This is a genomic window from Phormidesmis sp. 146-33, assembly GCF_052939515.1.
Map to the genome: position 1 here is coordinate 1 of NZ_JBJPHU010000029.1, position 50,960 is coordinate 50,960.

General features: G+C 49.2%; 50 protein-coding genes. 27 read left to right on the forward strand and 23 right to left on the reverse strand.

Going from position 1 to position 50,960, the window contains the following annotated elements; genetic code table 11:
- Positions 1 to 103 precede the first annotated feature (103 nt).
- Positions 104 to 472, reverse strand: a complete 369-nt coding sequence (locus ACJ2PR_RS13710) for a hypothetical protein (RefSeq protein WP_446861780.1) — start codon at positions 470 to 472, stop codon at positions 104 to 106.
- A 253-nt stretch (positions 473 to 725) separates the two neighbouring features.
- Between ACJ2PR_RS13710 and ACJ2PR_RS13715 the strand changes: the two genes are divergently transcribed.
- On the forward strand, positions 726 to 2,309 hold the full coding sequence (locus ACJ2PR_RS13715; RefSeq protein WP_446877416.1) for a nucleoside hydrolase: 1,584 nt from the start codon (positions 726 to 728) through the stop codon (positions 2,307 to 2,309).
- A gap of 66 nt (positions 2,310 to 2,375) precedes the next feature.
- Here the strand turns inward: ACJ2PR_RS13715 and ACJ2PR_RS13720 are convergent, their stop codons facing one another.
- Both ACJ2PR_RS13720 and ACJ2PR_RS13725 read right to left on the reverse strand, forming a co-directional pair.
- Positions 2,376 to 3,305, reverse strand: coding sequence for a YsnF/AvaK domain-containing protein (locus tag ACJ2PR_RS13720; protein ID WP_446877417.1), 930 nt, complete (start codon positions 3,303 to 3,305; stop codon positions 2,376 to 2,378).
- A gap of 105 nt (positions 3,306 to 3,410) precedes the next feature.
- Positions 3,411 to 4,349, reverse strand: a complete 939-nt coding sequence (locus tag ACJ2PR_RS13725; RefSeq protein ID WP_446861777.1) for a DUF2382 domain-containing protein — start codon at positions 4,347 to 4,349, stop codon at positions 3,411 to 3,413.
- A 242-nt stretch (positions 4,350 to 4,591) separates the two neighbouring features.
- Here ACJ2PR_RS13725 and ACJ2PR_RS13730 point away from each other — a divergent pair, with 242 nt between their 5' ends.
- Together ACJ2PR_RS13730 and ACJ2PR_RS13735 are read left to right on the forward strand one after the other, a co-directional pair.
- On the forward strand, positions 4,592 to 5,296 hold the full coding sequence (locus ACJ2PR_RS13730) for a bifunctional 4-hydroxy-2-oxoglutarate aldolase/2-dehydro-3-deoxy-phosphogluconate aldolase (protein ID WP_446877418.1): 705 nt from the start codon (positions 4,592 to 4,594) through the stop codon (positions 5,294 to 5,296).
- A gap of 512 nt (positions 5,297 to 5,808) precedes the next feature.
- Entirely contained in the window at positions 5,809 to 6,291 is a 483-nt protein-coding gene (locus ACJ2PR_RS13735; protein ID WP_446877419.1) for a L,D-transpeptidase, read from the forward strand.
- 186 nt (positions 6,292 to 6,477) lie between these two features.
- Here the strand turns inward: ACJ2PR_RS13735 and ACJ2PR_RS13740 are convergent, their stop codons facing one another.
- Positions 6,478 to 7,185: a type 1 glutamine amidotransferase gene (locus ACJ2PR_RS13740; protein WP_446877420.1), complete on the reverse strand. Its 708-nt coding sequence runs from the start codon at positions 7,183 to 7,185 to the stop codon at positions 6,478 to 6,480.
- Positions 7,186 to 7,340: 155 nt separating this feature from the next.
- On the opposite strand from ACJ2PR_RS13740, the gene ACJ2PR_RS13745 reads away from it, so the two are divergent.
- From ACJ2PR_RS13745 to ACJ2PR_RS13760, 4 genes are all read left to right on the forward strand, one after another.
- Complete coding sequence (locus tag ACJ2PR_RS13745) at positions 7,341 to 8,210, forward strand: phytanoyl-CoA dioxygenase family protein (protein WP_446877421.1); 870 nt, start codon at positions 7,341 to 7,343, stop codon at positions 8,208 to 8,210.
- Between the two features lie 225 nt (positions 8,211 to 8,435).
- Positions 8,436 to 9,320 (forward strand): phytanoyl-CoA dioxygenase family protein, encoded by an 885-nt coding sequence (locus ACJ2PR_RS13750; protein WP_446868615.1) that lies wholly within the window; start codon positions 8,436 to 8,438, stop codon positions 9,318 to 9,320.
- Positions 9,321 to 9,431: 111 nt separating this feature from the next.
- Positions 9,432 to 9,752, forward strand: a complete 321-nt coding sequence (locus ACJ2PR_RS13755) for a hypothetical protein (RefSeq protein WP_446877422.1) — start codon at positions 9,432 to 9,434, stop codon at positions 9,750 to 9,752.
- A gap of 17 nt (positions 9,753 to 9,769) precedes the next feature.
- Complete coding sequence (locus ACJ2PR_RS13760; RefSeq protein ID WP_446877423.1) at positions 9,770 to 11,125, forward strand: glutamine synthetase family protein; 1,356 nt, start codon at positions 9,770 to 9,772, stop codon at positions 11,123 to 11,125.
- A 97-nt stretch (positions 11,126 to 11,222) separates the two neighbouring features.
- Here the strand turns inward: ACJ2PR_RS13760 and ACJ2PR_RS13765 are convergent, their stop codons facing one another.
- A complete protein-coding gene (locus ACJ2PR_RS13765; protein WP_446868612.1) occupies positions 11,223 to 12,041 on the reverse strand; it encodes a DUF6885 family protein in 819 nt (272 codons plus the stop codon).
- Between the two features lie 293 nt (positions 12,042 to 12,334).
- Here ACJ2PR_RS13765 and ACJ2PR_RS13770 point away from each other — a divergent pair, with 293 nt between their 5' ends.
- Both ACJ2PR_RS13770 and ACJ2PR_RS13775 read left to right on the forward strand, forming a co-directional pair.
- Positions 12,335 to 13,189, forward strand: coding sequence for an acyl-CoA desaturase (locus tag ACJ2PR_RS13770; protein WP_446861768.1), 855 nt, complete (start codon positions 12,335 to 12,337; stop codon positions 13,187 to 13,189).
- A gap of 374 nt (positions 13,190 to 13,563) precedes the next feature.
- The gene (locus ACJ2PR_RS13775) at positions 13,564 to 14,433 is read left to right on the forward strand and encodes a branched-chain amino acid ABC transporter permease (RefSeq protein WP_446877424.1); all 870 of its coding nucleotides are present in this window, start codon (positions 13,564 to 13,566) and stop codon (positions 14,431 to 14,433) included.
- Between the two features lie 64 nt (positions 14,434 to 14,497).
- Here ACJ2PR_RS13775 and gatB read toward each other — a convergent pair whose 3' ends face one another.
- Positions 14,498 to 15,982 carry an Asp-tRNA(Asn)/Glu-tRNA(Gln) amidotransferase subunit GatB gene (gene gatB, locus ACJ2PR_RS13780; RefSeq protein ID WP_446877425.1) on the reverse strand — a complete coding sequence of 495 codons (1,485 nt, stop codon included), beginning with the start codon at positions 15,980 to 15,982 and terminating at the stop codon, positions 14,498 to 14,500.
- Between the two features lie 206 nt (positions 15,983 to 16,188).
- On the opposite strand from gatB, the gene ACJ2PR_RS13785 reads away from it, so the two are divergent.
- The gene (locus ACJ2PR_RS13785) at positions 16,189 to 18,084 is read left to right on the forward strand and encodes a serine/threonine phosphatase (RefSeq protein WP_446877426.1); all 1,896 of its coding nucleotides are present in this window, start codon (positions 16,189 to 16,191) and stop codon (positions 18,082 to 18,084) included.
- A 58-nt stretch (positions 18,085 to 18,142) separates the two neighbouring features.
- On the opposite strand, the gene ACJ2PR_RS13790 is transcribed toward ACJ2PR_RS13785, so the two are convergent.
- The 7 genes from ACJ2PR_RS13790 to sufU all read right to left on the reverse strand — a co-directional run bounded on the left by ACJ2PR_RS13790 (position 18,143) and on the right by sufU (position 25,267).
- Positions 18,143 to 19,281, reverse strand: a protein-coding gene (locus ACJ2PR_RS13790; RefSeq protein ID WP_446877427.1) for an IS630 family transposase whose coding sequence is annotated in 2 segments (ribosomal slippage) — positions 18,143 to 18,846 and positions 18,846 to 19,281 — 1,140 coding nt in all. Because the reading frame shifts where the segments join, the coding sequence is not laid out codon by codon here.
- 175 nt (positions 19,282 to 19,456) lie between these two features.
- A complete protein-coding gene (locus ACJ2PR_RS13795; protein WP_446861764.1) occupies positions 19,457 to 19,675 on the reverse strand; it encodes a DUF4327 family protein in 219 nt (72 codons plus the stop codon).
- Between the two features lie 505 nt (positions 19,676 to 20,180).
- On the reverse strand, positions 20,181 to 21,146 hold the full coding sequence (locus ACJ2PR_RS13800; protein ID WP_446868608.1) for an aminotransferase class IV: 966 nt from the start codon (positions 21,144 to 21,146) through the stop codon (positions 20,181 to 20,183).
- A gap of 556 nt (positions 21,147 to 21,702) precedes the next feature.
- Positions 21,703 to 22,905, reverse strand: a complete 1,203-nt coding sequence (locus ACJ2PR_RS13805; protein ID WP_446861762.1) for an aspartate aminotransferase — start codon at positions 22,903 to 22,905, stop codon at positions 21,703 to 21,705.
- Between the two features lie 86 nt (positions 22,906 to 22,991).
- Positions 22,992 to 24,176, reverse strand: a complete 1,185-nt coding sequence (locus tag ACJ2PR_RS13810) for an iron-containing alcohol dehydrogenase (RefSeq protein WP_446877428.1) — start codon at positions 24,174 to 24,176, stop codon at positions 22,992 to 22,994.
- A gap of 69 nt (positions 24,177 to 24,245) precedes the next feature.
- Positions 24,246 to 24,764: a DUF2518 family protein gene (locus ACJ2PR_RS13815; protein WP_446861760.1), complete on the reverse strand. Its 519-nt coding sequence runs from the start codon at positions 24,762 to 24,764 to the stop codon at positions 24,246 to 24,248.
- A 41-nt stretch (positions 24,765 to 24,805) separates the two neighbouring features.
- The gene (sufU, locus tag ACJ2PR_RS13820; protein ID WP_446877429.1) at positions 24,806 to 25,267 is read right to left on the reverse strand and encodes a Fe-S cluster assembly sulfur transfer protein SufU; all 462 of its coding nucleotides are present in this window, start codon (positions 25,265 to 25,267) and stop codon (positions 24,806 to 24,808) included.
- 208 nt (positions 25,268 to 25,475) lie between these two features.
- Here sufU and ACJ2PR_RS13825 point away from each other — a divergent pair, with 208 nt between their 5' ends.
- Positions 25,476 to 26,639: a GuaB3 family IMP dehydrogenase-related protein gene (locus tag ACJ2PR_RS13825; protein WP_446868616.1), complete on the forward strand. Its 1,164-nt coding sequence runs from the start codon at positions 25,476 to 25,478 to the stop codon at positions 26,637 to 26,639.
- 423 nt (positions 26,640 to 27,062) lie between these two features.
- Complete coding sequence (gene trxA, locus ACJ2PR_RS13830) at positions 27,063 to 27,386, forward strand: thioredoxin (protein WP_446861757.1); 324 nt, start codon at positions 27,063 to 27,065, stop codon at positions 27,384 to 27,386.
- Here the strand turns inward: trxA and ACJ2PR_RS13835 are convergent.
- Positions 27,383 to 27,547: a hypothetical protein gene (locus tag ACJ2PR_RS13835; protein WP_446861756.1), complete on the reverse strand. Its 165-nt coding sequence runs from the start codon at positions 27,545 to 27,547 to the stop codon at positions 27,383 to 27,385. The genes trxA and ACJ2PR_RS13835 overlap by 4 nt on opposite strands.
- A gap of 101 nt (positions 27,548 to 27,648) precedes the next feature.
- On the opposite strand from ACJ2PR_RS13835, the gene ACJ2PR_RS13840 reads away from it, so the two are divergent.
- Positions 27,649 to 28,725, forward strand: a complete 1,077-nt coding sequence (locus ACJ2PR_RS13840; protein WP_446861755.1) for an LOG family protein — start codon at positions 27,649 to 27,651, stop codon at positions 28,723 to 28,725.
- A 69-nt stretch (positions 28,726 to 28,794) separates the two neighbouring features.
- On the opposite strand, the gene ACJ2PR_RS13845 is transcribed toward ACJ2PR_RS13840, so the two are convergent.
- Entirely contained in the window at positions 28,795 to 29,169 is a 375-nt protein-coding gene (locus ACJ2PR_RS13845) for a winged helix-turn-helix transcriptional regulator (protein WP_446877430.1), read from the reverse strand.
- An 81-nt stretch (positions 29,170 to 29,250) separates the two neighbouring features.
- On the opposite strand from ACJ2PR_RS13845, the gene ACJ2PR_RS13850 reads away from it, so the two are divergent.
- A complete protein-coding gene (locus ACJ2PR_RS13850; RefSeq protein ID WP_446861753.1) occupies positions 29,251 to 29,676 on the forward strand; it encodes an acyl-CoA thioesterase in 426 nt (141 codons plus the stop codon).
- A 43-nt stretch (positions 29,677 to 29,719) separates the two neighbouring features.
- On the opposite strand, the gene ACJ2PR_RS13855 is transcribed toward ACJ2PR_RS13850, so the two are convergent.
- The 5 genes from ACJ2PR_RS13855 to ACJ2PR_RS13875 all read right to left on the reverse strand — a co-directional run bounded on the left by ACJ2PR_RS13855 (position 29,720) and on the right by ACJ2PR_RS13875 (position 36,375).
- Complete coding sequence (locus ACJ2PR_RS13855) at positions 29,720 to 30,841, reverse strand: PstS family phosphate ABC transporter substrate-binding protein (RefSeq protein ID WP_446877431.1); 1,122 nt, start codon at positions 30,839 to 30,841, stop codon at positions 29,720 to 29,722.
- Between the two features lie 11 nt (positions 30,842 to 30,852).
- Complete coding sequence (locus ACJ2PR_RS13860) at positions 30,853 to 32,280, reverse strand: ABC transporter substrate-binding protein (RefSeq protein ID WP_446877432.1); 1,428 nt, start codon at positions 32,278 to 32,280, stop codon at positions 30,853 to 30,855.
- A 29-nt stretch (positions 32,281 to 32,309) separates the two neighbouring features.
- The gene (locus ACJ2PR_RS13865; RefSeq protein WP_446877433.1) at positions 32,310 to 33,695 is read right to left on the reverse strand and encodes an ABC transporter substrate-binding protein; all 1,386 of its coding nucleotides are present in this window, start codon (positions 33,693 to 33,695) and stop codon (positions 32,310 to 32,312) included.
- Between the two features lie 130 nt (positions 33,696 to 33,825).
- The gene (locus tag ACJ2PR_RS13870) at positions 33,826 to 35,280 is read right to left on the reverse strand and encodes a protein kinase domain-containing protein (protein WP_446877434.1); all 1,455 of its coding nucleotides are present in this window, start codon (positions 35,278 to 35,280) and stop codon (positions 33,826 to 33,828) included.
- 69 nt (positions 35,281 to 35,349) lie between these two features.
- Positions 35,350 to 36,375, reverse strand: coding sequence for a LysR substrate-binding domain-containing protein (locus ACJ2PR_RS13875; protein WP_446861748.1), 1,026 nt, complete (start codon positions 36,373 to 36,375; stop codon positions 35,350 to 35,352).
- A gap of 184 nt (positions 36,376 to 36,559) precedes the next feature.
- Between ACJ2PR_RS13875 and ACJ2PR_RS13880 the strand changes: the two genes are divergently transcribed.
- From ACJ2PR_RS13880 to ACJ2PR_RS13925, 10 genes are all read left to right on the forward strand, one after another.
- Complete coding sequence (locus ACJ2PR_RS13880; protein WP_446877435.1) at positions 36,560 to 37,381, forward strand: hypothetical protein; 822 nt, start codon at positions 36,560 to 36,562, stop codon at positions 37,379 to 37,381.
- A gap of 350 nt (positions 37,382 to 37,731) precedes the next feature.
- Positions 37,732 to 38,217 (forward strand): 2Fe-2S iron-sulfur cluster-binding protein, encoded by a 486-nt coding sequence (locus tag ACJ2PR_RS13885; RefSeq protein ID WP_446868597.1) that lies wholly within the window; start codon positions 37,732 to 37,734, stop codon positions 38,215 to 38,217.
- Positions 38,218 to 38,398: 181 nt separating this feature from the next.
- Entirely contained in the window at positions 38,399 to 38,911 is a 513-nt protein-coding gene (locus tag ACJ2PR_RS13890) for a phycobilisome protein (protein WP_446877436.1), read from the forward strand.
- A 112-nt stretch (positions 38,912 to 39,023) separates the two neighbouring features.
- Entirely contained in the window at positions 39,024 to 39,704 is a 681-nt protein-coding gene (locus ACJ2PR_RS13895; protein ID WP_446861744.1) for a V4R domain-containing protein, read from the forward strand.
- Positions 39,701 to 40,000: a hypothetical protein gene (locus ACJ2PR_RS13900; RefSeq protein ID WP_446868595.1), complete on the forward strand. Its 300-nt coding sequence runs from the start codon at positions 39,701 to 39,703 to the stop codon at positions 39,998 to 40,000. Before ACJ2PR_RS13895 ends, ACJ2PR_RS13900 begins: the two co-directional genes overlap by 4 nt.
- Positions 40,001 to 40,034: 34 nt before the next feature.
- Entirely contained in the window at positions 40,035 to 40,535 is a 501-nt protein-coding gene (locus ACJ2PR_RS13905) for a hypothetical protein (RefSeq protein ID WP_446877437.1), read from the forward strand.
- A 144-nt stretch (positions 40,536 to 40,679) separates the two neighbouring features.
- Entirely contained in the window at positions 40,680 to 41,336 is a 657-nt protein-coding gene (locus tag ACJ2PR_RS13910; RefSeq protein WP_446868594.1) for a V4R domain-containing protein, read from the forward strand.
- 167 nt (positions 41,337 to 41,503) lie between these two features.
- Positions 41,504 to 43,297, forward strand: a complete 1,794-nt coding sequence (locus tag ACJ2PR_RS13915; protein WP_446877438.1) for a serine/threonine-protein kinase — start codon at positions 41,504 to 41,506, stop codon at positions 43,295 to 43,297.
- A 79-nt stretch (positions 43,298 to 43,376) separates the two neighbouring features.
- Positions 43,377 to 44,090, forward strand: a complete 714-nt coding sequence (locus ACJ2PR_RS13920; protein ID WP_446877439.1) for an NnrU family protein — start codon at positions 43,377 to 43,379, stop codon at positions 44,088 to 44,090.
- A 44-nt stretch (positions 44,091 to 44,134) separates the two neighbouring features.
- Complete coding sequence (locus ACJ2PR_RS13925) at positions 44,135 to 44,488, forward strand: thioredoxin family protein (protein ID WP_446861738.1); 354 nt, start codon at positions 44,135 to 44,137, stop codon at positions 44,486 to 44,488.
- 450 nt (positions 44,489 to 44,938) lie between these two features.
- Here the strand turns inward: ACJ2PR_RS13925 and ACJ2PR_RS13930 are convergent, their stop codons facing one another.
- Positions 44,939 to 45,409: a DUF4383 domain-containing protein gene (locus ACJ2PR_RS13930; protein ID WP_446877440.1), complete on the reverse strand. Its 471-nt coding sequence runs from the start codon at positions 45,407 to 45,409 to the stop codon at positions 44,939 to 44,941.
- Between the two features lie 338 nt (positions 45,410 to 45,747).
- Between ACJ2PR_RS13930 and ACJ2PR_RS13935 the strand changes: the two genes are divergently transcribed.
- Positions 45,748 to 46,083 (forward strand): hypothetical protein, encoded by a 336-nt coding sequence (locus ACJ2PR_RS13935; protein ID WP_446877441.1) that lies wholly within the window; start codon positions 45,748 to 45,750, stop codon positions 46,081 to 46,083.
- Positions 46,084 to 46,109: 26 nt separating this feature from the next.
- The gene (locus tag ACJ2PR_RS13940; protein ID WP_446877442.1) at positions 46,110 to 46,739 is read left to right on the forward strand and encodes a hypothetical protein; all 630 of its coding nucleotides are present in this window, start codon (positions 46,110 to 46,112) and stop codon (positions 46,737 to 46,739) included.
- A gap of 36 nt (positions 46,740 to 46,775) precedes the next feature.
- Here the strand turns inward: ACJ2PR_RS13940 and ACJ2PR_RS13945 are convergent, their stop codons facing one another.
- Positions 46,776 to 49,001 carry a transglutaminase TgpA family protein gene (locus tag ACJ2PR_RS13945; protein WP_446877443.1) on the reverse strand — a complete coding sequence of 742 codons (2,226 nt, stop codon included), beginning with the start codon at positions 48,999 to 49,001 and terminating at the stop codon, positions 46,776 to 46,778.
- Between the two features lie 354 nt (positions 49,002 to 49,355).
- On the opposite strand from ACJ2PR_RS13945, the gene ACJ2PR_RS13950 reads away from it, so the two are divergent.
- Positions 49,356 to 50,444: an NAD(P)/FAD-dependent oxidoreductase gene (locus ACJ2PR_RS13950; RefSeq protein ID WP_446877444.1), complete on the forward strand. Its 1,089-nt coding sequence runs from the start codon at positions 49,356 to 49,358 to the stop codon at positions 50,442 to 50,444.
- 257 nt (positions 50,445 to 50,701) lie between these two features.
- Here ACJ2PR_RS13950 and ACJ2PR_RS13955 read toward each other — a convergent pair whose 3' ends face one another.
- Positions 50,702 to 50,899: a hypothetical protein gene (locus tag ACJ2PR_RS13955; protein WP_446877445.1), complete on the reverse strand. Its 198-nt coding sequence runs from the start codon at positions 50,897 to 50,899 to the stop codon at positions 50,702 to 50,704.
- Between the last annotated feature and the right edge of the window lie 61 nt (positions 50,900 to 50,960).

Sequence of the window (50,960 nt, forward strand, 5' to 3'; positions counted from 1 at the left end):
TTGCTCAGTCAAGCGAAATCTAAAAAAGATGAAAAAGCACCTTGAAAGGGCTGGGGCAGAAGTACCAAACACCGAAGCGAAAACCCCTCATCAAATCCAGGTTCTAATGAGTGCCGTAATGCGTTTCTAAAAGCGATCGCAGCATATCAACCATCGGGATTCCTTCTTCGACCGCCTTTGCTTTGATCGCTTTGTGCAACGGTTTTGCAATATCCAACGTTAGCCGCTTCATCTTGACGTTTTTATTAGCCTCCTCCTTAACCGTTTCTTGAGGGGTTGGCTCGACTACGATCGGTTCAACGACATCAGTTTTGGTGATCTTTTTGGCGCTGCGAGTTTTCTTTTTGGTGGGTTCTGCGATGGGATCTGAAGGTACGATCGCCGTTTCCAAAACAGGACTTTCTTTAACGCTGATCGAAGTCGGAATCGATGTAGCCTCAGTCTTGGAGCTTTTCGCTTTTTTGTTGACCATGTTTGCTTGTCCTACTGACGCTAGGAATAATTTGTTTTCTGTGAATACAATAACTCACATTTGCAGAAAATCGTAAATACAGAAAACTAGACCGTTGATGAAAGTGAGGTCTTCTGCACTAGAGCAAGTAATTTTTGATGGGGTGAGCGATCGGTATTCCTCTACACCTGTCGCAAAAGTTTAGCCCTTTAAAATCACAAAGTTGCATTCAGACATCTGGATGAAAACAGCGTCGCTTTTAAGGGATTTACCAATGGTTTGTTTTGATTTCAAAAGTCTTGCATCCAAGCTTCTGCTCACCAGTATTGCAAGTATTTTTTGCGTTCCTCTACCGTCACTTGCCGCCGAGCCAATTCGCGTTATTCTTGACCATGACGGCGGATTTGAAGACTACTATTCACTCCTGGTTTTGGCGCTGGCCTCTCAAAAAGATGCGCCCCCCGTCAAACTTTTAGGAGTCACAACCGCTTCTAACGGAGAGTCTTACTGCAAAGATTCTAACGGATATCCAGAGTTAAAAAAAGAACTGTTAGGCAACTTTAGTGCAGACGAAGGCTCGATTTCGGGCATCACTCAAAAAGTTCTCTCCGTCGCGGGCTATAGTGGCGCAAAAATCTATACAGGCTGTGATGAAAGAGTCACAACAATTGCCGTTCCCAATCAAGCCGATGAGTTTGGCAAGCCGCTTCCTGGCTCCAAAAGAACGCGGTTTCGAGTCCAACTTCCGCTATCTGGAAAACCTGGATTAGAACCTTGCTTGCTGCACAAAGAATTTGTTTTTTCTCAACGAGACATTGTTTGTTTTAACGAATTCAATCGACCCTTTCGAGACGAAACTTTGCGGTACGTTTTGCCCAAAGCACAAGACGCACTCAATGAATTTCAGCTACCCGAATTAAACTTATTTGACCCCACAAAGAAGGCTTCTACATTCTTGGCAGAGGCAATCTGTGAGTCTTATCAAAAGCAGGAAAAACTGACGATCGTTGCCGTTGGCCCCGCGACCAACATTGCCAGAGCCTACGTCAAACTAGAGCAAGCCCCCAAAAAATATGGCTGTCCTTTTAACATCAAGCTGACCGATTTGAAATCAGTGATTTCGGTACGCTACATGGGAGGCGCATGGGACGCTAACAAAGCCGACAATTTTGACCCAAATGGCAACTATCGACTCAACGAACCCTTCCCCACCTGGACAGAAGGCAACATCTATTTCCAAGCTGGAGAACACATTTTTGGAATGCACCATCTTCCCTTTCCCGGCACAAACTTTGAAGCCATCCAAACCGGGGAATCTAAAAAAGCATTCAACTCTCTGAATAACGCAGAATTTAACTTTTGGATCGACGCAAAAGCCGTTGAGAAACTTCTAAACTCAGGCATTCCAACTGACATTGTGCCGTTAAATGCGACCAATTTTGCCAGACTGCAAGGGTTTGCCGATCGCATTCAAAATAACCCCGCTCAATGCAAAACGGCTCCCGCTCAGTTCGTCAAAAATGTGCAGTTAGCCAACTCTCCTGCTCCAGGGGTGTTTGTCTTTGATGGGCTATTTCTCTGGGATACGTTAGCAGCAACCAGCGTCTGGAATAACTTTGTAAACTTTGAAGACTTCCGCGATCTCGAAATTACAACTTTGACAAATGGAGATCCCAACACCGTGACGGGACAGATTTCTGCCAAAGAACTTTTTCGTCGAGATATCGGCAGTCTATTTAGACTGGGACGAGTCAACAATCCTGTTAGAGTGGGGCTTACCATCAATCCGGCCCCCGGCGACCCTGACTTTAAGACAACGATTCAAAACGTAGTGTTTGATCTAGTTTGCCCTTCTTAAAAGATTAGTTGAATGGGTAGTTTATCTCTGATTGAGGGCGAAAATTAACTACCCACTTTTTCAAATCTAATGTTCTTTTTTGATTGAGCAGCGATCGAACCAGCCTTGATATAACTCAGATTGACTTGCATCTTCTAACTCGATTTCAACTCGAATGCGTTTGCAGCCGTGCCGCAGTTGGTGAGCGATCGTATCCATTAACCAGGCTGCCGTTTTGGGTGAATCGAATTCTCCACTAACAATATGATTGCTAATTTGATGCGTGTCAGGAATGTAGTCTTGCAAATTGAGATCAGAAATTCCGTCTTCTCCCAAATCGATTTCAGCAAGCTGTCTACGGTCTGGGCTAATCTGTTCGACAATCAATTTTTCACGCCGGACAGGAACCTGAATCATCCGAGTTTCGATTTCTTTACGAACAATTACCTCGCCAACTTTATGTTTCGTGTAGTCAACTTTTAGCCGTTCTTCTAATAGCTGAATTGACTCTTCTTGTACAACCGTTTCTGACAACACTTTTGGACTGTCAACATGCTCAATCACACCCTGCGCCTGTTCAGGAATGGGCTGATTTTCGAGGGTGTCAACTTCAATTTCTTGAGCCTGATTGTCCTGCTCAATGATGATAGCGCCAAATAAGTCTTGGGTCGGTTGATTCGATGATTGCATGGGAAAAGAATACTCCGGAAGACGACGAATATCTGCTTGATTAAGATTGATCGCAACGGTGCGATCGCGTGATTTTACACGACTGACAAATCGACTAGAAAGCAACAAAAATCGCTCTCCTTGGTTGACATCCGGTTGAGCAACAATAATCTTTAGACGCTGCTGACCATCAAGGATCAAATCTCTTACCTCGCCAACAAACCGCCCCTGACGATCGACCAGATTAAAGCCCATAATTCTGCTTTTCAAGTGATCGAGTCTTGCATCAATCGGCTCAGATGCTCCTGTTTGGGATGAATGCTCTTTTGTAAAAGTTTCAGAATTCATAAGGTTGAATTTTCGGGTAATTTCACTTCTTTAAAAACACAGGCAGAGCCTCACAGATTAGCCCTGCCCATGTCTCTTAAACGATTAGATCAGCCATTAACTAACCTAGATTCTGCGGTTTGCAGCGTCGCCTTCCACCACGGGACGCCCTTGAGTATCCACATCCAATTCTTCACGACGGATTTGTTCTTCGGCGGTTACAGTGTCTTGCTCGACTACTTTCTTCACCTTCACTTCTTCCCGCACAAACGCCTCTTTGTGGATGTCTGGCGTTTCCTCATAGACTTCAACTCGCGCCACTTCACCTTCCTGGAAAGCAGTTGCATCAGGGGTGATGGTGCCAGAGGTAGGAGTTGTCCGCTCGATCACAACGCGCTCTTTTTCAACGGGGACAGAGACTCTAGCGGTTTCGGTTTCGACGCGCTTACCGATCGCCACTTCGCCCGTTTTGGCACGAGTTTTGCTGGCTACTAGACGTTCTTGATACAGCTTGAGGCTGGGGTGTTTGGTGTCATCGATCGCATACAGGTCTGCGTCGTGGTTGTCATAGCTGTAGGTGTCACGATCGTAGGTCGCAGGAGCCGCACCCATTGATGAGCCAGTATAGGCAACGCCAGTATCAACTGGGATCGGAGAGTCAAGGGAAGCAGAGGCTTCTAAAGGAGCGCCCAGACCTGTCGTTGCGGTAGCCGCAGTCGGACGGTAAACATTACGAACTTGCTCTTCATGCTCGTAATCGATCTTCAAATCTTCGGTAAATTCAGGCAGAGACTCGACTTGAGCTTTGGTTAAACCATCCGCATAGACGTGGTTATCGCTGTAATCGATGCGGGCACGTCCGATCGGCAGCATGACTTGCTTGCCAAAAATCCAGGCTCCGGTGTTGATGACTAAATAGCGAAAACGCCCTTCTTCATCGACTAAAACATCATTAACTGAGCCAATTTTCTGGTCGCCAGAATAGAGATCCATACCTTTAATATCGTGACCCTCAAAATGATCGCGATAGTCAGGATCAAAGTCCTTAATTTTATAGAGTGCCATGTTTAGTTTCCTCAATTTTAGCTGTGGTTTCAACTATTAATGTTAGGGATTGAATTTAGAAAGACCATCTTTCTAATGACCTAATCAACTCTCTCTAATGACTGAACTTTTCTCAAATGTAACTTCCGATTAATTTCTGACTAAGGTAATCTTTTGATTAAGAAACATTGAAGGAGGCGTTGAATTAGATAAAATCATTTCTCTTGACTTCTACAACCTTGTATTTCTACAACTATTTATAGATGAAAGCAGACTCTTGGTTAGCAAAGCTTCGAGCACATCGAGCGATCGCGGTTATTCGTGCCCCTACGCTCAACCTGGGTCGAGAAATGGCTAAAGCAGTCGCACTCGGTGGAATGAAGCTAATCGAAATCACCTGGGACAGCGATCGCCCCGCTCAATTAATTCATGAACTCAGGAACGAACTTTCTGACTGTACGATCGGGACGGGCACTGTTTTTACACTCCATCAATTACAGTTAGCGATCGAGGCGGGGGCGGAGTTTGTCTTTACGCCTCATGTCAATCTTCATTTGATTGAGCGAGCGATCGAGCAAGAAATTCCCATGATTCCAGGGGCGCTTACGCCGACTGAGATTGTGATGGCGTGGCAAGCAGGAGCCAGCAGCGTCAAGGTTTTTCCAGTTCAGGCGCTTGGAGGAAGCCGCTATATTCAAAGTTTGCAGGCCCCTCTGGCACACATTCCGCTGATTCCAACAGGTGGGGTGAGTCTGGACAATGCAAAAGAGTTGGTGGCCGCAGGCGCGATCGCCGTGGGACTATCGGGCAATTTGTTTCCCAAGTGGGCAGTCGAGAATCAAGATTGGGACGCGATCGTGCAGCAGTCCAAAAGTTTGATGCAAGGGTTGGAGGATTTTAGAAGAGGGAGGGGGGAGGAGGGAGGAGGGAGGAGGGAGGAGGGAGGAGGGAGGAACTGGCCAACGTGAATTCTGTACTTGTCGCGGCGTTGCTGAATCAGGGGGTGTGCCCCAAAGCGGCGGGAACCCCAAGGTTCAAAGCCCCCCAATTTTGGGAGATTTAGGGGGCGAAAAGACTAACGCTTCCCACAGATTCATCCCTCCAATCAGCAACGCCCTTGTCGCTTTTGTTGCAGGTTCGCTTTGCTTCATAAATGGAGGAACTTTGAACCGGAAATTTTCTCTGAAAGTTACTCAGAATTGGCAGGAGATTTGAACATTGAAGCGAAACAACTTCATCAAATTGATATTAAACAAAATTGGGAGTGACTGGAATCTGTACAAGTGGCGGTGTAGTCGAATAGACAAGGGCGAAACAAGTATAAATGTCCGATGCGAAAGTGAAATGGCTCAAGATGCAAATTCTACTTGCAGACTTTCTGAAGCTGACTTTTGCACAGGGTTGCAGCATTACCACCAACATATCCATTATCAATAGAAGAGAGGGGCTAAAAATGAAGTGCCTCAACTACGCTGCTGCTATGCTTTTGGCTACTACTGGCTTGACTTTGACTACCCTAAATGTTGATTTATTACCTGCTTTAAGCAAACCTGTCTCGATCGCGAAATCAAGTCCGGTCGTCACCAAAATTGCAGCCCTCAAAAGGTCTAACCAACGTTGGATTGAGATTGATTTGTCCAGTCAACGGCTCACCGCTTGGCAAGGCAAAAAGCCCGAATATGCAATGATCATTTCGACGGGTAAAGACGCGACCCCAACACCAACGGGTGTGTTTGCAGTCCAAACCAAACTAGAATCGGCTCGAATGCAGGGTGACGACTATGACATTCCGGATGTGCCCTACACCATGTTTTATTCGGGCAACTATGCCATTCATGGCGCTTATTGGCATCGCAGGTTTGGCACGCCTGTCAGTCATGGCTGTGTAAATGTGGCCGTCGATCATGCAGAACGTCTGTTTGATTGGGCTGAAGTCGGTACTCCAGTCATTGTTCGCGAGTAGTTCCTGAACGGTGGGTAGCGATCGACCTGAGTTTTATCGAGTGCATTAAATTGATATGAATTCTATGATGTTAGCGGACGTTTGAAACGTATCAGAAGCTGCTTTGCTTCGTTGCTGTCCCGCCACTAGCGGGTGAATGCGATCAACGGTACTCTTTAAACGTCCTCTTACAATCAGGTTGACGATTTAGGAAACTTGAAGAAAGTTATGCATAAACTGATGAGCTAGAGGCGCAACCAAAGGAGAGAACTGTTTGGCTTCTATGAGCATTCGATCGACGCTCTCATCAATTTGACTTTCTGCAAACTCTTGCTCAAGAACGATTGAACAATCTTGAATTACAGCGTCATCCATTTCTAGATGAAACTGAATCGCCCATAGAAAGTCTTGATAGCGAAAAGCTTGATGGGTATAGATTTCACTTTTCGCTAAATGGGTGCAACTTGGCGGTAAATCAAATGTATCTTGGTGAGACTGAAATACTTTGAAGCGATCGGGAAACTCCCTTAACAAAGGGTCAGTTTTTGCCGCCTCGGTTAATTGCACCTCACACCAACCTGCTTCTCGACCCGCCTTTCCCCGATAAACAGAGCCGCCCAGAACTTTTGCCAAAACTTGCGACCCTAAACAGATGCCCAATGTGGGAATTTTTTGAGCGATCGCGCTTTCCAAAAGCTTAAATTCATCGCGCAAAAATGGATATTCGTCATTTTGATAAGCGCTAATACTGCCGCCCAAAACAACAATATGAGAGTAGCTTTCTAGCGGGTGACTCAACCCCTCACCTTGAGAAATATCTAAATATTGAATCGAAAAATTATTCTCCTGAGCAGCATTTTTTAGCATTCCTAAACTGGTACATTTTTCATGTCGAATGACTAAAATTGCAGTCATTTAGCGCTCCCTCGTTTTGACAGAATTGATGTCTCAAACCGCAACCTTTCTTTAATGCTGCTAAGTTTTGAATCCCGGTTTCTGTATTCCTCGCCACATATCATAACAAGTGGATACGGTACAAATTTTGAATCATTCCGCAAGCCGAATTCACTATGCCGTTGAGCCTGATCACCCCAGAGCAGCACGATCGCTTTCGAGAAGATGGCTTTTTGATTGTAGAAAACCTGATTGATCAACAGACCGTCGATCGGTTAATCGATCGCATTGATCCGCTTTTTTCGGGCGAATTTGAGACGGGCATGTATCCCGATGAATGGTACTGGAATCCCGCTCTGGGGTTGCCGACTGCCTCTGGTCAGATGAGTAATGTCTGGAAAAGCGATCGTACGTTTGCCTCAGTCGTCCTCTCGGCCAAAATTGGCGAAATTAGTGCGGCTTTGGGCGGTTGGAATGGCTCCCGGTTGCTCAGTGATAGCCTGTGGCGCAAACCTTACGGAGCCAATGAAACGACGCTGCACCAGGACTCGATGTACTCCTTTTATCACACGCCTCAAGAACTTGTGACTTGTTGGATTGCGTTGAGCCATGCCGTTAAGGGAGCCAGCACGATCGAGTATGTGCGCGGTTCTCATCATTGGCCCAGGTCAGGAGCCGTCGCAGAATTTCACGCCACAAACAAGAGCTATCGATCGGATATGGAGCAGGCCGCCCAGCAAGCAGGCATCAATCATCCCGAAGTTTTGCAATTAGAACTCAAGCCAGGAAGCTGCGCCTTTCATCACGGAAACATGTGGCACGGCTCTAACAAAAACTTAATGCCTGGTGTCGTGCGTCGCAGTTTGGTCATGGCTTACATTCCCGCAGAGTCTCGATTCAAACCCGCCGGGGCCTATGTGCCAGGAGGCTATCTGCCAGGACGATACAAACGATTTGGAGACGACACAATGGATGAGAGTTTTTTCCCGATCGTCTATCACTCCAAGGGCGATCGTTCGGCGTTTTTAGAAGACGCTAGACATTAGACCGAAGACTAAACGTTTATTGAGTCAGAGTGAATTCGGTGTGAATCCGATGAAATTCTTCACTTCGCTTACAGATTCAGAGGAGCAAACTAAATCCCCACGACTAAGGGATTTTGGAACTCTTCTCTTGAAGTCCCCCAAATTGGGGGGTTGGGGGGCAGAAGCTCCTAACAACGAAGCGAAAGAATTTTATCAAATCTACGTTTCCCCAAAGTCCAGTGTCTAATGTCCTACCCCATGCAGCTAACCCAAACGCAAATTAATCAGTTTCGTGAACAGGGATTTCTCATCGTGGAGAAGTTTCTCACCTTCGATCAGGTCGATCGCCTCAACGATCGCCTCGATCCGCTCTTCGCCACTCAGCTAGAAACAGGCATCTACCCCGACGAATGGCACGGTCGGCCCGGATTGAGTCAGCCCAATGCAACTCGCCAAATGTCTGGGTTGTGGCGCTGCGATCGTACCGTTGCCAGCTTTTCACTCTCTGCCCAAATCGCCCGTCTCAACGCAACCCTCGCAGGCTGGTCAGGGGGACGGTTTGCCCTCGATAGCTGCTGGATCAAGCCTCCCAACGCGCCCGAAGTCTCCTTTCACCGCAACAATACGCTCGTTTCTAGCATTGCGCCCTCTGCGATCGTCACCTGCTGGATCGCACTCGACAACGCCACCGCCGCCGCCGGAACGCTAGAATTTGTCCCCGGTTCTCATAAATGGGAGTGTCACGATCGCTTTCGATTTTTGCACGCGCCTCAAGCCGACTATCGACAACCCCTCTGGGATGCGGCACAAGAAGCGAAACAAACTGGGACGATCGTTGCGGCAGAGCTTTCTCCGGGTGGATGTGTGTTTCTCGACGGCAACCTTTGGCACGGATCGGGACGCAACCAGACGGCTGATTTGACTCGCCGCAGTTTCTCAATTAGCACCTTTCCGCTGGATATTTGCTTTCGATCGCCCGGAGTCGGAACGGACTATATTTTTGGTCGCTATCGTCGAATCGGCAGTGCTGAAGTTGATGAGAGTTTTTTTCCGACGCTGTGGACATCAGACGGGTATCGCACACCAATGGTTAATGAGTATTGCGACGATGCGTTAGTGAGTGTGAAATGATTCAACAAATGTGATCTTCTGCGGTCAGTAACGATTGCTACGAATTTTAGGTAACGATTCTCGTAGTGTTAAGCAGGTTACTTTGGCACGATCACAACCTACGGATTTTTGGTGGCTTATAGTTTGATCTCGATCGCCGCTCCCGTTTATCTTCATCGAGAACACCAATTGCGCTGGAGTGATGTAGTGTTTGCAATATTGCGTGTAGCTTTTATGATCGTTCCAGTTCTCAGCAATGTTGGCATTCCCGGTAAATCTAGTTTGTTTCCGGTTCCGGCTGTTTATTACAATGTGTTTTCTTATTTGTTTTTAATGTATTTAGTGGTGGGCGCAGGTTGGTTTCTCCATATGCGATTTCCTGAGATCATTAACCATATGGGGAGAGACATCAAAGCCTCAAACAGCCGTTCTAGCGACCTGAAAAAAGTGTAATTTACGGAGGTGTTGTCATGGTCATGGAAATTACGAAGCCAGAACAAACGATCGACCCAATTGCCGAATTTATCGCCACCCTTAGAGCGCAGAACGTTGAATATGTGCGGTTTGAACTGCCCGATCTACACGGGGTTTCTCGACTCAAGGTGGTGCCGATCGACAAAGTAGAAGGCTACACGCGCAAAGGGCTAAACTTCTACGGCGGTACATTGGCCCTTGATACAGCCTCAATGGTCGTTCCCAAATCGGGACTGCACGAAGAACGCAACTATCGCGATCATTTGCTGGTGCCCGACCTCAAAACGCTGGCTCCCGTTCCCTGGCAACCGCACACGGCGAAGGTGATTTGTGATGCGGTGTGGAGTGCTGATGAGCCGCTAACCGTTGCCCCTCGCTACGTCTTCAAACAGCTATTAGACAAAGCGGCTGAGATGGGATTTGATGTGATGATGGGTCACGAATTTGAGTTTTACTTACTACATAGAGAGACTCAAGCGCCGCTGTTTGGCGGGCTACACATCTTCAATCACATTCGCAATCAATATGTCCCCGAACTCAATCAAATGTTGGATTACCTGCGGGCGGCGGGCATTGATGTGATCACCCACAATTGCGAGTATGCGCCTTCTCAATTTGAGATTAATTTTGGGCCGGCGATCGGGCTTCACGGGGCAGACAAGGCCTTTACCTTCAAGAATGCGGTCAAAGAAATCGCGCATCAACTGGGCTATCAGGCCACCTTTATGTCTAAGCCATTTTCCGATCGCGCGGGTTGTTGTTGTCACTTTCACATTAGTCTGCTCGATCGCACCACTCAACAAAACGCCTTGCTCGATCGCACTCAGCCCGATGGCTTGTCTCAAACGGCTCGATCGTTCATTCAAGGCATTCTCACCCACGCGCCCGCGATGATGCCGTTGATTGGCCCGACTCCCAACTGTTACCGCCGTCTCAAACCCCACACCTTTGCCCCCTCCAACATTAGCTGGGGAATCGAAGACCGATCAGCGATGGTGCGCGTCAAAGCTACGGGCGATCAAGACACTCACTTTGAAATGCGGGCGGCTTCAGGGTTGAGCAATCCTTATCTGACGGCGGCGGCGACTCTTGCGGCGGGCTTGTTGGGCGTTCAACACGGCTATAAATTGCAGCCCCAAGCGGACGGGCCGAGTGAAGATAATCCCGATTTGCCCAAGTTACCGCCGACCTTAGAAGCTGCGCTAGAGAGTCTGAATGCGGATAGTGGGATGCGATCTCTCTTAGGCGAAGAATTTGTACATCTATTGACAACCGTCAAACAGTTTGAACTCGCTCGTTTTCACAGCCACGTCAGCGATTGGGAGCGACAAGAATATCTGGAAGTCTATTAGTAAATCAATAACTCCGGCAATTAATTTGCGGCTACCACAACGAAACCCACCTTCGCAGGTTAAAACTTTCAGTTGTAGATTGTTGAATCCTTTCTCCTTAACCAGTCTGGTTGTGAGGTTTACTCGGACTGCCATTGTCCCAAATGCTGATCACAAAGCCTTGTTCTCTGGCGTGCTGTTCGATCGCGCTCTGATCCAATCGGTTAGCAAAGAGCAAGATCCCGCCCTCACAGCCATCACCCCGATTTAACGCCTGAGCGATCGCATCGAATGGTTGCAGATGATAGCCCTGCCACCCAAACGTTGGATAGGTGTCGCAAACCAAGACGAGCGATCGTGCCTCCCCTTTAACAGTGCCAGCCAAAATGAGAAAGTGCCCCACATTCCAATCTGCCGGGGGCGCAGAAATCGGGTCGCCTTTGAGATAAGCGATCGCGTCACTGACGGACAACTGGCTTCCCCACAAATGGTTCGTTCTCAGGTTGCAAAGCGGAATCATTTCCCAATCTGCCTGATGACAAAACTTCAAAACCGTCTCGACCCGTTCAGCAGACCACTCCGCCCGCAGAGGCACCAGACAATAAGCGTTTTGAGAATGCTCTGACACCGCCTCGATCAAACCCTGAGCAGACGTTCCCGCATCTTGCAGACGATCAGTTTCTGGTAAAGCCAACTCATAATCCTGACGAGACAAAGCACCCCTAGGCAGCCAGTTTGACGCATCCCCGATCGGAAGGACTGAACCCGCCGATCGCGCGATCGCTGCGGGAGAAATCGAGAAGTGGCGCGATCGTAGCAACAGAGATGCCCAATAGGGCCCACAAAGATTATCCTGCTGCTGTCCTGCAAGCTGACGTTCGCTCACAACCTGCGACATGCCAGGCAGTAGCTCGATTGAAAATTCACGATGCTGCATAGGGAACATCAGCTTACTTTTTAATGACTATAGGTTAGGGAAAGGACATTGGACGCTAGACATTCGACATTAGAAGGCTAGGTATGAAGCAAAGCAAGTCTTGGGTTTGTGTCTCTTGCCTCCTGTCCTCCGTTTTCTCTCTTAGGTCAAACGTCTTCAGCCTATTTCTCTATCTTTTGGGATGCAAGTGGCGCTTGCAATTGAGGGCAACACTCGCTACGATGGTGCAAGTAATGCTTACATAACCCCACTGTAACGCCCTGCGATCAAAAATCCAGGTCATAGGAATTTCAATGACTCCAAACTCTCCGACTGTTCTTCCTAAGAGCAGAAACACCCTTGCGCCCAGTTGGATCACGATCGCCTTTCTGACTTCAATGCACGCGCTGGCACTCTTGGCTCCCTTGTGCTTCTCCTGGTCTGCCCTGGGGGTTGCTTTGTTTCTCCACTGGCTGTTTGGCGGGATTGGTATCTGTCTGGGGTATCACCGATTGTTGAGTCATCGGAGTTTTCAGGTTCCTAAATGGTTAGAGTATACGATCGCTACCCTCGGCGCTTTAGCGATTCAAGGCAGTCCGCTTTCCTGGGTTGGGGGTCACCGCCAGCATCACGCGCACACCGAAGACGTTGACAAAGATCCTTACTCGGCAAAACGTGGCTTTTGGTGGAGTCACATGCTCTGGTTGCTGTACGATCGTCCCGAATTTTTTGATCGAGAAGTCTATTCTAAATATGCGCCTGACCTGGCCAAACAGCCCTATTATCGCTGGCTCGATCGCTACTTTCTGGTGTTGCAGATTCCTTTAATCGTTTTGCTGTATGCAATGGGCGGCTGGTCGTTTGTGCTGTATGGCGTTGTGGTGCGATCGGTTTTGTTGTGGCATTCTACCTGGCTGGTCAATTCGGCGGCTCACGCTTGGGGCTATCGTACCTTTGATGCCGCAGACGGCTCTCGCAATTTGTGGTGGGTTTCGCTGGTCACCTATGGAGAGGGCTGGCACAACAACCATCACGCCTATCCCCATGTTGCCCAAGCAGGCTGGCGCTGGTGGGAAGTCGATACAACCTGGTGGGCAATCCGCGTTTTGAAGATGTTGGGATTGGCCAAGAAAGTTGTAATGGCTCCTGTGCAGGTGAAAAGTGAGTAAGCGTCCTTAAGGGAGCAATTAGCTGCTTTTACGAAAGTAGAACGACTGTGCTGACCCTTGGTATCAAACAGATTCGACGACTTTAGAAGAATAGAATAACTCTCGTTTAGATCTCCGATTTCTTGAAGAAGTTGGGGATTTTCACCTTTAAAGTGATTCAAATAACGTGTCGATGAAGTTTTCTCGCTTCATTGTTGGGTATGAATCGTTGAGGCTGAAAGTTCGGCAGTCTCGCAGAATTGGGGTTTGGGGAGCGAGTTCAGACCATTATTCAGCAAGGTCAAAGTTCTGGGAAACGTCGATCGCTCTAATAACTTCCCAAATCTGCCCAATTCAGGGACAATCAAAGCGATAATCTGTAGCAACTTTCAGCAATGGACTCACAAATCGCGCAGTTAGTCGTCAACGGTATCTCGATCGGGACAATTATCGCGCTGTCTGCGGTGGGTCTGACGCTAACCTATGGCATTCTTCGGCTGTCTAATTTTGCCCACGGGGACTTTATGACGCTGGGTGCTTACATTACTTTTGTTCTAAACACGGCGGCAGGGGTGAATATCTGGTTGGCAATGGGGATTTCAGCGATCGCGACGATCGCTGTCGCCCTCCTGACCGAAAAGATTCTCTGGGCCCCGATGCGGGCCAAAAGAGCCACTTCTACAACGCTGATTATTATCTCGATCGGGCTGGCCTTATTCATTCGCAATGGCATTATTTTTATTTGGGGCGGCAGTAACCAAAGGTATGATCTCCCCGTTGCCGAAGCGCTTTCTTTTTTAGGAATTCGCATTCCTTTTTATAATCTTTTAGTGATTGTGTTAGCAGTCATTGCGATTGCGGCCCTGCATTATCTCCTGCAAAACACCAAAATCGGTAAAGCCATGCGAGCCGTTGCCGACGATATCGATCTGGCCAGAGTCACCGGAATTAACGTCGATCGCGTTGTGCTTTGGACGTGGGTCATCGCAGGCGGAATGACGGCCCTGGGAGGCAGTATGTTGGGTCTGGTCGAAGCGGTGCGCCCAAGTATGGGATGGTTTCTAATTTTGCCGCTGTTTGCGTCGGTAATTTTGGGCGGAATTGGTAATCCTTATGGGGCGATCGCGGGTGCCCTGGTCATCGGCATTGCCCAAGAAGTTAGCACCTACTTTTTGCGCCCAGAATACAAGCAGGGAGTGGCCCTTTTGATCATGGTGCTGGTGTTGTTGGTGCGTCCGCAAGGTTTGTTTAAGGGGACGATGTAGGCGGATCAGGTCGCCTTGAAGAATTGAATTACAAATTCAGTCACACCGTCCCGATGAGGAGCCGCTAACCGTTGAGTTTTTTGGACAGCAGTTGATTGGTTAGTTTGGGGTCAGCCCGCCCGCCTGTTTGCTTCATGACTTGACCCACAAAGAATCCTAACAGCTTTGTTTTGCCACCGCGATAGGCTTCCAGTTCTTTAGGATTGGCAGCAATGACGGCCTCGATCGCCGCTTCGATCGCTCCCGTATCCGAAATTTGCACCAGTCCTTCTCGTTCGACGATCGCCCTGGGTGAGCCGCCTTTGGTCAGCAGTTCGGGGAGGATGTCTTTGCCGATTTTGTTGCTGATCGTGTTGGCATCAATTAGAGCAGTCAATTCTGCCAGAGCGTCTGGAGTGAGCGGCAGATCTTGAATGCTTTTCTTCTCGGTGTTGAGATAGCCGCTGATGTCGCCCATGATCCAGTTTGCAGCTTGTTTGGGATTGGCCTTAGCTGCAACGGCCGCTTCAAAATAGGCGGCGATGTCTCGATCGTCCGTCAACACCCGCGCATCATAGGCCGACAGCCCAAACTCATCTTCATAGCGATGGCGTTTTTGATAAGGCAGTTCAGGCAGTTCATTGCGCCACTGGTCTAACTGCTCAGATGTGACTTCGATCGGGCCCAAATCCGGCTCAGGAAAATAGCGGTAATCGCTGGAGCCTTCCTTGATTCGCATACTGATCGTGCGTTGTGATCCTTCTTCCCACAGTCGCGTTTCTTGAAGGATCTTTTCTCCGGTCTCGATCGCGGCAATTTGTCGTTCAATTTCGTATTCGATCGCACGTTGAATGGCATTGAACGAATTCATATTTTTGATTTCGACCTTGGTGCCAAACTCGGCTCGACCAACGGGACGCACTGAAATATTCACATCGCAGCGCAGTGACCCTTCTTGCATGTTGCCATCGCTCACGCCCAAATAGCGCATGATTCGCCGCAGTTCTTGAGCATATTCGGCCGCTTCTTGCCCCGATCGCAGATCCGGTTCTGACACAATTTCAACTAGTGGCACGCCCGCCCGGTTGTAATCGACGAGCGAATAGGTTGACCCAGACAGTCTATCGCTGCCGCCATGCACCAGTTTTCCAGCGTCTTCTTCCATGTGCAGGCGAGTCACCCCAATGCGTTTGCGAATGGGCTTGCCCTCTGCGTCAGGCAGTTCGATCTCTAGCCAGCCATGTTCGGCGATCGGCAGGTCAAATTGAGAAATCTGATAATTCTTAGGTAGGTCAGGATAAAAATACTGCTTGCGATCGAACTTACTATAAGGTGCAATCTGACAATTGAGCGCCAGTCCCGCTTTGACCGCATACTCCAACACTTTCTGATTGAGCACAGGCAACACCCCCGGCAGTCCCATACAGATTGGGTCAATGTGAGTATTGGGGTCGGTGGTAAATTTTGCAGAGCTATCGGAGAAAATCTTGGTTTCAGTGCTTAACTGACAATGAGTCTCTAGCCCGATCACCGCTTCATACTGTGTTTTGGTTGGGGCAGCAATGGTCATAGAATCCTTCCCATATCGTGAAAGCCATACACTATTATTGTAACTTCAAGCGTGAGAAGGCTCTTCAAACTCTGACCCTCATCCCTCATGCGTCTCCTAACGTTTCTCACAAAATTCTGCTTAAGATAGTCAATAGAACCGACACAGAAGGGTTTAATAGAAAAGTTCCCCACTTCTGACTTCCACGGGAATTGAGGAAGATCCCAATGCTTGTTTGCCCTCAGTGCCAATTTGAAAATCCTCACACTAACAAGTTTTGTCAAGAGTGCGGAAGTTCTTTGACCGAAAAAGCTTGCCCTACCTGCGGGACGATCGTATCCCTGAGCGACCAGCGCTGTCCCAAGTGTGGCACCGTCACCGGAACTCTCTGGTGGGCGATTTTGTCAAACCCGTTGGATCAAACGCGGCAATCAGACTATCTGGATGTCGATCGTCGCTATCAGATTCTTGAACCCTTGCCCGATGCTCCCTCAGCCGTGAAGGTTCTTGATTTGCAGCCGCTACAGCTATCACCTCTAGAGACGCTGATTGCACCAGTGGAGGATATCTCTGAGCTTCAAGCCGTTGACCCCAGTGCAGAAGCGTTGAGGTCGGTGATCATTTCGCCCCAGGTTCAGCTTTATCTAGACGTGCGATCGCAGATCAATCAGACCATTCCTCAAGTCCACGATGCCTGGAAAACGGAGCATCAAGAAGTGCTGCTGGTCGAAGATCGCTCTTCCCTACCGTCTCTTGCGACTTACCTCAAGTCACAGCCTGCCATTCCGCTTCTGCAAATTTTGCACTGGTTTCACGAGATGCTGGACATCTGGGACGCTCTGGAGCCATACCACGCTCGTCAAAGTCTGCTGGACTTGCAAAATTTACGCCTCGACGAAGACCAGGCACTCTGTCTGCAATGGCTATCTGGGGAGTCAGAACCCGCACCCAACTTGCAAAACTTAGGAGGAGTCTGGCAATTTCTCTTAGAGCAACTTTCTCAAACTCAATCGGCTGCTCTGCATCTGCTGGTTGTAGACTTGCAAGTCGGTAAACTTGAAACAACGGACGTGCGATCGCGACTCGAAACGATTGCCCACGATTTTCAAATCAGTCTTACGCAAACCGAAACTATGCCTGACCCCCAAGAGTTTTCGCCTGATGACACGACCCTGCCGTTAAGTTCCGACGAAGACGGGGACGACAATTTTGCCCAAGCTGTGACCCTGCCTCCCGACGTTGAAGAGGACTCAGATGGGGACGATATGCCTACGATCGTTCTGCCGATGCAGCTATTCAGTCTGGATGATGCCGGACGCACCGACATTGGTCGCCAGCGCGATCACAACGAAGATTGTTTTTGCATCAATACACGGGTGATGAAGGCGCAACTTCCGGGAGGTAAAACCGTTCGGGCGCGAGGGCTATACGTGCTTTGTGACGGAATGGGCGGTCATGCCAGCGGGGAAGTAGCCAGCCAGTTGGCGGTAGACACCCTCAGAGAGTTCTTTCAAGACTTCTGGGAAGATGACGCGACGGGGCTACCCTCTAAATCGGTGATCCAGGAAGCGGTGCAGTTGGCAAATAAGGCGATTTTTGATGTCAACCAGCAGAATGCGCGATCGGGCAGTGGCAGAATGGGCACCACAATGGTGATGATGCTGCTTCACGATACCGAAATTGCGGTTGCTCATGTAGGAGACAGTCGGCTTTACCGCTATACGCGCAAACGACAGTTAGAACAGATCACTCTGGATCACGAAGTTGGACAGCGAGAAATCCAGCGAGGAGTTGAGAAAGAAATCGCCTACGGTCGCCCCGATGCTTACCAATTGACTCAAGCGCTAGGGCCGCGAGATGAGCATTTCATCAACCCCGATATCCAGTTTTTAGAACTCAATGAAGACACTTTGATCATCCTGGCTTCTGATGGTTTAACGGACAATGATTTGCTGGAGAAACACAAATTGACTCACCTTGATCCCTTTATCAGTTCACAAGCCAGCCTGGAGCAAGGAGTTGGTCAACTCATCGATCTTGCTAATGAGTACAATGGTCACGACAATATCACGGCCGTAGTGATCCGTGCCAAAGTCCGACCCAATTTGGATCATTTGAAGTAAAGCGTTCTGAGTTCTAGTTTTGATCGATCCGTTTTATTGACTCAAACCTAGTGGACTGTCAAGGTTGAAATGAGGGGTAAAGCCGTTTGAGTTTAACCCGTGCATCTTCAGTGGTAAACCGCCAATCTATCGTTCGCAATTGCGTATTTCTGCGCTGTTCCCAAGCCAGTGTTTCTCGTTGCAATGCAGGTTGGTCGGGAATGCGACGGTCGAGACATTGGCGGGCTAAAACACTGAGTTCAGTTTCTGCCATATTGAGCCAACTACCATGAACAGGCGTGTAGTGAAATTCCAATTTGTCAAGAATACGTTTGGCTTCTTGGGGTTCAAAGCTGGCATACAAAGCTGAGGGGTCATGAGTGTTGAGCTGATCTTGAACAACTGTGACCCACTCCGCATCCGGGTAACGCTCATCGACCAAGTATTTCATTGGCTGAACATAATCTTGCTTGGTGCGGCGCTCGGTGACTTCCACATGTCTCCAACCCGCTAAAGGTTCGACAAACATAAATAGATTGCGAACCCCGTTGCGCTCATATTCGCAGTCATATCGAGGCGGGTGACCCGCTTCAATCGGCAGAGGGACTTGTGTTTCTTTGACCAACTGTTTGCTCGTTTCGTCAAAACAGACCACAGGGTAACGAGGGTCGTAGGGACGGGTGTACACGCTCAACACATCCTCCATGTAATAGACAAACGTTGCATTCGCTTCGGGGGGAATCACCCAGCATTCTCGCAACCAGGGCTTGAGGTCGTTTTTTTCAGCGTTTGACGCACGGTCTCATGGGATACACTCTCGACATACTCCAATTCCACCATCCGGTCTGCTAACAGACGCAGGCTCCAACGCGCCTGTCCTTCAGGGACTTCACCACAGGTAATGGCAATCAGATGAGCTTCTTGCTCTCCATCTAAGCGTCGAGGCTTGCGTTGTTGCTGCACTTGCCGACTGAGAGCTGTCTCTAAGTTGGTTTCGACAAACCGCTGCCGCACCCGCTCAATGGTGGCAACACTAAGGTCTAAGGCTTGGCTAATGGTCTCATCCGTCCAACCACCGCCCGCCTGATTCGTGTCGGCTTTGAGCAAAATCCGGGCATGGTTCATTTTGTAAGCAGGGGCTTTGCCAGTGCTGGTAGATTGCTCCAACGCTTCTCGCTCTTCAGGTGTCAGAGAGACGATATATTTCTTTTTTGCCATGATTTTTGGTTGAAGGGGCACCTGCTCAAATTATCAACCAAATTACCCCTCAAATCAAAGCTGACAGTCTACTAGAACTCAACTTTTTGTCGTAACTTTTTGGAGTATTTGGCGAAAGTAGGCTTACTCTTTTATTCTTCGCACAGAGTTGTTACAAAACTCATGCTGAGGTCTACTAATCTTCTTCCCAGCTATCAACTGATAACAGGTCACTAACAGGGTCTTGCATGGTGAAGTCAAACGCCTGGAGTTCTTGTTTCCAATAGGCCCATTCGTCTCCATAGAGCAGGGCAATCTTCCACAGGCTGTCGCTGGGTTTGAGCAGTTTTGAATCGACGAGCGATCGCACTTGGCGTTGCAGCTTAACCATCGGGTGAGCTACTTGTTGAGTCATACCGTCTTTGATCATGATTAGGTTGTGTAAAAATCTAAGTCAGCCTTCTAAAAGTTCCTGAGCAATGCGTAGGTAGTTGCTTAATCAGAAAGCGGCTTTTCAGCTTCTAATGTTAGCGTATTTGGTGAGCTTTGTGGCAAGTAATTTTTTTGATCCGCACCTTTAGATCCGTTGATGAATCTATCTGTAATAATCGTGAAAAATCACGGATAGTCTAGCATCTACAGGAAGAAGGATTTTATTTACTCAGTCACATAGCGTACTTCTAAGCTTTTTTGTCTAAGTCTGCTAATGGCTCTGCAATCGTTAAGGGTAGCGCTGTGGGTCAAAGGTGAGTCAGACTTTTTTTCGTGGCTGAGATAGTAGGGTGAATAGCTTGAGCGATCGTATCGTGAATCTAAATTACAATACTCAGCAACTCAACTGACTAAGATAAAAAAACGACCATCATCTACTGACAGCCGCTTGTAAGTTCAGGGAATGATTTAGGAAATTTAAATTGAGTCTAGGCAACCCCTACTAATTTGTGTTCTGGATTCATTTGTAACACTGACGACTCAGCCGGAATGATCGAGAAATCAATGGCTGAATGTGGATCAACGCCTGATGCGGCGGCTAGATAGCGTTCTGCGATCGCATTCACAATCGGCATCTCTCCAAAGGCTCGGCCATCGACCGATCGGATCGGCGTAATTTCAGCCAAAGTCCCCACCAACGCCATCTCGTCTGCAATGATCAACTCAGTGCGATCGATCGGTCGCCGCTCAAACGGAATCCCCATTGAGTTGCACAACGCTTCTACAATATCGATGCTGATACTTTCTAAGGCACCTTCCCAGGCGGGTGGCGTAAACACTTTGCCATCGCGCACAATGATTACACAAGAAGAAATGCCTTCAGCGACTCGCCCCGCCTGATTGAGCAAGATCATGTCAGAATAGCCGCGATCGCGTCCTTCAATCTTCACAAATCGCGCTACTTGATAATTTGTGCTGGTTTTGACTCGACAGGGAAGGGCGAGATCGGTGGCTCGTTGCCAGGGGCTAATGCCAACATCCATTGGGGCCGGGCGCTCTTTTGGGGTGTGGTAGGCCGTCAACACTAGATTAGTCGTGCTGTCTTCGCCCCAGTGGCCTTCGTCTCCATAGAGTGTGGCGCGTACCCACATATTTTTGTCGTGTTTGTAGAGTTGTTTTACCAGTTCGTGAGTGGCCTGTTCAAATTCTTCGTAGCTCATTTCAAAAGGCATGTACATGATCTTGGCAGAACGCAGCAAGCGATCGTAGTGTCGTCTCATCGCTACAATGCCAAAGCTGCCGTCAGGTTGCCAATAGCCTTTTAGACCTTCAAAAACATTTAGCCCCCGCAAGACGGCCTCGCTTGAAATGTGAAAAACAGCCTCTTCCCACAGACAGACTTTCCCGCCAAAGTAGACATATTTGGGTTTCTGTAGCTTTGTTGATAAGGTCATAGGGTCTGATTCCTTCAGGTAAACAGGAGATGAGTGAACCGGATTGTAAAGCTGAAAAGAGATCGTCCTGGGACACTGCTCAAACAAAAGGGGGGCTTTTGAGACATTCGCTGGACTGGCAACTCTGAAAGGGGTCAAGTCGTCTGGTTGGGTCTAGAGGTTAAGCACTCCAAAAAATCCTCCGAGTTTCTCCGCAGAGGGGGAGTTAGTTAATTACTCCGTATCATAGTTACGCCAGAATAATTACTGATGACTAAAGTTGAGAACTTTATGGAATTCTTAAGGAAAACCTAAAATTATAAATTTATTATTTCTCACAAGTTGAATTAGACAGAAAAAGCAACTTCTAAATTGGATGAACTGCTTGCAAAATATGGCTTACTCAATCGTTTTTTTAACTGTTCATCCATTCATATCTGTCTAAAAACGTCATAGATTAATAACGATGTTTACTCAAACAAAAATGTACTCAATCAGGCAAGAATGAACGCTCAAATTTCCATTCTCTTGCTCTAATCAGCTTTTACAACTTCTCAAGTCTCTATTCAAAGCGTCGCTAAACTGCGATCGTCGGCATATCAAACCGAATATTGGATTGTCTGAAGCGATCGAGGGCCTCACCAAGACGATCGCAGTCCGCAATCAAGCTAATCCGCACATAGCCTTCGCCTCCCGCTCCAAAGGCGTTTCCAGGAGTCACGACTACACCCGTTTTCTGCAACACAGACAGCGCAAAATCAGTCGAACCCGTACCCGGAGGACAGGGAATCCACAAATACATCGTGGCTTTGGGGGTAGGAATCGACCAGCCCAAGTCTGCCAGACCTTTGATCAAGAAGTCTCGTCGAGTGCGGTAGCGATCTTGCACTTCAACCAGGTACTTGTCTGGAAGCTGAAGGGCCGTTTCTGCGGCAGTTTGCAGCGCGGCAAAAATTCCGTAATCCAGATTGGTTTTGAGCGTGCGTAAGCCTTGAATCACATGCCGATTGCCGACGACAAATCCGACGCGCCAGCCTGCCATATTGTAGGTTTTGGACAGCGTATGAAACTCAACGCCAATTTCTTTGCCCCCCGGAATCTCAAGCAAGCTGGTGGGCTGATAGCCGTCAAAGGCTAATTCTGCATAAGCCTGATCGTGGACGAGCAAAATCTGATAGCGACGGGCAAAGGCGACAACTTCCTCAAAAAATTCACGCGGGGCGGTAGCCGTTGTGGGATTGCTGGGATAGTTGAAGTAAAGGATCTTGGCACGTTCGGCAATGCGATCGGGAATCGCCGCCAAGTCAATCAACCAATCCTGCTCCGCCTTGAGAATCAACGGATAAATTTCTCCACCTGCGATCAGCGGCCCGCGAAAATGGGGCGGATAAGACGGACTCGGCACCAAAACGACATCGCCTGGATTAATATAAGCCAGCGCCAGGTGAGTGAGTCCTTCCTTGGAACCTAAGAGGGGCAACGCTTCACCGTCAGGATCGAGATCCACTGCATAGCGACGACGATACCAATCTGTAATCGCTTTTCTAAAGCTGGCAGTGCCTTCAAAGGGAGGATAGCCGTGATTTTTGGCATCCTGAAGGGCCGCGCTGGCCGCCTCAACGATCGGAGCCGGAGTCGCCCCATCAGGATTGCCCATTCCCAAATCAATTAAATCAACCCCTTGCGCTCGTGCATTTGCTTTCAATTCATCCAGCCGCGCAAACACGTAGGGAGGCAAAGATCGCAGACGATCGGCGGGGGTAATCCAATTTAGGCTCATGATCAATGGGTGAGGAGTGAGGAGTGAGGAGTGAGGAGTTAACGAAAGGGGTAACTTACCCAAACTGCCTGTCTGAGTTAGGTATTTTAACCTGGAATAGATCCCGATCGACCATCCTCACGGCTCACACTTTTCTCCTCACTCCTCACCCCTCTCTCCTCACCTCTTCCACAAGGCGCTGTTGTTGAAACCATTGCGGCCATCAGTTGGGCTGGAGTCACGCTAAAGGGTAGACGATGAATGTCAGAAGTCTCGGCGCAAGCGATCTCGGCGGATTTTTGAAGGGCGACGATCGTTACGCTTTCTAGTCCCAACTCTGTCAACGTTTGTGGCAGTCCAATTTCACGGTAAAACTTCAACAACTGCTGGCGGGCTGTGGCGGCTAACTGGTTGCCCTGGATCATTTCTTCGAGACGAAGCTGTACCAAAATCCCAAACGCAACCTTTTCACCGTGTAGGGTTCCATGACTTTCGAGCAGGTGCGTTAAGCCATTGTGAACGGCATGAGCCGCGACGGTTCGACATTGTGCGCCGCCGATTCCCCCGATTACGCCCGCCATCAAAACGGAGGCATCGACGACTTCGCGCCACGGTTCGCTACCGGGTTGTTGGAGAGCGATCGCTGACTTTTGAAACAAGATATCTCGCAGCACTCGCGCCTGTTGGACGGCAGCAATCAGAAAGGTTTTTTCAGAGTGACCGCTACTGACCGAAGCCTCATACCATTTGGCGATCGCGTCTCCAATCCCGGCAACCAGCGTTCTTTGGGGTGCAGTGGCGATCAGGTCATAATCTAGAATCAGTAAGTCAGGACATTTTGACAAACTCACGTCATACAAAAACGCCCCTTGTTCTGAGTAAATGTTGGAGAGGGCAGTCCAGGCGGCACAGGTAGCCCCGGAAGTTGGAATCGTGACGATCGGCAATTCACCTTGAAAGGCTAGAAGTTTAGCGGCATCCAACGCTTTACCGCCGCCAATTCCAATAATCAAATCAGCTTGATGATCAATGGTCGCCTGTTTGAGAGACAGAAGCGCTTTTTCGCTGCAATCTGCGCCATAAGAAGCTTGAGCGATCGACAGCTTTTGCGCCTCCAAAACAGAATTGAGACGAGGCTGGATCACTTCTAACGTACGATCGCCTCCTACCAATAGCGGACGAGATCCCAATCGAGCGATCGTTTTACCCATCTGCTCCAACGCTCTTACCCCTCGAACGACTTGAGCAGGAGCGATCGCCAGCGAAATCAAAGAATCAGTTTGAGTGGACATTTGAGCTTAACGGATCACAAAGACAACGGTTTATGGTTGAGATTTTTGGAAGGGCTAAGGATTAGAGTTTCAAGCTTTTGCCTGCGGGAGTTGAGCCAGGTTTTCGCGGTAGATCTTAATGGTTGCCTGATCATCGTCTCGAACGGACAGCGATCGCTGAATTTCTCCGATAAACAACGGCTGAGATAAACCTTCTCTGGGATGCAAAATCGTCCGCGCTCGAATCAGCAGGCGATCGGCTCCTTGAGACAAGCGACCTGGAGAATACAAATCGGCGGAAGCTTGACGCAGGGTGGCTTCTAACTGCGGCTCCGTAACCGTCGGCGGCACAGCAATCACCACAACATCAGCCGACTGGTCATAAATTCGAGAATAATGCACCGCACCCGGAATCGACGGACGCGCATGGAGACCCAAACTTAGCCCAAAAATTCCCGCCGTCAAGACCCCCATAAATCCAGTAATCCCCACCAATCGAAAGCGAATTCCCCATTTGAACAAAAAGGCCATCACAGTCAAGACCGCCAGCGCGATCGTCAAAATTCCTGCCCATTGGGTTCCGGTAATCAGTTGTTGAGTTTCAAACATGGCAAGGCGTTTTGAGGGTTAAATTAAGCTTGAATTTGAGGCTATTCGTTGCTGACAGCGACAGGCGCGTTTGAAGCTTCGAGGGCAGCTTTCATCGTATGCCAGGTCAGCGTTGCACATTTGATTCTGACAGGAAACTGAGAAACGCCCTGCATAACATTGAGCTTGCGCTGCTCCGTCGAAAATTCGGCTTTGCCCAACATCATATTTTGAAAGCGCTGCACCATTTCTAACGCTTCGTCAGTCGCTTTACCGCGCAGAGCCTCCGCCATTAGATCCGCCGATGCCATTGCGATCGCGCAGCCTTCTCCTTCAAATTTCACATCCTCAATGCGATCGCCCGTCTCATTAAGCTGTACGGTTAGCTCGATCGTATCTCCACAAGAAGGGTTGTGTCCCCGCTGTTGACGGTGAACCGGATTCGTCACCCCTTTGTGTTTTGGCTTCTTGTAGCGTTCAAGAATGACCTGTTGATAAAGGTCGCGCAGGTTCCCCAAAGTCATGGCTTGGATTTGTAAATGGATGTTTCATCTTTCTTCACTCTAGAAGTTTTTGAGCTGTTCTGTCATAAATCGCGCAAGAAAGAGACATTCGACCAGAGACATTTAGACCGAAGTCCAAAGTCCAGAGTCTGGAGTTAGTTTGGATTCTCTTAAACCCGATCGCTATCTAAATTTGGTACTCTATCGAAATAGTCTTGGGGAAGAGAGCGTGGATATTCAAATTGGCAGGGGCAAAACTGCTCGTCGAGCATACGGAATTGACGAAATTGCGCTGGCTCCAGGACAACGAACCCTCGATCCAAAGTTGGCCGATACTCGGTGGAAAATTGGCGGCATCGATCGCGAAATTCCGATCATTGCCAGCGCGATGGATGGAGTCGTCGATGTAGAAATGGCCGTCTTATTGTCAAATCTGGGAGCATTAGGCGTTCTCAATTTAGAAGGGGTACAGACGCGCTACGAAGACCCCAACCCGATTTTGGACGAAATTGCATCAGTCAGCAAAGACGAATTTGTCACCCTGATGCAGCGACTCTACGCCCAACCGATCAAACCTGAACTGATCGAACAGCGCGTCCGAGAAATCAAAGAGCGCGGTGGCATTGCGGCCGTTAGTGCGACCCCGGCGGGCGCGGCTCAGTTTGGGCAGGTCGTCGCTAAAGCAGGAGCCGATTTGTTCTTCATTCAAGCAACGGTTGTCTCAACGAACCATTTGTCTCCTGAAGCGATCGCTCCCCTCGATCTGGCAAAATTCTGTCTAGAAATGCCGATTCCAGTCATTCTGGGCAACTGTGTCACCTACGAAGTGACGATGAATTTGCTCAAAGCAGGTGCGGCTGGCGTTTTGGTCGGAATTGGCCCCGGTGCGGCCTGTACCTCGCGAGGCGTTTTGGGGGTGGGTGTCCCGCAGGCAACGGCGATCGCAGACTGTGCGGCCGCTCGTGATGACTACTTCCGCGAAACTGGAAACTATGTGCCAGTCATTGCCGATGGCGGCTTGATCACGGGGGGAGATATTTGTAAATGTATCGCCTGTGGAGCCGATGGTGTGATGATTGGTTCCCCGTTTGCGAGAGCCAAAGAAGCGCCTGGTCGCGGATTTCACTGGGGAATGGCCACACCAAGCCCTGTTTTGCCTAGAGGCACTCGGATTCGAGTCGGCACCACAGGCACGCTAGAACAGATTTTGCGTGGCCCGGCTCAACTTGACGACGGCACCCACAACTTTTTGGGCGCACTCCAAACCAGCATGGGCACTCTTGGCGCAAAAGACCTCAAGGAAATGCAGCAGGTAGAAGTGATCATTGCCCCCTCACTACTCACCGAAGGCAAGGTGTATCAAAAAGCGCAACAGTTGGGGATGGGGAAGTAGAGGATGAGTGTCAATTCGACGCTGAAAGTTCAAGCTTCTTTGCCAAGTTCTAAACGAATTCTTAAGAGTTTTTTCAGTCTTGGCTGGAGTGACTGGTAATTCCGAATCCGTCGTCTAGAATAGAGAAAGCGGAGACGCATGTTTCCGTTCACTCCTCACACCACACTCCGCCTGAGCTTCGGTTCGGGCGGTTCCTTATTTAAACGGAGTAAGGGATGGGGGAGTTGTCAAAGAAAAGAAATTAGAGAAATCTCGACGGTTAAGACTGCAATAGAGGTCAGCTTTACCCCATACGCTGCACCCTAACCCCTCTTTCTCAATCTTCAGGATTGTATCTATTTATGTATGGCGTGAATTCTAATAGCCCCGTTATTGCTATGGTAGAATTTCGTCGAATGATATATTAGGCAAGGATTTTCAGGCATGTCAGCAGCCGCACAAGTCACAGATTCTACGTTTGATCAAGAAGTGCTTGAGAGCGAGGTTCCGGTATTGGTAGATTTTTGGGCCCCTTGGTGCGGCCCCTGCCGGATGGTGGCTCCCGTTGTCGAAGAAATCGCAGCGCAGTACGAAGGCAAAATTAAGGTTGTCAAAGTGAATACAGATGATAATCCCAGTGTTGCCAGCAAGTATGGGATTCGTAGCATCCCTACGCTGATGATTTTTAAGGGTGGACAGCGGGTTGATATGGTGGTGGGTGCCGTGCCCAAAACCACTCTGTCAAATACGTTGGAAAAGCATCTCTAGTCGCTTAATTCGCTCCAGGTCGCCCCTGTCCGAAGTTTCGTCAAACAAATCGTTACTTTACTCGCTTGTCCGTCATTTTCTTTAAGCATTGAGCATTTGAGAAAACTCATCTGCGATCGGGTGAATTGACGCTTCTGGTCATCAGGTAACTTTGCTCTCACTGCGCCTCAGCTTTCGGGTTTTGGGGCGTTTTTCAATGGAGAAGCTCAACCGATTTGCAGAATACCGATAGAATAGAATACCCGGTTTGCAGGTAGTGTTTATGGCTTCCGATCGCTCCTCTCATTCCATTGAGTCTCTTCAAGCAACGGTGAATGATCTGTTTACTCAGTTGCCCCAGTTGCGGAATGGCGACTTGATTGCTCAAGCGTTTGCGACCATTGTACGAATCGCTGGGGATGAGATCGATCGCCTCGACTGGAAGATGCTCAATGCCTCGCTGCAAGATATGGAGCGGGCTTTCAGTACGTTTTATCCCTATCGTCACGTTCGCAAGATCGCAATTTTTGGCTCGGCTCGCATTTCGTCAAACACTGAGGAATACGAGATGGCTCGTGAGTTTGCCCGCTGTGTGACGGCTCAGGGCTATATGGTGATTACGGGAGCAGGCGGCGGGATTATGCAGGCTGGCAATGAAGGGGCTGGGGCCGAGAATTCATTTGGTCTAAACATTCAGCTTCCGTTTGAGCAGGGCGCAAATCCCTTTATCGAAGGCGATCCGAAACTGGTGCCCTTTAAGTATTTTTTCACGCGCAAGGTGTTCTTTCTCAGAGAGAGTGACGCGCTGGCGCTGTTCCCAGGCGGGTTTGGCACGCAGGATGAGGCGTTTGAATGTCTGACGCTGACGCAAACAGGCAAGTCTGCCCCGGTGCCATTGGTATTAATTGACAAGCCTGGTGGCGACTATTGGCACGATTGGGCGACCTATATTGACAAACAGTTGATGAATCGCGGCTTGATTGGGGCTGACGATCCGAGTCTATACACGATTACGGATGACCTGGATGTGGCTTGTGACGCGATTTCTAGTTTTTATAAGGTCTACCACTCCAGTCGATATGTGGGCGAAAAGCTAGTGGTGCGCCTCAAGTCAGAACTGCCTGATGAGCGGGTCGAAAAGCTAAACGATCGCTTCTCTGATATTCTCGTGTCGGGCAAAATTGAGAAAAGTCGAGCGCTGCCTCAAGAAGGCGAAGATGAGACTTTGGAGCTACCGCGTTTGATTCTTCACTTTAACCAGCGCGATCTGGGCAAGCTGTATCAGTTCATCGCCGCGATCAATCAATTGGGAACGCCGCTACTGTCGCCCGAAGACTCGGCCCATCCCGAAAGAAAGTAGGAGTATGGAATGTGCTGCGCCCCTAACGAAATCCAGGTTCAGCGGGTACTTTATTTCCGCGCTAGTCCCTTAGCTGCTTTGAGGAGAACGATCGCTTTCTGACAAGTCATTCTGAGGAATCTGTGTGTCGGTGAGATGCTTTAAGCCCCAAGCCGTTATTACCTTTAAAACAGGGCGCAAACTTTTTCCCTTCTCGGTCAGTTGATAGTTCATTCGGCGGGAATGGTTACCGTAAGGCTGCTTTTCTGCTAACCCTAATTCTTCGAGCAGCTTGAGGCGGTTTGCCAAGATGTTCGTTGAGATGCCTTCAGGAGAGTCCAAAAACTCTTCAAATCGCTGCTTTCCAAAGAACATCATGTCTCGGATCACTAATAGCGTCCAGCGATCGCCAATCAGATCCAGCGTACAGGAGACAGGGCAGGTAGAGCGTCTGGGTTGGGTCATGGCTTAGAGCAAGTTGATTACTTGCATTTTACAAGCGATGCCTGCTAAAGTGCCTTCTAACTTGCAACTTAAGAGGTAAGGATGGACACAGCCAACCAGAAGCAGCCGTTTGAGGTTGAGATCAACTTATCGGTTAGAACCTACGATATTGACTTTGCAGGTGTTGTGAGCAACATCGCCTACGTTCGCTGGTTAGAAGATTTGCGCCTGGAGATGTTAGCCCACCATTTTCCATTGGATAATCTACTCAAGAGTGGCGTTGTCCCTGTTATTGTGCAGACAAAAATTGACTACAAGCAGCCCATCAAACTCTTTGACATTCCAAGCGGCAAAATGTGGATCAAGACGATGGAGTCCTTACGGTGGACGGTTAATGCCGCGATCGTCGTCAATGATAAAGTCGCTGCTCTCGGTGAGCAAGTTGGCATTTTTGTTGATGTGCAAAGCTACAAACCAATCCGCGTGCCACAAGGATTAAAGCAGAAGTATCAGGAGTTTGTCGCCTAAACAGCGCAAGATTTTGGTTTGTCAACGTGACTAAATCAACGACTTATCGCACTCTTACAAATCCAGCTTTAGCGATCGCCTCTTGTCCCTGGTCAGTCAGTAGAAAATTGGTGTAGGCTTCCCCTGCCTGCTGTTCGGCTTGACCGTTTTGCTTGATCACGACAAATAAATGGCGCGTAATCGGGTAGCTGCCGTTTTGAAACGCTTGCGTATTGATTTGGTTGCGCTGACCGCCCGGACACTGCGCCAAAAAATTGCCCTGATAGGGAGCCACAAACTGAGCGGCAGTCCGTCCGATCGCCAACGGTTTGATCGTGCATTGTGGAACCACTTCGGGCGCGGATGCAAAATAGATGCCTCCCGGTGTCGCCGCCAATCGCTGAAGGGCTTGAGTCGTGGTTGAGACAATTTGCACATCGTTGGCAAGGGGCTGACCGCCCAAAATGGTTTCGATGAATAGCTCAACAGTGCCGCCAGAGGTCGCCGATCGAGAAAACGGAGTGACTGCTAGATTGGGGCCGCCTAGTTCTTGCCAGTTTTTGACGCGGCCGCTGTAAATTGATTTAAGTTGATCGATGGTCAAATTTTGCACAGCCAAACCAGGATTGACAGCCACCGCAACGCCATCGATCGCCACAGGAATCTGTTTGAGCGTAAAGCCGCGCTGTTGGGCCTGCTGATACTCCGTTTCTAAAACCGGACGCGAGGACTGCGTAAAGGCAATCTGCCCATCTAACAGCATTTTGATCCCCAATCCAGAACTCGGCGGACTGCCCACCGGATCGACATAGCGCAAGCGAAATTCAGGTCGTGTGGATTGAATAGCGGTATCGATCGAGCCGCGAATCGGTGCCCAAGACGTACTGCCTCCATAGCTAAACAGCCCCGACGGAACGTTCTGAATCTGAGAAAAATTAGCGGCTCCGGCTTGTCCGGATGGAGGATTGAAAGACTGATTGGGCGATCGGGGCTGAGACTTTTGTGTTTGGTCTAGGTCGTAGTACATGGGTCGGGGATTGGGAGACTGATTGGGCGATTCTTGCGGAGTCAACTTGCCGACATCCACACCCGATCGCTGCGTAAACCACCAAAAACCACCGCCCAACAAACCCGCTGTAATCAATAGTGAAGCAATTAATACCGGAGTTTCGTTCTTTTGAGACATAAAATCATTGCTCAACGAGCGATAGGAACAAAATCGAACCCTGAACCCGATCGATTACCAGGAGAAACTTTCACTAACTGAATGCCCGCATTGCGATCACCTGATGGCAAAAACCGCACCGCGCCCGATGCCCCCACCGCCGAAAAATCAGCAGCCACCAACGCCGCCTGAATGCCCGATCGCGTCTGACTTTTTTCTAGCGCGCCTGCAAAGGCTTGAACGGCATCATAAGAGATCGCCGATCGCCAACTCACATCTCCTCCCCAAAGCTGCCGAGATTTGGCAGGAAACGCCGACCCCGGATTGCCGTCAATATGCCAGGGCACCGCAACGACCATCCCAGTTGCTTGCTGTCCTCCCGCCTGGAGTATCTTGGGCGAATACACATCATCACCTCCCAAAAGATTAACCCGTTGCTGGGCAGCGTCAACCACCTGAAGTGCTTTATTCAATGTCCCGGTGTTGGCAGCTAACATCAGCACTTTGACACCCTGTTTGAGAGACTGGTCGATCGCCCTAGACGCGCCAAAATCCCCAGAGGACAGATCATATTCACCAGACACGGTGCCCCCACCCAGAGAGACCGCGGTGACAAACTCTGACTTGAGAGACATGCTGTAGTCGCTCTGAGAATTGAAAAAGACGGCAAAGTTCTTTTGCTGCAACGTTTTGAGGGCGTAGTCTGCCAAGGCTCTCGCGGCTACATAATCGCTGGGCACTGTGCGAAACACATACTTGCCAAAGCCAGACAGCTTGACGGTACTGCTAATGGGCGAGATGCTGACGAGTTCTCCTGCGTTGTAGACGCTGCCTGCTGCCAAGGTGACATCGCTGGCATAGTGCCCCACCACACCGAGAATTTGAGGGTCTTGCACAAAGGTACTGGCGATTTGTCGAGCGATGCTGGCACTGTTGTCATCGTTGGCGATCGCAACTTTCAACGGCACCCCCTTCACGCCGCCTGCTTGATTGATTTCGGTTTGCGCCTGGGCTACCCCTCTGAGAATTTCGGCTGCGCCATTGGAATCAGTCCCGATCGGGACGGCGACCGCGATCGTATAAGCTTTGTTGTTGGCGATGCGGGCATTGTTGAGATAAATTAGCGTCTCTGGGGCATTGCGAGATTTTTGCAGCGCCGATTCAAATAAGGTCACTGCTTGGCTGTACTGTTGAGCTTTCATCGCCCCGGTGCCCGCTTCTTTTGCTTGAGAAAACGCGGGGTTGTCCGATCGCTCTTCTAAAAGAATCTTTTCACCCTGACTAATCCGGTCTGAAAGGGCGATCGTGGGTGCCCCATTGCTGAGTCCGATGGTTTCCCCGGTGCCCGTGTCCGTTTTTGGGCTAAACCGTTGAGAAAACCACCAAAATCCGCCACCCAGCAGACCTGCCGTAATCAACAGTGAAAGAATCAGAACGGGCGTTTCGTTTTTTTGGGACATCACATTCAACCAGTAGAGAGCAATCAAACTTAAAATTTAATCGGTGCAAACTCGTACCCTTCTGACTGAGCGCCTGGCTGCACCCGCACCATAATTGGGGCACCACTGCGATCGCCCGATGGCAAAAACTGAATTTTTCCGGTTGCTCCCATTGTCGAAAAATCTGGACTTGACAGCGCTTTTTGCAATCCGTCTCGACTGCTGTTTGATTTTAAACCTGCGACGATCGTCAACACCGTGTCATAAGACATTGCTGTTCGCCAGTTGACTCGCCCGCCCCAATACTGATTGGCACTGACCGTGAAAGGATTGTTGGCAATTGCATCGGGATGCCACGAAACGGGCAACACCAACCCATTTACGTCCGCCTGTCCCAGTTTGAGCGTGTTGATCGTATACATCGTCTGATTGCCCACTAATAGCAGCCGACCTTGATTGGTTCGGGCCACATTGATAGCAGCATCGAGTCTGTCCACTTGAGGAGCCAACAACAGTGCTTCTGCCCCACTGCTGACTGCTTTGGAGACGATTGCGTCTGCTCTAAAGTCAGGGGCCGCCAGATCACAGCCAATATTGACAAACCTTCCCCCGTCTGCCGTCATCGCTGAAATCATGTTGTTTGCAAAGGATTGACTATCGGGTGATTTGGAGTCGAGACAGATGGCGATCGCGGTTTTGCGGGCCGTCTTCAGCACATATCTGGACAACACATCCGCCGTCAGCCGACTACTGGGCACCACGCGAAACACATAGCTGCCGATTCCTGAAATGGCATCCGCCGAGCTAGTCGAGGTAATCATCGTCAGCTTTCCCTGTTCATAAATTGGGGCAGCCGCGATCGACGCATCGCTAGAGTTATGTCCCACGACCGCTAACACGCTGGCATCCTGGACGAATTCTGCGGCGACCTGTTTGGCGATTTCAGGATTGTTGTCGTCGTTGGCGATCGCCACTTCTAAAGGGATCTCAGCCCGTCGGTTTAATTCATCTTGGGCTTGAGCGACTCCTCTGAGAATTTCTTGAGAGACGTTAAGGTTGCTGCCGATCGGGACGCTGACAGCAATTTTGAGCGGAGATTTTCGATCAAGCCGCAATTGAGCATTATTCAAGTAAATCAGCGCTTCTGGATCATTACGATTGTCTTTGAGAGACGCTTTGAGCTTAGTCACGGCTGTCTCATAATCTTTTTTGGCAAACGCCTCAATTCCAGTTTGTTTTGCCTGACTTGCGTTGGCAATAATCAACAGTTTGTCACCCAGACTGACGCGATCTTTTGATTGGAGGTTGCTTCTGACTGAGGGCGACTGACCTGGCGGAGAAAACAGTCCTCTAAACAACCAGAATCCTACTCCCAACAAGGTTGCTGTGATTAGAAGTGCCAAAACCAGCAGCGTCGTTTCGTTTCGTTTAGCCATGTCGCAGACCTCGCCAGTCGTCTTTTTACATCTCTCCTCTAGGAGAGCTTTTATGCAAATCGACTTATAGACTATGGCTTCAGTAGCAGATCCGTAAATTCCTCAAGACTCTTTACTGAATCGTCAACGTCTAAAGAATATTGCTCAAAAGTTTATAAATCAGGCGAAAAACGGCTGTGACGGCGATCGCCACCAATCCCCCAAAGGCGGCCAAGATCAACACGCCCTCAAATCCATTTAACGACAACAATTTAAGCGCCGTAGACAACCCTGGGAAAATCAAAAGTACCGCCAGCGTAATCGCAATCAAAATCAGCAGATCGACTTTTTCAATAATTCGTCGCGACTGAGCTAGAACGAGAATGCCCGACAGCACCAGCCACAAACCCGCATTAATCACAGGAGACAGGGGAAGGCTAAAGAGAGCGATCGCCAACAATCCTCCCTCAAATCCAGTGAATGCGGCGTTGCCCAAAAGCTCCAAAGTCGAGAAACCGGGAACCGATCGAGGGGGCGCGATCGGAAGTGGCGGAACGGCGGGCTGAATCGGCAGCGGAGCAGATTGCTGAGTCACCACAGGTTGAACGGGCTGCGACTGAACGGGCTGCGGAGCCACCGGGGGAACAACAGGGTGCGATCGTGCCGTCAAAGCCTCCAGCACTTCGGCGGCCGATTGATAACGCTGACTGGGCTGCGGCAATAACAGCTTATTTAACACGCTGGCCAGACGGGGACTGGGTTGGGCGTAAACTTGCCACTTCCAAACATTTTTATAGGCATCAAATAATTCTTTGGTTTGCTTGCCCGTGAGCAGCATGATGCAGGTGACTGCCAGGGCATACAGATCGGTCGAGGGATAAACTTCGTCTCCAGCAATTTGTTCGGGTGGGGCAAATCCTAGCGAGTAGATGCCCGTCGAAGCTTTGCTACTTCCAGCGGCCTTGGTGGCAAACTTGACAGCGCCAAAATCAAGGAGATAAAACCGTCCGTTGCGGTGGCGCATGACGTTGGAGGGTTTGATGTCGCGATGAATGGAGCCGTTTTCATGGACAAATTGCAGCACCTTGAGCGTTTCTCTCAGCACCTCTAACACGTCTGCTTCTGAGAATTTGCCCTTTTCAGCTAACGCTTCTTCTAAATTCTTGCCGTCGATAAACTCTTGAACGAGATAGAAAAACTTGTCTTCTGAGCCTTTGTAGGGATTGGGAACCGCCAACTCAAAATAAGCAAACAGATCGGGAATCTGAGGATGCTGTGATCCAAGCTGTTCTAGCACTTCGGCTTCGCGCTCAAACAAATCTTGCGCCGTTTGTAGTTGAGTGGGTGAGAGTTGTCCCGATGGCTGAAACTGCTTGACCACACATTGTCGCAGGCCCGGAGTGTAGCGATCGCGCGCCAAAAACGCCGCCCCAAACCCACCTTGACCCAAAAGCTTAGTCGGCAGATAGCGACCCAAAAGAATTAAGGGCATCCCGCAGTGGGTACAAAACTTTTGCTGTACGGTCTTTAGCGTGGTGGAGTCGTCAAGATCGCTAAAGAAATTAATCGGTCTTGAGCAGCCGGGGCGTGTGCAATGAAGCTGCATAACTGCGGTGTGGAAGCATCCAATTCTAACTTAGCTTACCAGGGATGAAACTGGCACTATTTTTTAGTATTAATCGAGATCGGGCGTTAAGCGATTTTGATTGGAGGCCTGAAGCATTGCCCGCAGGTTTTGCGGTTCTGGATAAGGACTTTGTTTGCGCTCAAAGGCGACAGGCTGGTTGGTAAATTTGGGTAAAATTTCTCGACAAAACGCTTCGGCAGCCTTGGATCGATAGCGATTGGGGTTGATGATCACCGACAGCATTCGTTTGACGACGACATCATCAATTTTGGCGCGGTGCAGCATTCCCATTTGCAACTCTTTCTCGATCGCTGAGATCGACACAAATGACGCACCCAATCCGGCCTGAACGGCATTTTTGATGGCTTCGATCGAGTTCAGTTCCATTTCAATTTTGAGGCGGCGGGTTTCGATGCCACATCTAGCCAACACCTGATCGATGACTTTGCGAATGGTGGACTGTGAATCCAACGCGATAAACTGCAAGCGATACAGGTCGTCTTTTTGAATGACTTCTGTGCGAGCCAGCGGATGCAACGTCGGCAAAATCAGGGCCAGTTCGTCTTCGGCGTAAGGGATAATCTCTAACGTGTCTTGCAGTTCGGGAGAAATTTCGCCTCCAATGATCGCCAGATCAATCTGCCCGTTGGCTACGCTCCAGGAGGTGCGTCGAGTCGAATGCACATGAAGCTGGACGGCCACATCGGGATACTGCTGGCGAAACATCCCAATCATGCGCGGTAGCAAATAAGTCCCGGTCGTTTGACTGGCTCCAATAATGAGTGAACCGCCCTGGAGATTTTGCAGATCTTCTAGTGCCCGACAGGTTTCTTGACAAAGGGTGAGAATTTTTTCACCGTAGTTAAGTAAGAGATGTCCAGCTTCGGTGAGTTGCGCTCGTCGCCCCCCGCGATCGAACAGAGGCACATCCAACTGGCGCTCTAGATTTTGTACCTGGAGACTGACGGCGGGTTGAGAGACATATAAGCTGTCAGCCGCGCGTTTAAAGCTCCCCTCGCTGGCGATCGCTTTAAGAATGCGTAACTGATCCAAAGTAAAAGGAAGGTCAGACATACGGCTAAACCTGAAGTGTGTAAGGAGCCTGAAATAAAAGTTGACTCAAATTGAAGTTTAGAAAGCAACCTGTGAAAAACCCCCGATGGCAATGTAGAGACGACCAAAAACATCACCAATCCATAGAATCTCCCTAAAAGAAAGATGTGGCATGTATTGTACAGAAACGTAACTTAAAGAATTTATGAAACAGGAAGTGATCTGGGACTTTCTGAATTTACCAGGAATTGCCGGAATTGCCCTAATGGATGGGCGGCCCTTTGCGAGCAACTTAAAGCAACCCCCTGCGGGTAACCCACAGAGATCACAATCTTTTTTTTATGGAAATGATCAGGCTATTAACTTTCAGCAAAAAGAAGCCCTGTCACAAGGTATCCTACAGGTTGTTGAAACGATCCCCGATGGGTTTGAGTCTTTTGAATTAAAGTTTTTGGAGTATCAAGCTTACATTTATAAGCTGCAATCTGGACGAGTTTTGCTGGTGTTGGCGCGTCGAGATTTAGATTTTTTAGCGTATTCAAGGGCGATCGCTCCTCTGCAAGCCTCAATCGAGTCAGACTTTGAAGGGACAATCAGCGTTTTGCACGCGATCGCAGCAACCCAAAATTCACTCGCTATCGATCGGCGCGTGACCCATTCTTCTCTGGCTGCGGGTGTCGAAACCGCTGTAACAGAGCAAGCTATTATTACTTTGCGCGATCTACTAGCGGCATTTAATCACCTCAACACCTTTACAACTCAGTTTTTAGGAACGGCTGTAATTGTCAATTACTTAAAAACGACTCGTCCTGAAAGTGAATGGTTGAGCAAATTTCAGATCGATCGAGCGGCTCATATGACCTTTGTGGGCGAAGTGACGGACGCCGTAACCGACCAGCAGCACCAGTGGATTCGTGATTGGGTGGCAGCCTTTATTCGTCGCTGTTCTCAGGTTGTGCGAAATTTTGGCGCGATCGTCGAACAAAACGCTTTTGATGCTCAACAAAAACTTCTGCTGTTAAATTAACGTGAATTCGATGAAATCTCTCACTACGGTTAAAAATCCAGGCAGCCCCCTAAATCCCCCAATTTCGGGGGACTTTGAACTGAAATTCTTGGCTTAAAGTCCCCCAAAATTGGGGGGTTGGGGGGCAGAAAGCTGAATCACGAAGCGGAAAAACTCCTATCGAACTGACGTTAAATTAACGTGAATTCGGTGAAATCTCTCACTACGGTTGTCAATCCGATCTGCTTCCTAAAGGGGCTAAAAGTCCCCCAGAATGGGCAACTTGAAGGGCAGAAGCGCTTTTTAACGAAGCGACAAACTCAATCGAACTGACGAACTCACATTTCCTCACGCTACCTACCCAACCTACGATGGCCAAAATTGTCAGACTCGAACCGATCGCCCAGCAAACTTCTGTCGAAACCAACGGCAACCTGCTTTCAGTGTTGATCAATAAAAATTTAGACGTTTTGAGAGAGTGTGGCGGCCGCGGTATGTGTGCGACTTGTCACGTCTATGTCAGAGAAGGCATGGAGTCTCTTTCGCCCGTCAACCGTCGAGAACAGCGCACCCTAGAAGTCATTACCTCTTGCAAATCCAACTCTCGCCTCGCTTGTCAGGCCTGTGTTCTCAAAGATGGAGTCGTCGTCGAACTGCCCCCCGGCATGTATATTAACTCCATCAAAGACATCGAAGACCTGATTGGCCGCCGCGCCGAACAAGACCTGCTGCACCCCCTGACCGGACAAGTTTTGGTCGAATCTGGAAAACTGATCACACGATCGATGCTCAAAAAAATCCAGGACACCACGAGCTTTAACGTCTCCAATTATTTCTCAAATTCATCTGGCGGTTAAGAGGAGCAATCAAAAACTGAATGGCACCATTCGTCAAATTTAGAAGATCAGTCCGACCGAAACCTCCTTAAACTCCCCTGATAATGGGAAATTTGAACAGAAAGCTCACATCGTCTATAATTCACCTTTGGTTTCAGGCTTCACCGCTCACGTTCTCGTTACCGCTCTTCCAAATCTGGGAATGCTGCGTACAAAACCACCAATTCGGAGAGAAAGTCACATGTTGAGCCAGATGCAGCGCTTGAGTTTGGAGGCAGAAGGCCGGTACGCCACTGACGAAGAATTGAGCTTTTTGACGGATTATGTGCGATCGTTTGAGTTGCGCGTCCAAACCTACCAAAAACTTCAAGGCTGTGAGGCGCTAGTTATGCAGCAGGTGCAAGCCAAAATGCAGGCGATCGACCCCGCTCTTTTTCGCAGTGGCAATGATGACATCACGATTAAATGGAAGCGAGATACTTTGCGCGTGTTGCGATATTCGGCAGTTGCGATGCTGGTAGACGACCCGGAGACCCTGAGAGAACGGTTTTTGTTTTGGTTTCAAACCATTATGCGAGCCTTTGGCGCTCAACGAAGCTGCAATGTCACCTACACTGTGATGCAGGAAGTCGTCAAACAACACCTCAGCCCCGCTCAAGCCAACGTATTCTTGCCAATCTTAGAAGTCAACCGTCGAATGCTGGGCACCGTCTAGCCGTTAGTTCTCAATCACCAAGGGAATACTCAACCCAATCACTCGTTTCACGGTCATGTCAGCCATTTTTGACTGTGATTTGCGCCCCCACTAGACTTTGCAGGAGAAGATGATGGCGACTGCTCTTTTTAATCAAAACCCCGCGAAACTCAAGAACCCCAAACGCCACAACCACTACGGTTTCAAAGACTTTTTTCAATTTGACCCCGATCGCGGCAACATCATCGACTGGAATGATAGCCAAAATGTGTTGACGACTGAGGACTTTATCATCGGTCTAGTTGAGGGATTAGAAGAAGAAGTCGGAGACGCTTCGGCGGCGACAATGTACACGATCGGCTGTGAGTGGGGCCAGAAGGATGCGTTCTTTTTTGAGAAGTGGTTTGAGAAAGAATACGATCGCAACATGCGTCAGACCAATCTGATGTTTTTGCTCGAAACCTGGTGGTGGCCGTTTACCTCTCAAGGCTGGGGTCGCTGGGAAGTCGATATGGGCGATCGCAAGCAAGGCTTTATGTTCATCAACGTTTTTGATTCCGCTGTGGCGAGAACGCTGGGCGATGTGGGCAAGCCTGTCTGCTATCTTTATGCCGGACTGTACGCTGGATTTTTTACCGAATTGGTGAAAAAACAACTCAGTTGCATTGAGATTCAGTGTTACTCGATGGGCGAGACTTACTGTAAATTTCTGCTGGGCGGCCAAGAGCGCATTGATGCAGCCTCATTCTGGCTCAACGAAGGAGCGACCGCACGAGACATCGAAAAGCGGCTGCGGGCAGGAGAATTGCAATGAGTGCTGGATCATTTCCCGCTCAGGGTCAGAATTGGCTGGACTCCTCCGTTCAAGAATTCTTCAAAACCTGCAATTGGGATGACCACTCGATCGCCGTACAAGATATCCAATTCGCGTCACTCCTCGACGAAAATATTTCTTTGGAGCTTACGCTAAGTGTGGGTCAGTTTTTTGCGGCGGTTAACTGGGAGGGGGCAAGTTTCAACAAAGCGCCTCTACCTATTGTCGAAGCGCCGATCGCCTCAGACTCAGACGGCACATTCACGCTGACAGATTTTTCAGATCTCTTTGGCTAGGTTCTAAAACTGTTGTTGAATTTTATTTTTTGCTATGCAATCTCCGATCGAAACTGTGTTTGACGAAGCCGAAAGTCGCTACCTCAAAACAGAGGAACTGCGAAGCCTGGGTAAATACGTCGTTTCTCTCCCCGAACGGATTAGCGCCTATCGTGCCCTGCGTGACCAAGAATTGACGATCATGCAGCAGGTGGCAGACCAACTTCAACTCAAGCTGCCCGACACCAAGCTAGACGTTTTAGAACGCAGTCTCAAAAATGGCATTCTAGTACTGCGCTATTGTGCAATGGGCATGTTGTTGGCCGATGAAAATTTTGTGCGATCGCGTCTCCTCCATTGGTTGAGCGATTCAGTTCAGCTACACAGCACCCAAGCGATCGACACCACCGTTTATTCACTAACCCTCCAAACCCTCAAAACCACCCTCACGCCCAAACAAATGGCCGCTCTAGAACCCTTCTTCACCCTCGTTCAAAGCGCCTTTATCCAATCTGACCCAGACGAAGATCTCCTCACGATCGCGGGTATGTTCTAAAAAGCGTGAATTCGATGAGGTTCTTTTGCTTCGTTGCTCTGCGCTTCTGCCCCCCCAAGCTGCTCACTCTGGGGGACTTCATTAACTAGAACCAACCAGAACAGTTACTTTCCTCCCTCCTCCCTCCTCCCTCCCTCACCCCCCATGATTTCTGTTGCCGACCTCCTCACCTCCGATCGTCTTCCTGCCAATTATTACGCCAATGAAGTCTACGTCCGAGGCGATCTAGAAATGGGGCTGCTCGAAAGTCGTCGGGGCGATCGTCTGCTGGCCCTGCCCCAAACCCTGCTGCAAGCCATTTATTCTGGGCTGACCAAAGAGACGGGACAGGCTTCTAAGCTGGTGTTGTTTAACTGTGGTCGCTGGTGGGGCAAAAACTTTTACAATCGCTTTCGAGAAGAGTTGTCTGATTACTACGGGACACCGCTCAGTGACATGGTGATGGCTGACTTTTTGCAATCACTCAAGCAATGCTGGATTACCTATGGCTGGGGCAAAATGGACTTAGATCAGACGCACCACCATCGCGGCTTTTTGATCGTTCAAACCTGGAATTCGCCCTTTGCTAATCAAGCCCCTCCGACTGGGTTGCCCGTCTGCTTTCTCGAAGCGGGGATTTTGGCTGCATTTTTTAGTCAGCTTGCCGGGAGAGAATTGTACTGTGTGCAGACAAGCTGTGAGTCAATGGAGGCAGACTGCAATCGCTTTATCATCGGACTCCAAAACCGGGTAGAACCGGCCGAGGCGCTCGTCGAAGGTCATCTAGATCACGACGCTATTCTGCTCAAACTCTGCGGGTAACTCGAAGAGATCAAGTTCTTTCGCTTCGCTGCTGCTTGGCGCTTCTGCCCCCCAACCCATTCTGAGGACTTTGAGATTAGAGTTTTGCATCTCGTACGGTTGCGTCTCGTACTGTCAAATATTCTGATTTTCGCTCCAACTCTCAGATTTAAAACGCCCCCTATCGTGTGTCACAGCCAGAGTTAAATCGATCGAAATATCGCCTCCTGGGATTGGTTGGACAGGGGCAGTTTGGTCGCGTCTATTGTGCTATTCACCGCAAAACTGGGCAGATTGTTGCGCTCAAAGCGTTGGAGCGATCGCGCTTTCCGACTCGACAATTTTTGAGAGAATTACGCTTTCTCACGAGTTTGCAGCATCCGCATATTGTGGCGTTTCAAGCGTTGGAGCATGTAGACGATCGCCGCTATCTGGTCATGGATTATTGCGAAGGCGGGACGCTGCGATCGCTCATGGAATATCGTCTGCATCCCGCCTTGAGTGTCAAACTGGTAGCCGATGTGCTGACCGGACTCGACCACGCCCACAACAATGGGGTTATTCACTGTGACATCAAGCCAGAAAATATTTTGCTCAGTCTGCAACCGATGGGTTGGTCTGCCCGGATTTCTGATTTTGGCATTGCTCGTCTCAGCCAAGAACTCGAACAAAACAGCAACAGTCTGACGGGTTCCCCTGCGTATATGGCTCCAGAGCGATTTTATGGGCAATATTCTCGATCGACTGATTTGTATGCGATCGGGATTCTCCTCTTTGAGTTGTTGGTGGGGCATCGACCGTTTTCTGGCGTTCCTTCAGAGTTGATGTCGGCTCATCTCAATCAATCGGTACAGATTCCAGATTGTGTGCCTGCTCCGTTGCAAAGTCTTTTATTAAAGTCACTGCAAAAGCTTCAGGCACGACGCTTTCATTCGGCGGCTGAGATGTTGTTGGCGCTCAAATCGGTGCTGCAAAGTTGCCCAGAGTTGAAAATTAACCCACGGTCGCCCAACTTTTCACTCCTCGCTTCTACGAGCGTTTTGTTGGCGCATCCTCTACAAAGTTTGCGGGAGGAGATTGTGCGGTATCCGATCGAGCGTCTGGCTGTGATCGAGTCTTCTCCGATTTCGGGGTACGATCGCTATTTGAGTCGATCGTCGAGAGCGTTGACCGTCACTCAGCTAGAAAGGGGCAGTCAGATCTGGGGTCGAGACTATCCCAAAGGGCTGCTGTCGATTGGTCGTCAACGAGGTCAAGAAGGGCTACTAACCCAATTGATTGAACCGATTCGAGAATTACTGATTCGTCCGCAGGGCTGTTTTGTGGTGACGGCGCGATCGATCACCCTGCTCCCATCTCTTAAGCCACTTATTCAAACTGAGCAACCGTTGGTGGTAGATATTGAGGCCCAGGGTCGCTGGATTGCGGTGTCATCGGAGGCTCAGTCTCTCAAAATTGGGCGGCTCCCTGACTTTAGAGTGACTCAGCCGCCGATCGCTTGCTCTGCAAATCTCTTCAAACTGATTGTTCTGGATTCTCGCCATTTGGTTGCGATCTCTCGCGTCTCGGCGGGGACTCATCTAGAATTTTTTAATCGTCGTAGTCAAACGATCGGTCAGGTGTCTCTTCCGGTTCACCTCGATCGCGTCATTTTGGGGAGATCATCTTACCAACTGGCAGCCATCGAACCCAACCATCCCAAATCTCTGTTGTTAATTAACCTCAAACCGTTGAGTTTGCTGCGAATCCCTCTCAAAATCAAACCGAAATTTTTGGCAGCGATCGCCGAGGGCTACAGTCTCATCGATGAACAGGGACAGCTTGTATTAATCGACCACAGCGGACACGGACTCAGCCGCATTACAGGATTAACGAACCCTTGCGCGATCGCGTCTTTTGGTGAATCTGGCTTGCTGGTCGCCACCTGGCATCAAGGACAAGGCAAACTGCACACGCTCAACCTCAAAGCCTTTCTAGACTAGGGACTCAACAAAAGATGGTCTGACCTGTAAGCTAGTAGATAGTGAGAAAATTCTGATTCCCCCTCGCCGTTTTCGCGTTATGACGTTTGACTGGCTCACTCCCAGCCATTGGATAATTTTTGGACTGTTAACTGGGTTTGCGATCGCTCACAGCGGTTTGGCGGCTCTGCGCCCCTGGGCCGAAAAGCGAATTGGAGCAAGGTTTTATCGAGTGTTATTTGCGATCGTTAGTCTCTCGATCGCCGTTCCTGTAATCATTTACTTTTACAATCACCGCTACGATGGGTTACAGCTTTGGCAAGCTCAAGGCGTTCCGGGTGTGCAGAGTTTTGTTTGGGTTCTCTCTGCGATTTCGTTCTTTTTTCTCTATCCGGCTACATTCAATCTGCTTGAAATTGCGGCCATTCAAAAGCCTGAAGTGCATCTGTTTGAGTCAGGCATCATTCGGGTCACGCGCCATCCGCAAATGGTGGGTCAGGTGATCTGGTGTATTGCTCACACCCTATGGTTGGGGACGACTTTTACAATCGTCACCTCGATCGGGCTGATCTTGCATCATTTATTTGGCGTGTGGCATGGCGATCGTCGTCTCAGCGCCCGGTATGGAGAGGCGTTTGAGAAAGTCAGGGAGCGGACATCTATTATGCCGTTTGCGGCTATCGTGCAAAAGCGTCAAACCTTTGAGTGGAAAGAGTTTCTGCGTCCTTCCTACGTGGGGGTCTCCATTTTTATCGGACTACTTTGGTGGGCCCATCCGATATTAGTTGATGCAACAAGCCGCGTACCCTGGTAGGATGATCCCAAAGCAATAGTAAACAGCAATAATAAAAAGAAACTATGCGGTCTTCGATCAGCGAACAGGTGTTTGTGAAGGAAGTGCTGGAATCTTCAATGCCCGTTATTGTCCATTTTTGGGCACCGTGGTGTGGCATTTGTCGATTGATTGAACCCTCGTTGGATAAGCTGCGATCGGATTGGAATGAGCAGATCAAGATCGTTGGCATCAATGCAGATGAAAATCTCAAATTGTCCAGCGGCTATCGGATCAAAACATTGCCAACGGTCTTACTGTTTCGAGAAGGTGAGTTGTTGCAACGGTTTGACAGCTTCCACAATCGCGAGGAGCTTAAGACTGTGTTGCTAAAAGTAATGTCTATGGCGGCACGAGCCGAGATGCCACGGGCGATGTAGTGCGATTAGCTTAAATCTGGCTGGCGGTTCAAACTGCGTCGATAAGAACAAGGTCTACATTCGCAGATTGGGAAATCCTTGCAATTCGTGAAGAAAACTTTGTTGGTAGCCCTGTTGAAGGCACCTGCGAAGCTAACTTCATTCACTAGGTATTGAACCCATGACTCTAAGGATCGTGAATTAAACAACCTGTAATTCTCGCGGTTTCGCTTCGTTTGATTCGGCTTCTGCCCCCTAAATCCCCCAAATTTGGGGGACTTTGAACCGCGAAACTGCCTTAAATTCTAGAATGTCTGCTTTCTCAAAGTCCCCCAGAATGGGGGATTTAGGGGGCGAAGCGATCAGGCAATCATCGATCTTATTCAATTCACGATCCTAAGCTAGACGGGTGGGAATGAATGCGATCGCAAAACCTGCCCCATTCCCGCTTATTTCACTGACTACTCAGAACTATCGACTATGGGCAGCCGCAGAGTTTTGAGGAGGTTGGCTGGCGATTTCAAGCAGCCCTGGAGAATCAATAAAGCCGTAGTAGAAGGAAATCGCCGCGACGATCGCATGAAGCCAGACATCGTTGCCAAAGATGGGAATCAAGCCAAATCCGGTACTAAATTCGGGCACCAGTCCAAAGGCGGCCAGCAGCCCAAAAAAGAAGGCCAATCCGCGCCCATAGATGCGAGATCCACCCAGACCGATCGCTGAGACGAGTCCCAAAATTCCCACAATACTGTAGAGGCCATTCTCAATTGGGTTAATAGGAAACAGCCCAAACAAATAGCCCAACTGTACCTCAATACCGTCATGTGCCTCGATCACATTGATAGGATGCTGCAAAGCCGGGATGAACCCTAAAATTCCAAATACGATAAAAAAGATGCCCGTGAATAAGGCAAAATACTGACCTGGTTTCATGTTCTTCATACGATCGCTCCTGTCCTAAAAATAGAGCTTTTGCTGGCTCTACAAGTGTCTGTTTCAGGCTAGGAAATCGCGATTTGAGTCTCCTCACCATAACGGAGGATTTGGTCAAACCCTAAAGAGGAATTGTTGTGTTACGAAGTTAATTTGGGCGGTGTTGATTGAAGGGATGAATCTGTGAGAGGTGTCCATCTTTTCGCTCCCTAAATTCCCCAAAATTGGGGGACTTTGAACATTTAGTTCTCCTCCATATTGGGGGCAATTCATACCGTAATTCAGCAATGCCTTAATTTGAATAGCAACAACAAGACCTTGACGACCTATGCAAGCCTAGTGAAGCGATGAATAATTACATTAGCAGCGACTACGATCTAGAAAAGTTTGCAATCTTTAAGCAGGGACAGACTTTGGTAGGGGAGAAAAAGTATCAAGAAGCAATTTCTGTGTTCACTCAGGCGATCGATGCTTATCCTGATGATGGAGACGTTTACGTGGGTCGCGCTTGGGCTAAATTTGGGTTAGGTCTGGCAGGAGGAACTGCGAGTGATTTTAGCAATGCGATAACTGATTTTAGCAATGCTGAAGAGGCCTACCGCAAACGAGGACAGTCAAGTAGAGCGGAAAACATGGCAAAGTTGATCAAGCAGATTCAACGCAACAAATTAGGGATTCAGTAAAACCATCACCCGCAAGGACTTAAAGAATGAGTTCAATTGAACAATGCAGAGGAGTTGAATCGTTTGAGTTTAACACCTCGTTTGTGATCGTCAAAGCACCCATTCAAGCGGTTGCCTCTGCGTTTACTCAAATTCGGCAGGCGAAGGTTTGGCAGCAAGATGTCTATGACCGCGAAATCGAAATCGTTGGACAAGATTTTATTGTGTTTCAGTTTCCGAGTCACGAATGGACTTTGATTGATAGTCTTCGAGGGGGAAATTCGACTGAGCAAGATGCTGAAGCACTGGCAAAATATCTCAACACCGAGTCTATCTACTACTTACATAGTGATACAGGTTGCTGTACCATGTACCGTGTCTACGACAGCACAGGGATGGTTGAAAGTTTGTCTTCAGAAAGAGACACCATGCCCTATCAATTTCAATCTAAACGACAACAGCTTTCAATGGAAGAAATTGGACATCCTGCTATGTTTACCGATAGTTTCATGGAAGAGCAAGGAGTCTATATTCCTGCTCTGTTTCTGCCGAAGGTGGCAGTTGGTCAGCACCTTGTCTTAAAGATAGAAGCTCATATTGATGATTCAACTTATCCGATTATGCTCGATCGCTCTGATTTTCAGCGACTTGACCACATTGGAATTGGGCGTTCCTGAATGCCGAGATGAGTTGCTAGACGTTAATGGTAGAAACTAAGTTTTGCTCTTCTCCCGCATTGTCCTAAACTTTTGCTGAAGCTCTCGCAAATTAGCGGATTCACCTCCATAGCGCCAACTGACATAAGCCTGAGAGATGTCTTGAATGATTTGAGCGTGACTTTGTTTGCCGTCTTGCGCCTGTTTTGCATATTCCAGCGGCGTTTGGGACGGGTGTTTGCGAAATCCTTGCGTCGCTAACCATCTCAGCATTTGTTGATAGAGACTTTCCATCGGCGACAGTTTGTTGAGCCAGCGACGGTAGCGAATTTTTTGCCAGCCTTGCCAAGTGAGCCAGCCCACAAAACTCAGACAGGTCGCCAAAATCAGACCAATAAATAGCCCAATCCAACCTCTCGAAAAAAGTCCAACGAGCCAGCCTAAAACGCCACCAAGCCACTGCACGATCGCGCTCATTACCCGATTTAACACCGCCGCAACCGGAGACGGCAACCAACCCGCAACCCACTGCCAAAAGCGCTGAAGTACGGAGAAGGTCTGATCTTCTTCAATGGAAGGTGGAATCAAGTCATGTCCGGGAATCGGATCAAAGGCAAACCAGCCAAACTTGGGAAAATACACTTCTGTCATCGCATAGGCATCCGTGTTTCGCACCACATACAGCCCCGTAAATGGATTGAATTCTCCAGGAGCAAAGCCGACGACGAGCCGTGCAGAAATGCCGATTGATCGCAACATCATCGTCAGCGCCGTCGAGAAATGATCCGGATAGCCCCCTTTGTACTTGAACAAAAAGGCTTCGGTCAAGTCTTCGTCTTTGGGCAACAGCGGCAAATTTGGCTGAATTCTGTAGCGCTGTTTGAGATATTGCGCCAGATAGAGCGCTTTTTCGTAGGGAGACGTGATCGCTTTCTCTGACTTTGAAAGAATCGTCTGAGTTTCTTGACGCACTTTGGCCGCGATCTGAGGGGGAATTTGTAGATAAGATTGACCGTTTCTAGGAATGCCAACGGGCGCTCTCTGCAACCAGGTACGATCGCGGTAAGGCACTTCTGAAAGCACGGTGTAAGTGATGCCTTCGGCCAGGGGTAGGGGCGCTCGCAGTCCGTCTTCAGGATCGATCGCCACCTCTGTTGTGGGAAAGTAAAGCTCTTTGGGCTGCGTCAGCGCAGGAATCAGATTGGGCAACTCAGAAACGATCGTATAAGTTTGAATCACCTCTTTGGTTTTGTTGAGGGTGACGGGTCTGGGTAAGAAAAATTGATAAGACCATTCCGATCGACTCAGCGTTTTGGTTTGATTGTTGCGCGCCAGTTCCCAGCCTTGTCCGGTGTAGCGATCGAAGGCCTGCACTCGCCAAAAGCCCTCGGCTTGCGATCGGACTCTCATGACGACTTTGGGTTCGAGTTGCCCGCGCAGATTTTGATTGATGCGATCGCCAAATCCGTAGTAGAAGGTTTTATCCATCTGCCCAGATTCACCGTTGCGAGCGGCTCCTGCGCCCTGTCCGGCTGCGCCCTGTCCTCGATTGCCGTTTCTCACATAGCCAGGATTGGTAATTTGACGGTTATTAAATTCGCCCTGTAATTGAATCTGCGGACTCATCGGAAAACTTCGCAACTGGTAGCCAGAAAATCGAGGCATCACTGCAAAGATCATCAAGCCCAACGCCAGCGTGATTGCAAACGTAAACGGTAATGAGGAGAAATTAACTTTGCGTAAAGTCAGTTTTGTACTGGTCGATCGACTCAATCCTAAGCGCGATCGATAATCTAATACCAATACTGGAAGCGCGATCGCTAAGAACGCCAGCAACAACACGCCAAAGATCATGGTTTGACTCAGGGTACTCGCCACCCCGATCAAAATTAAACCAATGATCATTGAATAGCCCAAATCTTTGCGACGCGGCAAATCAAAACTGTGTAATACCTGAAGTTGAATCAACAGTTCTACTAAGACCAGCCTTGTGTCGTTGAGTTCTCGATTGCCGATCAGATTGACGAAGAAAGTTGCCAAAGCCACGAGCATCGCGATCGCCAGCGCAAACTTAGTGGGAATGTTGCGATCGTGCCGCCGCATCCAACTCCAGGTTGCCCCAATCAAGCTAAGTGGAATGGCCCAGACGCTGAGATGGGTTTCTGCGGCAATGTCGGTTGCGATGATGCCAATGCTGACGAGTGTCTGAGTCAAAATCCGAAACAAAATTGACTCTTCTGGCTCTGGCATCAGGGCGCGTTGTGGCCACCACGACTGTCTCATAGAAAAGGGTGAAGGTAATTTTACTTATGGTACACGGTTGCACCTTGGGAGGAGAGGGAGGGGGAGGAGTGAGGAGGGAGGAGGGAGGAGAGAGGAGAGAGGAGGGAGGAGAGAGGAGGGAAGAGTGAGGAGTGAGGAGTGAGCTTGATGAAGTTCTTTCCTTTGGTGAGAAATTGGGTTGTTTCCTAAATTTCCCATAAGTGAGGGATATTGAACCGAGACGCTTGTTTCAAAGTTCCCCAAATTGGCAGCTTGGGAGGTAGAAGACTTGGATACCGAAGCGAAAGAACTTCATCGAACGGGTGGTTTGTTAGCGTTGAGGGGTGCTGATGATTGTTTTGATGGTTGGTTTTTATGGGACAGAAAGTGGCGATCGTGGGGTCTGGGGTTGTTGGAGCGGCGATCGCGTATGAACTCAGCAAAATTTCAGAGTTGACAGTGATGGTGTTTGATCAATTGCCTGCACCTGTTGAAGCTGATTTGATCGTTTGTCCGACTTCGACGGGGGCGGCTTTGGGGGTGTTGATGGGGGCAATCAGCAAAAAGGAAAAAGGTCGAAATTTGCAGATGCGCCTATCGAGTCTTCAAGCTTATGAAACGCTGATTCCAGAACTCGAAGCTTTGACAGGAAGTGTGGTTCCCTATAATCAACAGGGAATCTTGATGCTGGAGTTTGAAGAAGATTTGACGCGCTGGGAACGGCTGGTTGAGATTCGACGATCGCAGGGCTTGACGCTGGAGATTTTGGAAGTCGATCGTCTGAGGGCTGACTTTCCTCAGTTGCGTTTGGATGGGGTGAAAGCGGCGATTTATTCTCCTGACGATCGGCAGGTCAATCCCGTCGCGCTGACTCATGCGCTGATCAAAGCCGCTCAACAGAATGGGGCAACTTTTCAGTTCAATACTAAGGTGACCGGGGCGATCGACCACGAACTGCACACTTCACACGGCACGATCGCTACTGATTGGATCGTGATTTCTGCGGCACTAGGATCGACTCCTCTGACAGCAACAATGAATCAACCTGTAGACATTCGTCCTGTGTTGGGGCAGGCGATTCATCTGCGATTAGAGAAGCCGTTCCAGACTTTAGAACCTGTAATTACGGGAAATGATGTGCATTTGGTGCCATTGGGTGGTGGCGATTATTGGGTAGGTGCCACGGTCGAATTTGAGGAGGATGCGGCTCCACTTCGGCCCGATCTCGCTCAATGGGAAGCCGTGATCAATCAAGCGATCGCCTTCTGTCCCCGTCTTGTGGATGCGAAGCCAATTCGCTCCTGGTATGGGCTGCGTCCTCGCCCTCAAGGTCGTCCGGCTCCAATTGTTGAATTGCTCCCAGGCTACAATCAGGTTTTGTTAGCAACGGGCCACTACCGTAACGGCGTTCTTCTGGCTCCCGCGACGGCAAAAATGGTCAGAGATGCGATCGTCAAGCTGTGATTAACGTCAATTCGATGAAATCTTTCGCTGCGGTGGTTAATCTGGGAGAGCAAGCTAAATCCCCCACGAGTGAGGGACTTTGAACTAAAAATCTTGTCTGAAAGTCCTCCAAAATTGGCATCTTGTGGGGCAGAAGACTACAACAACGAAGCAAAAAACCTCTGTCAACCTACCAATTGAACCAGCAACGAAGCGGCAGCACTTCAAGAAATCGATTGGTCAATCCACTTCAAACGCAAAATTTTCTTGCTTAGAACCTAATCGTTCCGCTCTGGAAGTCGATCGTTCTGCTCTGAAATAGAAACATTCCGCTCTGAAATAGAAACGTTGGGGTTTAAGTAGCGATCGTTCTGCTCTGGAATCGAAACGTTCCGCTCTAGAAGTCGATCGTTCTGCTCTGAAATAGAAACGTTGGGGTTTGGAAAGTTAATTCTTCCGCTCTGAAATAGAAACATTCCGCCCTGAAATAGAAACGTTGGGGTTTAAGTAGCGATCGTTCTGCTCTGGAATCGAAAC

Excerpts from the sequence above, each read along its gene's own strand:
- ACJ2PR_RS13710 (WP_446861780.1), bottom strand. The coding sequence starts at position 472 with ATGGTCAACAAAAAAGCGAAAAGCTCCAAGACTGAGGCTACATCGATT.
- ACJ2PR_RS13715 (WP_446877416.1), top strand. The coding sequence starts at position 726 with ATGGTTTGTTTTGATTTCAAAAGTCTTGCATCCAAGCTTCTGCTCACC.
- ACJ2PR_RS13720 (WP_446877417.1), bottom strand. The coding sequence starts at position 3,305 with ATGAATTCTGAAACTTTTACAAAAGAGCATTCATCCCAAACAGGAGCA.
- ACJ2PR_RS13725 (WP_446861777.1), bottom strand. The coding sequence starts at position 4,349 with ATGGCACTCTATAAAATTAAGGACTTTGATCCTGACTATCGCGATCAT.
- ACJ2PR_RS13730 (WP_446877418.1), top strand. The coding sequence starts at position 4,592 with ATGAAAGCAGACTCTTGGTTAGCAAAGCTTCGAGCACATCGAGCGATC.
- ACJ2PR_RS13735 (WP_446877419.1), top strand. The coding sequence starts at position 5,809 with ATGCTTTTGGCTACTACTGGCTTGACTTTGACTACCCTAAATGTTGAT.
- ACJ2PR_RS13740 (WP_446877420.1), bottom strand. The coding sequence starts at position 7,185 with ATGACTGCAATTTTAGTCATTCGACATGAAAAATGTACCAGTTTAGGA.
- ACJ2PR_RS13745 (WP_446877421.1), top strand. The coding sequence starts at position 7,341 with ATGCCGTTGAGCCTGATCACCCCAGAGCAGCACGATCGCTTTCGAGAA.
- ACJ2PR_RS13750 (WP_446868615.1), top strand. The coding sequence starts at position 8,436 with ATGTCCTACCCCATGCAGCTAACCCAAACGCAAATTAATCAGTTTCGT.
- ACJ2PR_RS13760 (WP_446877423.1), top strand. The coding sequence starts at position 9,770 with ATGGTCATGGAAATTACGAAGCCAGAACAAACGATCGACCCAATTGCC.
- ACJ2PR_RS13765 (WP_446868612.1), bottom strand. The coding sequence starts at position 12,041 with ATGCAGCATCGTGAATTTTCAATCGAGCTACTGCCTGGCATGTCGCAG.
- ACJ2PR_RS13770 (WP_446861768.1), top strand. The coding sequence starts at position 12,335 with ATGACTCCAAACTCTCCGACTGTTCTTCCTAAGAGCAGAAACACCCTT.
- ACJ2PR_RS13775 (WP_446877424.1), top strand. The coding sequence starts at position 13,564 with ATGGACTCACAAATCGCGCAGTTAGTCGTCAACGGTATCTCGATCGGG.
- gatB (WP_446877425.1), bottom strand. The coding sequence starts at position 15,982 with ATGACCATTGCTGCCCCAACCAAAACACAGTATGAAGCGGTGATCGGG.
- ACJ2PR_RS13785 (WP_446877426.1), top strand. The coding sequence starts at position 16,189 with ATGCTTGTTTGCCCTCAGTGCCAATTTGAAAATCCTCACACTAACAAG.
- ACJ2PR_RS13795 (WP_446861764.1), bottom strand. The coding sequence starts at position 19,675 with ATGACTCAACAAGTAGCTCACCCGATGGTTAAGCTGCAACGCCAAGTG.
- ACJ2PR_RS13800 (WP_446868608.1), bottom strand. The coding sequence starts at position 21,146 with ATGACCTTATCAACAAAGCTACAGAAACCCAAATATGTCTACTTTGGC.
- ACJ2PR_RS13805 (WP_446861762.1), bottom strand. The coding sequence starts at position 22,905 with ATGAGCCTAAATTGGATTACCCCCGCCGATCGTCTGCGATCTTTGCCT.
- ACJ2PR_RS13810 (WP_446877428.1), bottom strand. The coding sequence starts at position 24,176 with ATGTCCACTCAAACTGATTCTTTGATTTCGCTGGCGATCGCTCCTGCT.
- ACJ2PR_RS13815 (WP_446861760.1), bottom strand. The coding sequence starts at position 24,764 with ATGTTTGAAACTCAACAACTGATTACCGGAACCCAATGGGCAGGAATT.
- sufU (WP_446877429.1), bottom strand. The coding sequence starts at position 25,267 with ATGACTTTGGGGAACCTGCGCGACCTTTATCAACAGGTCATTCTTGAA.
- trxA (WP_446861757.1), top strand. The coding sequence starts at position 27,063 with ATGTCAGCAGCCGCACAAGTCACAGATTCTACGTTTGATCAAGAAGTG.
- ACJ2PR_RS13840 (WP_446861755.1), top strand. The coding sequence starts at position 27,649 with ATGGCTTCCGATCGCTCCTCTCATTCCATTGAGTCTCTTCAAGCAACG.
- ACJ2PR_RS13845 (WP_446877430.1), bottom strand. The coding sequence starts at position 29,169 with ATGACCCAACCCAGACGCTCTACCTGCCCTGTCTCCTGTACGCTGGAT.
- ACJ2PR_RS13850 (WP_446861753.1), top strand. The coding sequence starts at position 29,251 with ATGGACACAGCCAACCAGAAGCAGCCGTTTGAGGTTGAGATCAACTTA.
- ACJ2PR_RS13855 (WP_446877431.1), bottom strand. The coding sequence starts at position 30,841 with ATGTCTCAAAAGAACGAAACTCCGGTATTAATTGCTTCACTATTGATT.
- ACJ2PR_RS13860 (WP_446877432.1), bottom strand. The coding sequence starts at position 32,280 with ATGTCCCAAAAAAACGAAACGCCCGTTCTGATTCTTTCACTGTTGATT.
- ACJ2PR_RS13865 (WP_446877433.1), bottom strand. The coding sequence starts at position 33,695 with ATGGCTAAACGAAACGAAACGACGCTGCTGGTTTTGGCACTTCTAATC.
- ACJ2PR_RS13870 (WP_446877434.1), bottom strand. The coding sequence starts at position 35,280 with ATGCAGCTTCATTGCACACGCCCCGGCTGCTCAAGACCGATTAATTTC.
- ACJ2PR_RS13875 (WP_446861748.1), bottom strand. The coding sequence starts at position 36,375 with ATGTCTGACCTTCCTTTTACTTTGGATCAGTTACGCATTCTTAAAGCG.
- ACJ2PR_RS13880 (WP_446877435.1), top strand. The coding sequence starts at position 36,560 with ATGAAACAGGAAGTGATCTGGGACTTTCTGAATTTACCAGGAATTGCC.
- ACJ2PR_RS13885 (WP_446868597.1), top strand. The coding sequence starts at position 37,732 with ATGGCCAAAATTGTCAGACTCGAACCGATCGCCCAGCAAACTTCTGTC.
- ACJ2PR_RS13890 (WP_446877436.1), top strand. The coding sequence starts at position 38,399 with ATGCTGCGTACAAAACCACCAATTCGGAGAGAAAGTCACATGTTGAGC.
- ACJ2PR_RS13895 (WP_446861744.1), top strand. The coding sequence starts at position 39,024 with ATGGCGACTGCTCTTTTTAATCAAAACCCCGCGAAACTCAAGAACCCC.
- ACJ2PR_RS13900 (WP_446868595.1), top strand. The coding sequence starts at position 39,701 with ATGAGTGCTGGATCATTTCCCGCTCAGGGTCAGAATTGGCTGGACTCC.
- ACJ2PR_RS13905 (WP_446877437.1), top strand. The coding sequence starts at position 40,035 with ATGCAATCTCCGATCGAAACTGTGTTTGACGAAGCCGAAAGTCGCTAC.
- ACJ2PR_RS13910 (WP_446868594.1), top strand. The coding sequence starts at position 40,680 with ATGATTTCTGTTGCCGACCTCCTCACCTCCGATCGTCTTCCTGCCAAT.
- ACJ2PR_RS13920 (WP_446877439.1), top strand. The coding sequence starts at position 43,377 with ATGACGTTTGACTGGCTCACTCCCAGCCATTGGATAATTTTTGGACTG.
- ACJ2PR_RS13925 (WP_446861738.1), top strand. The coding sequence starts at position 44,135 with ATGCGGTCTTCGATCAGCGAACAGGTGTTTGTGAAGGAAGTGCTGGAA.
- ACJ2PR_RS13930 (WP_446877440.1), bottom strand. The coding sequence starts at position 45,409 with ATGAAGAACATGAAACCAGGTCAGTATTTTGCCTTATTCACGGGCATC.
- ACJ2PR_RS13935 (WP_446877441.1), top strand. The coding sequence starts at position 45,748 with ATGAATAATTACATTAGCAGCGACTACGATCTAGAAAAGTTTGCAATC.
- ACJ2PR_RS13940 (WP_446877442.1), top strand. The coding sequence starts at position 46,110 with ATGAGTTCAATTGAACAATGCAGAGGAGTTGAATCGTTTGAGTTTAAC.
- ACJ2PR_RS13945 (WP_446877443.1), bottom strand. The coding sequence starts at position 49,001 with ATGAGACAGTCGTGGTGGCCACAACGCGCCCTGATGCCAGAGCCAGAA.
- ACJ2PR_RS13950 (WP_446877444.1), top strand. The coding sequence starts at position 49,356 with ATGGGACAGAAAGTGGCGATCGTGGGGTCTGGGGTTGTTGGAGCGGCG.
- ACJ2PR_RS13955 (WP_446877445.1), bottom strand. The coding sequence starts at position 50,899 with ATGTTTCTATTTCAGAGCGGAAGAATTAACTTTCCAAACCCCAACGTT.